We start from the raw sequence: 55,580 nt of genomic DNA on the forward strand, positions 1-55,580 counted from the left end.
TCCGGGCGTCGGCAAGACCACAGCCGCGACGCTCATCGCCTTCCTGCCTGAATTGGGCTCCCTCAACAACCGACAGATCGCCTCGCTCGTCGGCCTCGCCCCATTCAACTCCGACAGTGGCACACACCGCGGCGAACGCCATACCAAAGGCGGGCGTCACTTCGTGCGCCGCGCCCTTTACATGGCCTGCGTCGCCGCGCAACGAGCCAATCCCTATCTCAAGGCGTTCTGCGACCAGCTACGCGCCAGAGGCAAAAAAACCAAGGTCGCCTTCGTCGCAGGCATGCGAAAACTCCTCACGCAGCTCAACGCCATGATGCGCGATGGCACAGCCTGGAATCCCCCAAAACCTTGATTCTTTACTCCCCACCGCTTGACTCTCAATACAGTTGCTTTCTTTGCAGCAGCAAAGAAAGTGACTGCCGCCCCGCACAGGGGCAGAGCTAATAGACCAAAAAGAAACCGGGATCCGGCGAAAGCCCAAAGTCCCTCACGCGTGGTAACCCAAATCCCCCCGCACTTTCCCGCGAAACACCCAATACGACCAGATCACATAGATCATGAGCACAGGCAGCAAAAACATCGTGCCGATCAGCAGAAACTGATGCGATAACGGCGCGGCGGACGCATCCCAGAGCGTGACGGAAGGCGGCGCGATGAACGGCCACAAGCTGATCACAAGCCCCGTGAAAGCGAGAAAGAAGAGCCCGATCGAGCACAGGAACGGCATCACTTCGCGGCCCTTCGCAAGACTCGACCACAGCGTCCACGCGAGCAGCACGGTGAGCACCGGCACGGGCGCAAACACGAAGCTCTGAGGAAAGCCGAACCAGCGCGCCGCGATGCGCGCATCCTTGAGCGGCGTCCAGATGCTGATGAGCAGAATAAACACGATCACGCCGAAGAGCGCATAGCGCGCCATGTTGCGGCTCCAGTGCTGGAGTTCACCTTCGGTCTTGAGGACGAGCCACGTCGTGCCTTGCAGCGCATAACCAAAGATCAGCCCCACACCGACCAGCAGCGGAAACGGCGCGACCCAGTTCCAGCTCGTACCCACATAGACGCGCCCTTCGATCGGAAAGCCCTGAATGAACATGCCGAGCACGATGCCCTGCGAAAACGTCGCGACCAGCGAGCCGCAGCCGAACGCGCCGTCCCACAGCCACTTGCGCGCACCGATCACCTCGCGGAACTCGAACGCGACACCGCGGAAAATCAGCCCGAGCAGCATGAAGAGAATCGGAAAATAGACCGCCGGCACGATGATCGCGAACGCAAGCGGAAACACCGCGAACAATCCGCCACCGCCGAGGACCAGCCAGGTCTCGTTGAAGTCCCAGACGGGCGCGACGGAGTTGATCATGAGGTTGCGCGATTCGGAATCGCGACGCAGCAGAAACATCATGCCGACGCCGAGATCGAAGCCGTCGAGCAGCACATACATGAATACCGCCAGCGCGAGAATGGCGGCCCACAGTGGCACGAGATCGAGCATCGCGTTCTCCGTTATCGACGTTAATTGCGCCCGCGGCCCGGCGGCACGATATCGTCGTCGCTGACGGGCCGCGCCGTGCCGCCCGCACTCGCCGATACCGCGGAAAGCGGACGCGCCGCGCGTGTTTTCGCATCCAGTTCGTCCTTCTCGTGCGCATGCGCGACTTCCGCCGGCCCGACGCGCACGAGCCGCCGCAGCAGGAAGAATCCCGCGCCGAAGATCACGACGTAAGCGACCACGTAGAGCAGCCACGAGATGCCGACATCGGTGGCGGTGAGCGATGGCGTCACCGAATCCTTCGTGCGCAAAATGCCGTACACGGTCCACGGCTGGCGGCCCGCCTCGGTCGTCGTCCAGCCGGCAATCACCGCGATGAAGCCGAGCGGCATCGCCCAGGTGGCCGCGCGCAACCAGCGCGAGCTCGTCTCGATCCGGCCGCGCGCGAACTGCACGATGCCCCACAGCACGAGCGCGAACATCAGCAGCGCGACGCCCACCATGATGTGAAAGGCGAAGAACACGACGGCCACGGGCGGCCGGTCCTCACGCGGAAAGTCCTTCAGCCCGCGCACGAAGCCGTTCGGATCGTGTGTCAGATAAAGGCTGCCGAGCACCGGAATCGAGATCTCGAAGCGATTGCGTTCTTCTTCCTGATCCGGGATCGAAAAGAGATTGGCCGGGATGCGCGTGCCCGATTCCCACAGGCCTTCCATCGCCGCGAGCTTGGCGGGCTGATGTTGCAACGTGTTGAGGCCGTGTGCGTCGCCGATCACCATCTGGATCGGCACCATGATGATGAGAAAGATCAGCGACATCTTCACCATCACGCGGCTTTCCTCGAGCGCGCGTCCCTGACGCAGATACATTGCGCCGATGCCGAGAATGACGAAGCCCGCCGTCACGAGAAACGCGCTCACCGTATGTCCGAGCCGGTACGGAAACGACGGCGTGAAGATCACATCGAAGAAACTCACCACTTCGAAGCGGCCGTCGGGCAGCATGCGATGGCCCTGCGGCGTCTGCATCCAGCTATTGACCGCGAGTATCCAGAACGACGAGATCACCGTGCCGGCGGCGACGAAAATCGCGGACATTACGTGCGCCCATTGCGGCACGAGCTTGCGCCCGAACAGCAGCACGCCGAGAAACGCCGATTCGAGGAAGAACGCCGTCAGCACTTCGTAGCCCATCAGCGGGCCGACGACGTTGGCGGTCGCGTCCGAAAAGCGGCTCCAGTTGGTGCCGAACTGAAACGGCATCACGATGCCCGACACCACACCCATGCCGAACGACACCGCGAAGATCTTCAGCCAGAACGCCGAGAGCCGCCGGTAGACGTCGCGTTTCGTGATCCACCAGTTGAATTCGAGCGTCGCGATGTAGCACGACAGGCCGACCGTGAACGCCGGCAGCAGAATATGAAACGCGACGACCCACGCGAACTGGAAGCGGGAGAGCAGGACGGAATCGACATCCATGAACGCTCCTTTGTTCAGGCTTTTGCAGCGGCTATGTCGAGGACGCGCGCAGCGCGCACGCGTTTTACTTAATACACGGTTTTCATGAACGCGGCCACGCACCGCGCGACGAGACACCGCATGCGCAGGGCCGCGAATGCACCAATTTGATACAATCTGGCTTTGGTCTTAGGCCATGTGGACGACCGCATGCGCCTCGTTTCATCGGGGACGGCCCCATTTTTCAAGGGAGTCGCCCGATGTCCTGGATTCTTCTCTTCATCGCCGGTCTGCTCGAAGTCGCGTGGGCCGCGGGTCTCAAATCGTCCGAAGGCTTCACCCGGCTCGGACCGTCAATCTTCACGCTCGTCACCGCAATCGGCAGTTTCGTGCTGCTCGCCATGGCCATGCGCCAGTTGCCCCTCGGCACGGCCTACGCCGTCTGGACGGGCATCGGCGCGGTCGGCGCGTTCGTGTTCGGCATCGTGTACATGGGCGAGGCTTTGTCGGCGGCGCGTATCGTGAGCGCGATGCTCATCGTCGCGGGGCTGGTCGGGCTCAAGCTCTCGTCGGGGCACTGAAGGCACATCCGTTGCGCCCGCGCCACCCCGCAGTGCGCTGGCGCACCTGGAACGCCATTCGCTCGAACCGTTGCTGCACCGCGCTTATCGGCGTGGATATAATGGTCTGAGTCATCCGGTTTTCGTCTGATTCCTATGTCCTGCTTTTTCGTTGTATCTTCGTGGATGTAGGCGGCTTCTTTCGATATTTACCGGGCAGACCGCATTTTTCAGCCGGCTGATCGTCCCTTGGCGACGCCGGCAGCAGGCAGCACTAGGGAGGCGGCAATGCTTGAGTCACTTTCGCTCGCAGCGGGTCTGTCATGGGCGAGCGGGTTGCGCCTGTACCTCACCGTTTTCATCGCCGGCATGTTCCAGCGCATGGGGCTCGTTCATCTGCCGGATACGCTCGCGGTCCTCGGCTCGCCGTGGGTGATCGGCGTCGCGGCGGTGCTCGCGCTCGTCGAATTTCTCGCCGACAAGATTCCCGCCGTCGATTCCCTGTGGGACGCCGTCCACACGTTCATCCGCATTCCGGCAGGCGCCGTGCTCGCGGCCGGTTCGCTCGGCCACGCCGATCCCGCCATGCTCACGATCGCGGCGCTCGCGGGCGGCACGCTCGCCGGGGCATCGCATTTCGCGAAGGCGGGCACGCGCGCGCTCATCAATCTTTCGCCGGAGCCCGTGTCGAACTGGGCGGCATCGACGACCGAGGATGTCGGCGCGCTCGCGGGCATCACGCTCGCGCTCTTCGTGCCGTTCCTGTTTCTCGTGCTCCTGATCGCGTTTCTGGTGCTCGCAGGCTGGGCGCTGCCGCGGCTCGCGCGAGGCGTACACGGCGGCGTGTCACGCATGGCCAAGCACATGTTGCCGAGCTCGGATCGCATGAACCGGCTGCGGAGCAAGCACGATTGAGCACCGCAATCCCGAACGATCAGGCTGCACGCAAGGCAGGGCATTCGCATCCGGCCATCAAACTCGGCTTCACGCAGACGGTGCGCCAGGCATGGCGCATGACCGGGCGCGACTGGCGCGCGGGCGAACTCACGATGCTCCTGCTCGCGCTGGTGCTCGCGGTGGCGGCGCTGTCGAGCGTCGGGTTTCTCGCGGATCGCATGCGTCAGGGGCTCGCTCGCGACGGGCGTCAGATGATCGCCGCCGATTTCGTCGTGCGCGCGGATCATCCCGTCGATCCGATGTTTGCGGCAGAAGCGAAGTCGCTCGGACTTGAGAGCGCGGGCACGACGATCTTCCCGAGCATGATCAGTTCGACGGCCGCGGAGCCGCTTTCCAGGCTCGCGGCGATCAAGGGCGTGACGCAAGGCTACCCGTTGCGCGGAGCGCTGCGCATCGCGCCCGGCACCGATGCCGCCGATGCGCCCGCGCACGGCATTCCCGCGCCCGGCACCGTCTGGGTCGATCCCGCCTTGCTCGATGCGCTCAAGACCCGGGTTGGCGGAACAGTGAAGGTCGGCACGCGCACGTTCACGGTCGCGGGCGTCATCACCCGCGAGCTGGATCGCGGCTTCTCGTTCGTCAACTTCTCGCCGCGCCTCATGATGCGCGCCGACGAGATCGCCGGAACGGGGCTCGTCGGCTATGGCAGCCGCGTGACGTATCGATTGCTCGTCGCCGGTTCAGACCCGCAAGTCGAGCGCTTCGCGAAGTTCGCGCGCGAGCAGGTCGATGGCGGCAAGCTGCGCGGCGTCGGCCTGGAATCGTTGTCCGACGGCCAGCCGCAGGTGCGCCAGACGATCGATCGCGCGAGCCACTTTCTCACGCTCGTCTCGCTTCTGACGGCGCTGCTCGCGGCGGTCGCGATCGCGATGGCCGCGCATCGTTTCGCGCGGCGGCATCTCGACGGTTGCGCCGCGATGCGCTGTCTCGGCGTCAGCCAGCGCACGCTGCGCGCGCTCTTTCTGAACGAGTTCCTCGCGATCGGCCTGATCGGCAGCGTGCTCGGCGTCATGCTGGGTTTCGGCGGCCATCTCGTGCTGCTGAACTGGCTCGGTTCGCTCGTCGATGTCGAGTTGCCGCAGCCCAGCGTGTGGCCGGCGCTGCAAGGCATCGCGATGGGCCTCGTGCTTCTGCTCGGCTTCGCGCTGCCGCCGCTCCTGCCGATCACGCGGGTGCCGCCGGTGCATGTGATCCGCCGCGAGCTCGGCGATGCGCAACGCGTCGCCCATGCCGCGTATGGCGTCGGCGTACTGCTGTTCGCGGCGCTCCTGATCGTCGCGGCGGGCGAGCTGAAGCTGGGCGGCATCGTCGCGGGCGGTTTCGCGGCCGGTCTGCTCGTGTTCGGCGCGATCGCGCGTGCGGCGCTCTGGGCGGCGGCGCGCTTCGTGCGCCGCGAGAAGAGCAGCGCGGGCGTCGGCTGGCGTTATGCGCTCGCGTCGCTGGAGCGGCGCAGCGGATCGAGCGCGCTGCAGATCACCGCGCTCGGCATCGGCTTGATGTGTCTGCTGCTCATCGGCATGACGCGCAACGATCTTATCAAGGGCTGGCGCGATGCGACGCCGCCCGACGCGCCGAACCAGTTTCTCATCGACATTCAGCCTGACCAACGCCCTGGCGTGCTCGACTACCTGCACACGCACGGCCAGCCCGACGCCACGCTCTCGCCGATGGTCCGCGCGCGCCTCGTCGCGATCAACGGCAAGCCGGTGAATCCGGACAACTACGACAAGGCCGATGCGAAGCGCCTCGTCGATCGCGAATTCAACCTCTCGTATACGACCGAGCTGCCCGGCGACAACCGCGTGACGCAAGGCGCGTGGTTCGGCAGGGACGGCAAGCCGCAGGTGTCGATCGAAGAGGGCATCGCGAAGACGATCCGCGTGAAGATGGGCGACACGCTGCGTTTCGACGTCGCCGGCCTGCCGGTCGAAGCGCCCGTGACGAGCGTGCGCAAGGTCGACTGGAACTCGTTCAAGGTCAATTTCTTCGTGCTGATGCCGCCCGATGCGCTCGCCGACCTTCCGGCAACCTTCATCACGAGCTTCCATCTGCCGGCGGAGGAACAGCGCGTGATCGACGGCCTCGTCGCGCGCTATCCGAACGTGACGGCCATCGACATCGCGCCGATTCTCGCGCAGATCCATCGCACGCTCGCGCAGGTGATCGGCGCGGTGCAGTTCCTGTTCATCTTCACGCTCGCCGCGGGCGTGCTCGTGCTGTACGCGGCGCTTGCCGGCACGCGCGACGAACGCGTGCGCGAGTCGGCGCTCCTGCGCGCGCTCGGCGCATCGCACAAGCAGGTGCGCTCGGTGCAGGTGGCCGAGTTCGTGGCCGTCGGCGCGCTCTCGGGGCTGATGGCCGCGATCGGCGCGCAGGTGATCGGCTATGTGCTCGCGGCGCGCGTGTTCGAGTTTCATATCGATTTCAATCCGTGGCTCGTGCCGACGGGCATCGTCGCGGGCGTCGCGTGCGCGGGGCTCGGCGGCTGGCTCAGCCTGCGTCGCGTGCTGTCGCGCCCGGCGCTGCAATCCCTGCGCGATGCCTAGTTTTCCGAATCAAAGCAATGACCGACGTAAATCCTCAAGACGAAGTACAAAAGCCGACCGCTTTCGAGCTGATCGGCGGCGAGGAGCGCGTGCGCGCGCTCGTCGATCGTTTCTATGACCTGATGGATCTGGAGCCCGAATTCGCGGGCATCCGCGCGCTGCATCCGCCGACGCTCGACAATTCGCGCAACAAGACCTTCTGGTTCCTGTGCGGCTGGATGGGCGGGCCGGATCACTACATAGACCGCTTCGGGCATCCGCGTCTGCGGGCTCGGCATCTGCCGTTCGCGATTGCATCGGACGAGCGCGATCAGTGGCTGCGCTGCATGGCGTGGGCGATGGAGGACATCGGCGTCGACGAAACCTTGCGCGAGCGCCTGCTCACGTCCTTTTTCGACACCGCCGACTGGATGCGCAACCGTCCCGGTTGATTCGCGCCGTTTTGTATCGGTTCAGGCGTGGCGCGCGTGGTGCATCATCGTCTGCGAATGGTTTCAACTCCCCCGCAAGACAAGGAATCGAAGACATGAGCACACGCGCACTCTTTCGCGAGGACGCCTATCTGACGCGTTGCGACGCGACCGTCACCGCCATCGACGAGCAGGGCATCCACCTCGATCAGACCGTGTTCTATCCGCTCGGCGGCGGTCAGGCCGGCGATGCGGGCACGCTGACGCTCGCGGACGGCACGGTCATCGCGATCGCCGAGACACGCAAGGCGAAGTTCGAAGGCGCGACGCCCGATGACGCCGTGCATGTGCCCGCGCCGGGTCAGGACGACGCGCTGGCAAAAATCGCGGTCGGCGGCAAGGTGAGCGCGGAGATTGACTGGGAGCAGCGTTATCGGCGGATGCGGCTGCATACGGCGAGCCATCTGATCTGCGCGGTGCTGCCGTTTCCGGTCGATGGCTGCAGCATCACGACCGATTACGCGCGCCTCGATCTGGCGACGGTCGAGCCGATCGAGCGCGAGGCCGTCGAAGCGAAGCTGAACGCGCTGATCGGCGGGGCGCACGGCGTGCATACCGAATGGATCACCGACGACGAGATGGCCGCGCGTCCCGAACTCGTGCGCACGATGAGCGTGAAGCCGCCGATGGGCCTCGGCCGCGTGCGTCTGCTGCGCATCGAGAACGTGGATCTGCAGCCGTGCGGCGGGACACATGTGCGCAATACCGGGGAAATCGGCGCGCTGCGCATCGCGAAGCTGGAGAAGAAGAGCGCACGCACGCGGCGGCTCGTGCTGGAACTCGTGTGAGCATGGACCCGCGTGCGCAGGCTGTGCTCGATCTCTGGTTCGGTGAGCCCGGCTCGCCGGATTTCGGCCAGGATCGCAAGCTCTGGTGGAAAAAGAAACGCGCTTTCGATTCGATGCTCACCGAGCGTTTCGGCGCGCTCGTCGAAGAGGCCCACGCGGGTGGTTTGCAGGACTGGGAGCGCACACCGGACGGCATGCTCGCGTTGATCGTTCTGCTCGATCAACTGTCGCGCAATTGCTATCGGAACACGCCGCGCGCGTTCGCGGGCGATCGCCGCGCGCTTGCGCTGGCGAGGACGCTGGTCGCGCGTGGCGACGATCTGCTTCTGCCGAGCGCGTATCACCGCGCGTTCGCCTACATGCCGTTCGAACACGACGAAACGCTGGAGAGCCAGCGCGAGTCGCTGCGTCTCTTCGGAAAACTAAAAGACGAGACGGGCGTTTCGAGCTTCTACGAATCGGCGATCGAGCATGCGGAGGTGATCGGACGCTTCGGACGCTTTCCGCATCGCAACCGGATTCTCGGGCGTGAGATGTCGGCCGATGAAGAAGCGTGGCTCGCGAGGCACGGCGGGTTTTGACCGTAACTGACTGATGCGGTGCTCTAAAATTGTACTTTATGGAAATCCTGAGTCGTCAACGTCAGGAAACCGAAACATTGTGCAACAATCGCCGCCGCCATGCCTGACTTTAGCAACATTACATTGGTCTCTGTGACCGGCTTGAACAATGCCCAGGGTGCGGCCTACTCGCTTGCGCTATGCAGTCGGCAAATGCCTCAAGCGAGCGCCTTGCTCTTCAGCCCTGAGCGCCCCGCCGATCTTCCGCCTCACATTCGCCACCGCGTCATCGCGCCGCTCAGCTATCACGAATACAGCTGGTTCATGATGTTCGCGCTTTGGAAATTCATCGACACCGAGTTTGCCCTCGTCGTACAGGAAGACGGCTGGATTCTCGACATCCGCAACTGGAGCGACGATTTCCTGAATTACGATTATCTCGGCGCGCCGATCGCGCTCGCGCGAGTCGATATGCCGGAAGGCATCATGTGGATGCGGAAGTTCAGCTGGTGCGAGCACTTGAGCAAGCCCGACCGGATTGTCCGGCCTGTGCTCAACGGAGGGTTCAGCCTGCGCAGCCGCCGTATGCTACGCGCATTGATCGATCATCCGCAGATTCGGGTGGAAATTCCGCCGCCCGATGTGATGGAGGTCGAGCCCATACACATGAGCTGGTTTCACGGTGTTTTGAACGAAGACGTTCAGCTTTCCGCTGTTCTGCGCCCACAACTCGAGGCGGCGGGACTGAAGTTCGCGCCGCTCGACCTGTGCCTCCAGTTCGCCGTGGAGGATATCGGGCCGCTTCATAACGGTCTGAATGCCAAGCATTTATTTGGGATGCATGGCTGGTGGCGTCGCCTTGCCGGCATCGACCCGCTCACCGTCCGATACGGCATCGCCCGGCAACTCGTGGACCAGAGCGACGGCGAGCGGACGATCATCGCCATGCTGCAAGCGCGCGGCTACCGCATCGAGTTTGACCCGAAGCCTCGATAGCGCCGCGTTCGCCTCACCGTCCGCCCGTCACATCCAGAATCGCCCCCGTCACATACGACGACGCATCCGAAAGCAGCCACACGATCGATTCGCCGACTTCATCGGCCGAGCCGGCGCGCCCGATCGGCGTCTGCACGCCGAGCACATGCGCGCGGTCCGGCTTGCCGCCGCTCGCGTGAATGTCGGTATCGATGAGGCCGGGGCGGATCGCGTTCACGCGCACGCCCTCGCGCCCGAGTTCCTTCGACAATCCGATGGTCAGCGTGTCGATCGCGCCCTTGGACCCCGCGTAGTCGACGTACTCGCCGGGACCGCCCAGCCGCGCCGCCGCCGACGACACGTTCACGAGCGATCCGCCCTTGCCGCCGCGCGAGCTCGACATGCGGCGCGCCGCCTCGCGCGCGACGAGATAGGCGCCGAGCACGTTGATGTCGAAGATGCGCTTCATGCGCGCGATATCCATGTCCGCGAGCGCCGATCCGGGCGCGACGATGCCCGCGTTGTTCACGACGCCATCGATCTTGCCGAAGGCTTTCTCGGTCGCATCGAACATCGCGATGATCGCGGCTTCGTCGCTCACGTCGCCGTGGATGGCGATCGCCTTGCCGCCCGCCGCCTGCACCGCCGCGACGGTTTCATCGGCGGCGGCTGCGTTCGACGCATAGTTCACGCCGACAGACCAGCCGCGCGCGCCCGCGAGCACCGCAGCCGAACGGCCGATGCCGCGACTCCCGCCCGTGATCAGAATGACTTTGGACATGCGCTGTTCCTCAGACGGCGTTACGTTTTTCGGACCACTTGTCGTTCGCGGGCGGAATGTAGCGCGCGAGCTTGTCGATCATTTCGGCGGGCTCGGCGGCGACCTGGATGATGTCCAGATACGGCGCGCGCATGAAACCTTCCTCGACGGTATGCCGCAGCATCGCGAGGAGCGGATCGAAGTAGCCGTTCACGTCGAAGAGGCCGACCGGCTTCTGGTGATAGCCGAGCTGCGCCCACGTGTAGACCTCGAAAAACTCCTCGAACGTGCCGACGCCGCCGGGCATCGCGACGAATGCATCGGAGAGATCGGCCATTTTCTTCTTGCGCTCGTGCATGTCGGGCACGACGTGCAGTTCGGTGAGATCGGTATGGCCGACTTCCTTCGCGAGCAGCAATTCGGGAATCACGCCGACCGCGCGCCCGCCCGCGGCGAGCACTTCATCGGCGATGAGGCCCATCAGGCCGACGCGGCCACCGCCGTACACGAGCGAAAGATTGTTCTGAACCAGCGCGCGGCCGAACGCCTTGGCCGCTTCCGCATAGACGGGGCGGGCTCCGTTCGAGGAGCCACAATAAACACACACTGCCTTCATTTATCTGGAATCCTTTGTTTCGGTCTTTGCATCGTCGCGCGGCGGCAGGAAGTCCGCGTACTCGCGCTTCGGCAGCTTACCGGATACGAGGTCGTCGAATAACTGGCGCGAGCGTCCGCGCAGATACGGCGCCATGATCGAGATGATATGCAGGCTCGCCTGATGCAGCTCGGCGCGGATCGCTTCCTGATCGTTGTACTTGCGCGGATTCATCACGTACTGATACGAGAGCCAGTACGTGGCGATCACGCCGATGTTGGTTGCGATCACCTTGATTTCTTCGGGCGTCGCGACCATTTCCTGATCGGCGACGAGCGCCTCGCACAACTGGCTCGCGAAATGCACCTTGTGCGTGATGATCTGCTTGAAGTGCGTCTCGAGCGTGCGGTTGCGCGCGAGCAGGTCGTTCAGGTCGCGATACAGGAAGCGGTAGGCCCAGAGGAAATCCGCCATGTATTGCAGATACGACCACATCTCGTCGATCGTCGGGCGATGATCGTCAGGAAAGCGCAGACGCTTCTGAATCTGCTGCTCGAACTGCGCGAAGATACTGTTGATGATGTCGTCTTTGTTGCGGAAATGGTAGTACAGGTTGCCTGGACTGATTTCCATCTCTTCGGCGATCGTCGTCGTGGTGACGTTCGGCTCGCCGATATCGTTGAACAACTTCAGCGACAGCTCGAGTATCCGTTCGCGGGTGCGGCGGGGTGGTTTGGCTTCCATGTCGTCCGACCTTGGGATCGGGCCGCGTCGGCTCGGGATGAGCGTTCGCGCGGCCGCTTCCGTTGCTATTTTTGAGAATATCGGACGATTATAAACCGGTCGTTCGGCCGCACGGATGCTGGCTTCGCGCGCGGGTGTTCTCTTTTATAAGATACGCCCGAGCCACGCGGATGCAAACGGCCACAGAATCAGGCCCCACGTGATGACGCAGACGCCGAGCGCCACCATCACCGCCGCACTGCCGAAATCCTTCGCCCGCTTCGACAGTTCGTGACGTTCGAGCGAAATGCGGTCGATCGCCGCCTCGACGCTCGAATTGAGCAATTCGACGATGAGCACGAGCAGCACCGACACGATCAGCGCTGCGCGCTCGACGGGCGAGACCGGCACGAAGAGGCTGCACGGCAACAGGATCGCGGCGAGCGTCAGTTCCTGGCGGAACGCGCTTTCCTCGCGGATCGCGACGCGAAAGCCATATAGCGAATTCTTCATCGCGTGCCACGCGCGCGTGAAGCCGCGATTGCCCTTGTACGGATTGAAGGGCAGATCGTCGGGGCCGAGCGGCTCGGCCGGTGGAGCAGGCTTACCGTCGATGTCTTCGATGTCGTCGTCGAACGGATCGCGCGCGCGGGGCGACGCGTACGTCCCGGCCCGCGCATTCGCTTCGGCCTTCTCCTGCGCCACGGCGCGTCGCGTCATGCGGCCGCCCGGTCCGAGCTGGCGTTGCGCGGCCCAAATTTCCGCAAATGCGATGCGAACTGCTCCGACGCCGCGCGCCACGAGAAGCGCTCGGCCCACGCACGCGCATCGGCGCGCTCGATCTTCAGTGCCTGCAGGCAGGCTTCGTGCAGATCGTCGTGGAGCGCGCCGGGGCCGTGTTCGCCGAGCACGTCGATCGGGCCCGTCACCGGATACGCCGCGACCGGCGTGCCGCAGGCCATCGCTTCGAGCAGCACCAGGCCGAAGGTATCGGTGCGGCTCGGAAACACGAATACGTCCGCCGCCGCGTAGACCTTCGCCAGTTCCGGCTGCGACAGCACGCCGAGATAGTTGACGTTCGTGTAGCGCGACTTCAGCTCCGCGAGCGCCGGGCCTTCGCCCGCGACCCACTTCGAACCGGGCAGATCGAGCTTCAGAAATGCCTCGACGTTCTTCTCGACCGCGACGCGCCCGACATACAGAAAGATCGGCCGCGCGGTGTTGAGCACCTTCGACTCCATCGGACGGAAGATATCGAGATCGACGCCGCGCGTCCACAGCACGACATTGGTGAAGCCGAAGCGCTCCAGATCGGCCTTGACGACGGGCGTCGGCGCCATCACCGCCTGCGAGTTCTTGTGGAACCAGTGCAGGAAGCGATATGTCAGCGCGACCGGAATGCCGAAGCGCGCGTTCACGTACTCAGGGAAGCGCGTGTGATAGGCGGTCGTGAACGGCAGTTTGTGTCGCAGCGCATACGAGCGCGCGGCGAGCCCGAGCGGGCCTTCGGTGGCGATATGCAGCGCGTCCGGCGCGAATGCGTCGATGCGCCGGGCGACGCGTTGTCCCGGCAGGAGCGACAGGCGAATCTCGGGATAGGTCGGGCAGGGGATCGTTCTGAATTCGAGCGGCGTGAGCAACTCGACGCGATGACCGAGCGCGGTGAGTTCCTTCGTCGTTTGCGTGAGTGTGCGCACGACGCCGTTGACCTGCGGCTCCCATGCATCGGTAACGATCATGATTTTCATCGATTCGGCCCAGAGTTGGTGTTGCTTGTTATGGCTTGGTGCGATGGCTAGACGGTCGCGCGTGCGCGCGTCGTGCGCGCTTCCGGCGAGCGCATCACGGTCCAGTAAACGATCTTCAGTTCACCTTCGTAGGTCTCGACGAGCGCCGAGAGACTTTCGACCCAGTCGCCGTCGTTGCAGTACAGAACGCCGTCGATGTCGCGGATCTCCGCCTTGTGGATGTGCCCGCACACCACGCCGTCGCAGCCGCGGCGGCGCGCTTCGTCGGTCATCACGCGCTCGAACTGCGAGATGAAGTTCACCGCGTTTTTCACCTGATGCTTCAGGTACTGCGAGAGCGACCAGTAATTGAAGCCCAGCTTCGTGCGCACGCGATTGAACCAGCGGTTGAGCAGCAGGATCATCGTGTAGGCGGTGTCGCCGAGATAGGCGAGCCACTTCGCGTGCTGGATCACGCCGTCGAAGAGATCGCCGTGCACGATCCACAGGCGCTTGCCCGCGAGCGTCGTGTGGAACGCTTCGCCGCGCACGTGGATATCGCCGAACGCGAGATCGCAGAACTGCCGCGCGGCTTCGTCGTGATTGCCGGGGATGAAGACGACCTGCGTGCCCTTGCGCGCCTTGCGCAGGATTTTCTGCACGACGTCGTTGTGCGCCTGCGGCCAGAACCAGCCCTTGCGCAACTGCCATCCGTCGATGATGTCGCCGACGAGATACAGATATTCCGACTCGTGATGCCGCAGGAAATCGAGGAGATATTGCGCCTGGCAGCCGCCTGAACCGAGATGGATGTCCGAGAGCCAGATCGTGCGATACCGATGCGGCTCGTCGGCCGGATCGGGGAGTTCGTCGTGATGGACGGGCGCGGCGGCGCGCGGGTCGGACAAGCCCGGCGCACCCGCCGAAGCGGACTCGGATGATTCGGTGGACTCCGATCGCAGTGCGAAGGGACCGGTACGCAGCTCGCTATTGTTGAAGCTGAACGGAGAGGGCGGGTCGATCGCCGGGTGAACTGACGAGTTGAAGGCCATTGGCTCGCGCATCGGGTTTCGGTATGCGCATTGCGCCATGCGGCTGTGACCGAGCCGTGACAGTCACGAGAAGTTCTTATTACTTGGCAGCGCGCTGAGCGGTGACGATGCGCGTGCCCGCGAGGCGATCGTGGAGAAATTGGCGCGCCGGATCGAGCCATACGGCGGCGGCCCACAATGCGACCCACGCCGCGAAGACGGCGAGCGTCTGCGGCACGGCGAGGGAGAAGAGGGGATGAAGCGCGAGCGGCGGAAGAAACCACAGCCACGCGAGCACATAGCGCGCAAACGCGCGCGCGGGTTTGACGGGCTGGCCCTGCGCATCGACGACCTTGAGGCGCCAGGTTTTCATCGGCAGGGTCTGGCCGCCGTGTGTCCAGAAATACACGAAGTACGCTGCGAGCACGATGCCGATCCACGACATCAGCCAGTTGTGATGCGTGAGGCCGTTGCGTTGCTGCGTGAGCGTGCTGAAGAGATAGCCCGCGAGGAACACGACGCCGAAGAGGATCACGCTTTCGTAGAGCATCGTCGCGAGGCGGCGGCGCAGCGTGGGCGCGCGCATCGGATCGATGGCGAGTGCTGCGGGCTGAGCGCTCACGAGCCGTTGTACATCGAAGGCGCCTGCTGCGGCGAGACCGGAATCGGCGTGGCCGGGACGATGCTCGCGGCGTTCGGAATGGCCGGTTGCATCGGCGTGCCGGAGATGGGCGCAGCCGGTGCGGCCGCAGCGCCCGATCCGCCTTCCGCGTGGCCGGGAACGTGCCCTTGTTCGCGTGCGGTGACGAGGCGGTTGATGTCCTTCACTTCGGTCTTGCCCGTGGGCGGCGCGGAGACGATCGTCGGACGACGCACGTGCTCGCTCGCGGCGAGCTTCTTCTTCTGCTCCTCGGAAAGCTTCTGATAGGCGTCCCACGCCTTTTCGCGCTTGTCGAGCGGCACCGATTTGGAAACCTGATAGTTCTCGCGCGCGACCTTGCGCTGGTCGGGCGTGAGACGCACCCATTCCTCCATGCGCTGATGCAGATGCTTCTGCGCCTCAGGCGACATCCGATGAAACCGGGACGCGATCTTGAGCCACTTTTGCTTTCGCTCGTCGGAAAATGTATCCCATTGCGTGGCGAAGGGCGCGAGCGCGGCATGCTGCGCTTCGGTGAGACGGCTCCAGGAGAGCGGTCCTTCGGCACCCAGCGCGGAGAGCGTCGAGGCGTTCGAATCCGCGCTCGTGCCCGAGCCGCCGCCCGGATTCGCGAGCGGTGAAGACGGAGCGCCAGCGGTGGAATAAAAGCGCGGATAAGTCGCGGCGAACGCAACCAGACCCGCAATCGCGCAACCAAAGACAATCGCGAGACCGCGCTTGTAACTCACCCGAAAATTCCCCCGCTGTATTCAGTGTTTAATGATTGCGCGTCAGGTACGCGTTGAAACCGTGATCCAGATAAGCGTCGATCGGCAGGCTGTCGCTCATCATGGCTGCGTCGATGTCGGCGAGTTCCGCCTTGCGCTGCTGATCTTCCCAGTACGCGATGCCCGCCAGCCCGATGATGAGCGCGGCGAGCGGCCACGCGAGGCCGAGCCCGCCGAGGCGCGCGAGCAGCCCCTTCGGACGATGATCGTCGCCGGCATCGCCGGTCGTGAGCGTGGCGCCCGCGCCGGCCAGGGCCGGCGTGAACGCGGGCGCTGTCATCGTGACGGCGACTTTCTCCGACTTCTTGCGCGCGATCGCCGCTCGGCGCGCCTCGCGCAGCCGGTCGACGGCGGCAGCCGGAATATTCGACGTGCTTTCGTCCAGTGCGCGCACGACCTTCAGCGCGAACTCGTTTTCCTTCGTTTCAAGAGCGGAACTCATAGCGTGATCCCTTTGGCTTTCAGGGCTTGTGCGAGAGTGTGCGTGGCGCGTGAGCAATGCGTCTTCACGCTGCCCTCGGAGCACCCCATCGCGGCGGCCGTCTCAGCGACATCCATGTCTTCCCAGTAACGCATGAGAAACGCTTCCCGTTGACGTGCCGGCAGTTTCTGGATTTCGGCGTCGATCAGATTCAATACCTGTTCGCGCTCCAGACGGTTCTCGCTGCTCTCGCTGCCGACCGCGCTGTCCTCGGATTCGAAGGTTTCGAGCGGGTCGAATTCGTCGTCGTCGGCGTTGCCGAAGGACGAGAAGAGGCTGACCCAGGTGTTACGCACCTTCTGGCGACGGAAATAATCGTGCGTCGCGTTCTGAAGGATACGCTGGAATAAAAGCGGAAGCTCGGATGATGGACGGTCGCCGTATTTCTCCGCCAGCTTGATCATCGCGTCCTGCACGATGTCGAGCGCCGCGTCGTCGTCGCGAACGGTATACACGGTCTGCTTGAACGCGCGTCTTTCGACGCCCGCCAGGAAGTCGGCGAGTTCCTTGTCTGATGCCATCCGTTGGGGACCCGGCGCAAGAGCTTGCGTCGAAAGGATCGTGGAGTTCTAGGAAAACCTGCGAATCCTAGCAAAGTTTCGCCGCATCCGGAGAAATTGAGAGGTTTTGTTGCCACTTGCGACATGCATCAGACGATTGGCCATGAATTCGACAAGCTGCGCTCGCACGCCGCTTTGCCCCGGAAACCGTACGCAAACGCCGCCATCGGCGCATTCGGAAACTTTTTTCTTGACCCGCCTCGCGCGGCGCTGTTACATTTTCTGACTCGCATCATCAGTGAAATGTCTGCTTTGAGGCGAGCCCAAGAAGTTCGCCTGTCAAACCTAGACGCGCCGCTTGAACCCGAGCCACAAGCCCGGCAGAGAGCACCCGATCAATTTTTTGCCGAAAATTCGAAAGGTGATGAATGAACATGCCTAGCGCGGAATTCTCCACGTCGGATACCACACCCCCTCACGAAGCTGACTCCATCGGCGGCACCGTGCTCATGCGCGCGCTCGCTGACGAGAACGTCGAATTCATCTGGGGCTATCCCGGCGGCTCGGTACTCTACATCTACGACGAGCTGTACAAGCAGGACCAGATCCAGCACATCCTCGTGCGCCACGAACAGGCCGCCGTGCATGCCGCCGACGCCTACGCGCGCTCGACGGGCAACGTGGGCGTGTGCCTCGTGACCTCGGGACCGGGCGTCACCAATGCCGTCACCGGCATCGCCACGGCCTACATGGATTCGATTCCGCTCGTCGTCATCAGCGGCCAGGTGCCCACCGCGGCCATCGGCCTCGACGCATTCCAGGAATGCGACACCGTCGGCATCACGCGGCCGTGCGTGAAGCACAACTTCCTCGTGAAGGACGTGCGCGACCTCGCCGCGACCGTCAAGAAGGCGTTCTACATCGCGCGTACCGGCCGTCCCGGCCCGGTGCTGATCGACATTCCGAAGGACGTGTCGAAGGCGCCGTGCAAGTACGAGCCGATCAAGAGCGTGTCGCTGCGTTCGTACAACCCCGTCACGAAAGGCCATTCGGGCCAGATCCGCAAGGCGGTGCAACTGCTCCTGTCGGCGAAGCGTCCGTATATCTACACGGGCGGCGGCATCATCCTCGCGGATGCGTCGCGCGAGCTGAACCAGTTCGCCGATCTGCTCGGCTATCCCGTCACGAACACGCTGATGGGCCTCGGCGGCTATCGCGCGTCCGACAAGAAGTTCCTCGGCATGCTCGGCATGCACGGCACGTACGAAGCCAACATGGCGATGCAGAACTGCGACGTGCTGATCGCAATCGGCGCGCGTTTCGACGACCGCGTGATCGGCGATCCGAAGCACTTCGCGTCGTCGCCTCGCAAGATCATCCATATCGACGTCGATCCGTCGTCCATTTCCAAGCGCGTGAAGGTGGATATCCCCATCGTCGGCGACGTGAAGGAAGTGCTGAAGGAACTCATCGAGCAGCTTCAGCACGCCGAGCACGGCCCGGACACGCAGGCGCTCAAGACGTGGTGGGACGAGATCGAAGGCTGGCGCTCGAAGGACTGCCTCGCTTACGACCGCAAGAGCGAGATCATCAAGCCGCAGTACGTCGTCGAAAAGCTCTGGGAACTGACGGACGGCAACGCGTTCGTGTGCTCGGACGTCGGCCAGCACCAGATGTGGGCGGCGCAGTTCTATCCGTTCAACAAGCCGCGCCGCTGGATCAATTCGGGCGGCCTCGGCACGATGGGCTTCGGCCTGCCGGCGGCGATGGGCGTGAAGATGGCCTTTCCGGACGACGAAGTGGTCTGCATCACGGGCGAAGGCTCCATCCAGATGTGCATTCAGGAGCTCTCGACGTGCAAGCAGTACAACACGCCCGTCAAGATCATTTCGCTGAACAATCGCTATCTGGGCATGGTGCGCCAGTGGCAGCAGATCGAGTACAAGAAGCGCTACTCCAGTTCGTACATGGACGCGCTGCCGGACTTCGTGAAGCTGGCCGAGGCGTATGGCCATGTCGGCATTCGTGTCGAAAAGACCGCGGACGTCGAACCGGCGCTGAAGGAAGCGCTGCGTTTGAAGGATCGCACCGTATTTCTCGACTTCCAGACCGATCCGACCGAAAACGTATTCCCGATGGTGCAGGCAGGCAAAGGCATCACGGAAATGCTGCTCGGCTCTGAGGATCTATAACGCGGCTTTGTCTCGCGAGGCTCGCGCGCGCCTGTCTTCACAAAGGACATGCGCTGCGCGCGGGTTTTTCGAACGAACGCCACTTCTGGACATATTCGGGAATCACGCACATGAAACACATCATCTCCGTTTTGCTGGAAAACGAACCGGGCGCGTTATCGCGCGTCGTCGGGCTCTTTTCGGCACGCGGCTATAACATCGAAACGCTGACGGTGGCGCCGACCGAAGACAGTTCGCTGTCGCGGCTGACCATCGTCTCGATTGGCTCGGACGACGTGATCGAACAGATCACGAAGCACCTGAACCGCCTGATCGAGGTGGTGAAAGTGGTCGACCTGACAGAGGGCGCCCACATCGAGCGCGAGCTGATGCTCATCAAGGTACGGGCGGTCGGCAAGGAACGCGAAGAGATGAAGCGCATGGCGGACATTTTCCGCGGCCGCATCATCGACGTGACCGAGAAAACCTACACGATGGAACTGACCGGCGCGTCCGACAAGCTCGACGCGTTCATTCAGGCGCTCGACGCCACCGCGATCCTCGAAACGGTTCGCACGGGCAGCTCCGGCATCGGCCGGGGCGAGCGGATACTCAAGGTGTAACGGCGTCTCACCCATTCATTTGCAGCAAAGTAGCGCAACCATTCAACGCATCAGGACTCAAGGAACCACCATGAAAGTTTTCTACGACAAGGACGCCGACCTCTCCCTCATCAAGGGCAAGCAAGTCACCATCATCGGTTATGGCTCGCAAGGCCATGCGCACGCGCTCAACCTGAAGGACAGCGGCGTGAACGTGACGGTGGGTCTGCGCCGTGGCGGCGCATCGTGGAGCAAGGCCGAGAACGCGGGCCTCAAGGTGAAGGAAGTGGCCGAAGCCGTGAAGGGCGCCGACGTCGTCATGATGCTCCTGCCCGACGAGCAGATCGCCGAAGTCTACAAGAACGAAGTGCACGACAACGCCAAGCAGGGCGCGGCGCTCGCGTTCGCGCATGGCTTCAACATCCATTACGGCCAGGTGATCCCGCGTGCGGATCTGGACGTCATCATGATCGCGCCGAAAGCGCCGGGCCACACCGTGCGCAACACGTACAGCCAGGGCGGCGGCGTGCCGCATCTGGTCGCCGTTGCACAAGACAAGTCGGGTTCGGCACGCGATGTCGCGTTGTCGTACGCCGTGGCAAACGGCGGCGGCCGTGCCGGCATCATCGAGACGAACTTCCGTGAAGAAACCGAAACCGACCTGTTCGGCGAGCAGGCCGTTCTGTGCGGCGGCACCGTCGACCTGATCAAGGCCGGCTTCGAAACGCTGGTGGAAGCGGGCTACGCGCCGGAAATGGCGTACTTCGAGTGCCTGCACGAGCTGAAGCTGATCGTCGACCTGATCTATGAAGGCGGCATCGCCAACATGAACTACTCGATCTCGAACAACGCCGAATACGGCGAGTACGTGACGGGTCCGCGCATCGTCACGGAAGAGACGAAGAAGGCGATGAAGGCCGTGCTGAAGGACATCCAGACCGGCGAATACGCGAAGAGCTTCATCATCGAGAACCGCGCCGGCGCGCCGACGCTGCAATCGCGCCGCCGTCTGACCTCCGAGCATCAGATCGAGCAAGTCGGCGAAAAGCTGCGCGCGATGATGCCGTGGATCGCGAAGAACAAGCTCGTCGACCAGTCGAAGAACTAAGCGTCACGTTTTTTGCTCTATCGAAAGCCGTCCGGCAGCCCAGTGCGCCGGGCGGCTTTTGCTATCCTACGGTTTTTATAAAACACAGAACCCGTTCATGAACTATCCTCATCCGATCATTGCCCGCGAAGGCTGGCCGTTCATCGCCATCGCGGCTGTCGTTGCCATCCTCGTGCAAGCGATGGGCGGCTTCGGCTTCGCCTGGATCTTCTGGCTGATCGTGATTTTCGTCGTCCAGTTCTTCCGCGATCCGGCCCGCCCGATTCCGACCCAGCCTAACGCGGTGCTGTGTCCGGCCGACGGGCGCATCGTCGCGGTCGAAACCGCGCACGATCCGTACGTGGGCCGCGAGGCGCTCAAGATCAGCGTGTTCATGAACGTGTTCAACGTGCACTCGCAGCGCTCGCCGGTGGACGGCGCGATCACGAAGGTTCAGTACTTTCCGGGCGCGTATCTGAATGCGGCCGTCGATAAAGCCTCGACCGAGAACGAGCGCAACGCGGTCGTGCTGCAGACGGCGAGCGGGCATACCGTCACGTCGGTGCAGATCGCGGGACTGATCGCGCGACGCATTCTGTGCTACGTGCACGTCGGCGAGCCGCTCACGCGCGGACAGCGCTACGGCTTCATCCGCTTCGGCTCGCGCGTCGACGTGTATCTGCCGGTGGGCAGCCGCCCGCGCGTGTCGATCGGCGAGAAAGTTTCGGCTTCGTCGACGATCCTCGCCGAGTTCGCGGAATAACGCGGGGGATTCGATGGCGGCATTCAAACCGCGCCGTAACCGCGCGAACGCGACGACTCCGCGCGCGTTCCGCCGCAACAAGGCCGCTCAGGACGTGGGCGCCGTGGAGACGCGTCGCGCGAAGCGGCAGCAGTTTCTGAGGAAGCGCGGCATTTATCTGCTGCCTAATGCGTTCACCACGGCGGCTTTGTTCTGCGGCTTCTTCGCTGTCGTTCAGGCGATGAACGTCCGTTTCGAGATCGCGGCCATCGCCATTTTCGTCGCGATGGTGCTCGACGGCATGGACGGGCGCGTCGCGCGCATGACGCACACGCAGAGTGCGTTCGGCGAGCAGTTCGACAGCCTGTCGGACATGGTGTCGTTCGGCGTCGCGCCCGCGCTCGTGATGTACGAGTGGGTCTTGAAAGACCTTGGGCGCTGGGGCTGGCTCGCGGCGTTCGTGTATTGCTCGGGCGCGGCGCTCCGGCTCGCGCGCTTCAATTCGAACATCGGCGTGGTCGACAAGCGGTACTTCCAGGGTTTGCCTTCGCCGGCCGCGGCGGCGCTCATCGCCGGCTTCGTCTGGCTCGCGACGGATAATCGCGTGCCGCTCAAGCTCGTGTGGTTGCCGTGGGTCGCGTTCGCGCTGACCGTGTACGCGGGCGTGACGATGGTGTCGAACGCGCCGTTCTACAGCGGCAAGGCGCTCGACGTGCGTTATCGCGTTCCGTTCGCGGGCGTGCTGCTGATCGTGGTGGCGTTCGTGCTGGTGTCGTCCGATCCGCCGGTCATGTTGTTTTGCCTGTTCGTGCTGTACGGCTTTTCCGGCTACATCTGGTGGGGATATCTCGCGATACGCGGCAGGCAGAATCCGGCGCGCAGTTCGCAGCGGGAGCATTAGGGCGGAATCAGTCGAGACGACGGAAAAAAGGCGGCAACCGAGAGGTGTGCCGCCTTTTTGCTTTTCAACGCGCGTCGTCGATCAACCCGCAACCAGCGTCCCGTTCTGAATATGCACGCGCTCGCCTTGCTGGAACGGCGGCGGGTTCTTGTACGTGAAAGTGCGCGTATGGCCGTTTTCCATCCGCACGCGCACCGAATAGTCGGTTTCGCTGCGCAGATGCTTTTCGACGGAGTTGCCCGCCAGACCGCCGCCGAGCGCGCCGAGGAGCGTCATCGCGGTACGGCCGCCACCGCCGCCGAACTGGTTGCCGACGACACCGCCCGCAACCGCGCCGCCGACCGCGCCGATCCCCGTTCCGTGGCCTTCCTGTTTGACGGCGGAGATTGCCTCGACGGTGCCGCACGTCGAGCAATAAGCGTGGTGCTGGGGCGGTTGCTGCGCATACGAAGGCTGTGCGGGTTGCGGCTGTGCCGGCGCTTGTTGTGCCTGCTGCTGGGCCGCTTGTTGCGCGGCTGCCTGCTGTGCAGCCTGTTGCTGAGCCGCTTGCTGCTGCGCTGCCTGTTGTTGCGCTGCCTGTTGCTGTGCCGCCTGTTGTTGCGCGGCCGTGGCCTGCTGCGCCGGACTCGGCGCGGCGGAATCGACCACTGGCTGTTGCGCGACCGGTGCCGTCTGCGTCTGCGGATTCTGCGCCGAATTGCTCGATGCCTTCGGGAACAATCCCGTCATCGCGGCAGTCGCCACGAGGCTCGCGACGATGACCGCGCCCGCTGCCGTCGCGACGAGCGGATGCAGGCGCCGCTGCTGCGGCTGAGCGCCGCCGGAAGAGGGCGACGTGCTGAGTTTGTTGGTTCCGTTATCCATTGTCGAACCTCCGATTCGAGGCAAGTTGCGGCTTCCGATGCCGGCCGTTACAGCCAATTCTGAGGGAAACGCGAATTTTTCGCTTTTTCGGCTTGTAACAATTTCGCGGACGCGACCCGCATCGAAAAAAGCACGTCCGATGCCAGCCCCGGCAGCACATGCCGACTCGCCACCCGCTCCCGCGTCGGCCTTGAAATATTTACCATCGGTTACATCAGAATCTGCCAGGCGAAAAAAAAACGCGCCTCGGTGGGCGCGCTTTTCTCGCATCGAGCCAGAAACTCAATCTTCGCGACGCAGATGCGGGAACAGAATCACATCGCGAATGCTCGGGCTGTCGGTCAGCAGCATCACCAGACGATCGACGCCGATGCCGCAGCCGCCCGTCGGCGGCATGCCGTATTCGAGCGCGCGAATGTAGTCAGCGTCGAAGTACATCGCTTCTTCGTCGCCCGCGTCTTTCTGATCGACCTGCTTCTGGAAGCGCGCAGCCTGATCTTCCGGATCGTTCAGCTCCGAGAAGCCGTTGGCGATCTCGCGCCCCGTGATGAACAGCTCGAAGCGCTCGGTGATGCCCGGCACCGAATCCGATGCGCGCGCGAGCGGCGACACCTCGATCGGGTAATCGACGATATACGTCGGTTCCCACAATTGAGATTCCGCCGTCTCTTCGAACAGCGCGAGTTGCAGCGAACCGACGCCGGCGTTGAGGAAAGCGGGCTGGTTCGTATCGACGCCGAACTTCTTCAGTTCCGTGCGGAGGAACGCGGCGTCGGTCAACTGCGCGTCGGTGTACTGGGGCGCGTACTTCTGGATCGCCTGATTGATCGTCAGGCGATGGAACGGCTTGCTCAGATCGAGCTCGCGGCCCTGATACGTGATGGTCGCGGTGCCGAGCGCATCGACGGCGGCCTGGCGGATCAGCTGCTCGGTGAAGTCCATCAGCCAGCGGTAGTCGGTGTACGCGGCGTAGAACTCCATCATCGTGAATTCCGGATTGTGACGCGGCGATACGCCTTCGTTCCGGAAGTTGCGGTTGATCTCGAACACGCGCTCGAAGCCGCCGACGATCAGCCGCTTCAGATACAGCTCGGGCGCGATGCGCAGGAACATCTGCATGTCGAGCGCGTTGTGATGCGTCGTGAAAGGCTTGGCCGCCGCGCCGCCCGGAATCGGGTGCAGCATCGGCGTTTCGACTTCCATGAAGTTCGCCTGCGACATGAAATTGCGGATCGACGTGACGGCCTTCGTGCGCGCCATGAACGTCTTGCGCGACTCCGGCGTGACGATCAGATCGACATAACGCTGGCGATAGCGCATTTCCTGATCGGCGAGACCGTGGAACTTGTCCGGCAGCGGGCGCAGCGCCTTCGAGAGCAGTCGCAATTCCGTGCAGCGCACCGACAGCTCGCCTTTATTCGTGCGGAACAGCACGCCTTGCGCGGCGACGATGTCGCCCAGATCCCACTTCTTGAAGGCGTCGTAGGTTTCGGCGCCGACATCGGCGGGCGTCACGAAGAACTGGATCTGGCCGCTGCCGTCCTGAACCGTCGCGAAGCTGGCCTTGCCCATCACGCGCTTGAGCATCATGCGCCCGGCGATCGCGACGGGCAGGGGGTTCGCTTCGAGCGCGTCTTTATCCGATTCGGCGTACTCGCTCTGGAGCGCCGCGGCCTGATGCGTCGGGCGGAAATCGTTCGGATAGGCGACGCCTTGCTCGCGCAGCGAGCGCAGCTTGTCGCGTCGCTCGGCGATGATCTGGTTCTCTTCCAGTTCGGGAGCGGCGCCCGGTTGAGTCGGTTCGGTCATGATGATTCTTGGCTTTTAATGCGGCGAATGCGCGACGGGATGAAACGAAAGCGGCGCGACCGGAAGGCCACGCCGCTGCAAGGCATCAAACGCCCTGTTTCAGGCTCGCGCCGATGAAGTCGTCGAGGTCGCCGTCGAGCACGGCGCGCGTGTTGCTCATTTCGACGTTGGTGCGCAGATCCTTCACGCGGCTCTGGTCGAGCACGTAGGAACGGATCTGATGGCCCCAGCCCACATCGGTCTTGCTCGATTCGAGCTTGTCCTGTTCGGCCTGGCGCTTGCGCATCTCGAATTCGTAGAGACGCGCCTTGAGCATCTGCATGGCTTCCGCGCGATTGCGGTGCTGCGAGCGGTCGTTCTGGCACTGCACGACGATGCCGGTTGGCGCGTGCGTGAGACGCACCGCCGAATCGGTCTTGTTGATGTGCTGGCCGCCCGCGCCCGATGCGCGATACGTGTCCGTGCGGATATCGGCGGGATTGATTTCGATCTCGATAGAATCGTCGATTTCCGGATACACGAACACCGACGAGAACGACGTATGCCGGCCGCCCGACGAATCGAACGGCGACTTGCGCACGAGGCGGTGAATGCCTGTTTCGGTGCGCAGATAGCCGTACGCGTATTCGCCTTCGACCTTGATCGTCGCGCTCTTGATGCCGGCGACGTCGCCTTCGGACTCTTCGAGGACTTCGGTCTTGAAGCCCTTGCGCTCGCAGTAGCGCAGATACTGGCGCAGCAGCATGGACGCCCAGTCGCACGCTTCGGTGCCGCCCGCGCCCGCCTGAATGTCGATGAAGCAGTTGTTCGGATCGGCCGGGTTCGAGAACATCCGGCGGAATTCCATGTCTTCGACGCGAACGCGCAGCGCATCGGCGTCGGATTCGCACGCGACGAGCGTGTCCTCGTCGTTTTCCTCGTGCGCCATTTCGAAGAGATCGCTGGCGTCGCGCAGGTCGTTGTCGAGCGCGCTGATTGTCGAGACCACGCCGTCGAGCAGCTTCTTTTCACGACCGAGCGCCTGGGCGTTCTTCGAGTCGTTCCAGACGTTCGGGTCTTCGAGTTCCTTGTTGACTTCGACTAGACGCGCGGACTTGGCGTCGTAGTCAAAGATACCCCCGTAGCTCGCCCGCGCGGCGGCGCAGGTCGGCCAGAAGGCTTTCGATCGCGTTGAGACGTTCCGCTTCCATTGTCGATCTTCGGCTTCGTAAAAAGATGAAATTATAGCCGATTGACAGGGTTTCCCCGGCTCGGCCGGCACCTCGCCCGCCTTCTCAGCCCGCGTGCTCGACGATCAGTTGCACCCGCGCGACGCCGTTCCACGAATCGCTGACGAGCCGGTACGCGACGGTCGCGCGCGGCGGCAGCGGATCGACGTGATTGAACCAGATCGCGTTGAAACGCTGCCGCCCGCGCAACAGCGACAGCTTCAGATGCTTCTCCTTCACGAGCGCCTGCGACGCGACTTCGAATTCGCCGGAAAAAGTGGGCGCGGGAAAGCCTTGTCCCCAGACCGCGGCATCGAGCATGTCGACGAATTGCGGCGTGAAGTACGCGTCCTCCAGTTCGCCATCGGTTTCGACGGTGCGCGACAGCGCTTCGGCCGTCAGCCATTCGCGCCCGATCGCTTCGAATGCTTCGGTGAAGCGCGGAATGTCGGCGGTGGACATCGTCAGGCCCGCGGCCATCGCGTGGCCGCCGAACTTGTGGATAAGGCCGGGCTCGCGCTTGCTGATCAGATCGACGGCGTCGCGCAGATGAAAACCCGGAATCGAGCGGCCGGAGCCCTTGCAGAGCGTGCCGCTGTCGTCGGCGTGGGCGAAGGTGAACGAAGGCCGGTGGAAGCGCTCCTTCAGCCGCCCCGCGACGATGCCGATCACGCCCTGATGCCAGCTCGCATCGTAGAGCGTGAGCGTCGCGCGCTCGCCGGGATCGATCGTCTGGAGTTCGGCGAGCGCCTGCTGCTGCATGCCCGCCTCGATTTCGCGACGCTCGCGGTTCATCGAATCGAGTTGCTGCGCGAGTTCCCACGCGCGGCCGATATCGTCGGTCGTCAGACATTCGATGCCGAGCGACATGTCCGACAGCCGTCCCGCCGCGTTCAGACGCGGACCGAGCGCGAAGCCGAGATCGAAACCCGACGCCGCGCGCGCATCGCGGCCGGCGGCGCGGAACAGAGCCGCGATGCCCGGCTGCATGCGGCCCGAGCGAATCCGCTTCAAACCTTGTGCGACGAGAATCCGGTTGTTGCAATCGAGCTTCACGACATCGGCGACGGTGCCGAGCGCGACGAGATCGAGCAGGCCGTCGAGGCGCGGCTCGGGCGCGCTTTCATATGCGCCGCGACGGCGCAACTCGGCCCGCAACGCAAGCAGCACATAGAACATCACGCCCACGCCCGCGATGCACTTGCTCGGAAACTCGCAGCCCGGCTGGTTCGGATTGACGATCGCGCGCGCCGCGGGCAGTTCGTCACCGGGCAGGTGATGATCGGTGACGAGCACGTCGATGCCGAGCGCGTTCGCGGCGGCGACGCCGTCCACGCTCGCGATACCGTTATCGACCGTGATCAGCAGATCGGGCAGGCCGTTCTTCGAACGCGAGGCCAGCTCGACGATTTCCGGCGTGAGCCCGTAGCCGTACTCGAAGCGGTTGGGCACCAGATAGTCGATGGTCGCGCCGAACATGCGCAGGCCGCGCACGGCGACCGCGCAGGCGGTGGCGCCGTCGCAGTCGTAATCCGCGACGACGAGCATGCGTTTGCCTTGCGCGAGCGCATCGGCGAGCACGACGGCGGCATCGTCGCAGCCTTTCAGGCCGGCGGGCGCGTGCAGGCGCTTGAACTCGGTTTCGACTTCATCGGGCGAACTCACGCCGCGCGATGCGTACAGACGCGCGATGACGGGATGCAGGCCGTGGCGCATCAGCGCTTCGGCATCGGCGGGAGAGGAGGCGCGCGTAACGATTCGCGTCATTGCAGGGTGTGCCTTATTCGATGAAGAGCGCCGCGACCGGACGGCGCCGCCAGAACTTGCGCAGATCGGAGCGCGTGACGGAGAGCGTGACCGAGCCGGTGTCGCCGCACAGCGTGAGGCTCAGGCGGCCGAGCGAGCCATCGGTGAGCGCTTGCAGCGCGGGGGCGAACCACGCGGCTTCGAGTTCCTTGAGCGACGCGTTCCAGCGCGCCCAGTCCTGCTCGATGAACGGCGCGGAGAACGGATTGAGCTCGACGAGCGTCGTGCCTTGCGAGCCGTCTTTCGACAGCGATGCAAACGACTCCGGCGGCATCGACGGCTTCACGCCCGACGCGAGCGCGAGACCGCACGTCGCCGCGGCATCGGACATCACGCGGGCGAAAGGCGTCGCCACGGGCCGCATCGCGCCTTGTCCGTGAAGCCAGATCGAATTGATCGCGGGCAGGCCGCGCGCTTCGCGCTCCACGTTCAGCGGATGCTCGAACCACGCCATCTGCACTTCGTTCTGCAGCTTCATCCACGCGCGCGAGCGCTCGCCGGTGCGCGCTTCGTGCGGCAGCCAGATTTCGATGTTGCGGCCCGTCGCGCGCAGCGGCGATGCGCCCGCGAGCGAGCCGAGCGCTTCGCCCGACACGTACCAGCGCAAAGGCGTGGGCGCTTGCAGCGTGACGCCCAGGTCTTCGATCACCGGCCGCGCGGTCTGAAAGAGCGCGCGCGCTTCTTCCGTATGCACGCCGAGCGTGTCGGGATCGATCAGCACGAGATGATCGTGCGCGATGCGTACGTGAACCGGCTCGATGCAGGCCCAGGAAGCATCGCCGGGCGTGCCGCCGTCGGCGAGCAGCATGAAGGGCGCGAGCGGGGCGTCGTCGGCATAGCGTTGATCGGCGGGCGTGACGGCGTTGAAGCGCCGCGCGATCCAGCGTTCGTGCGGCAGCGTTCGCTGGAAGTCTTCGCCGATGACGCGTTCTTCGAGCGTCGCGCGGGCGAGCAGCTTGTCGAGCGCCGCGCTCTCCAGTCCGTGCAGGGCGATGGCGGCATCCGCGGCCGACGGCAGCGCGAACGGCAGCAGGAGATGAAGGTCGTGAACGGGCATGATGCTCGGCATTGTAGGGCAAAGCGGGCAGGGCGACGGACCGCTTCGAAGTGTGCGAAGACGCCTGGCGGTGCATGCGTCGGGCCGCGTCGCAAAATGTGGCGCGGTGCGCCGGGCGCATGGGGATAGGTAAAATCACATGTTTGCGCAGTCCCCTTTTATATTTCGAACACCCGATATGGAGCAGACGTTGGCCGATCCTTCGCACCGACACGCCACGGCGCCGCGCGCCGCACGTTTCGGTCACGTGCGCATTGCCGTACTGGTGCCTTGCTATAACGAAGCCGTCACGGTCGGGTCGGTGGTGCAGGGTTTTCTCGCGGCGCTGCCCGACGCGAAGGTGTACGTCTTCGACAATTGCTCCTCGGATGACACCGCCGGTGCCGCGCGACGCGCGGGCGCCGTGGTGCGGCAAGTCGCCGATCAGGGCAAGGGCAATGTGATCCGCCGCATGTTCGCCGACGTGGAAGCGGACGTCTACGTGCTCGTCGATGGCGACGACACCTACGATGCGAGCGCCGCGCCGGCGCTCGTCGAGAAATTGCTGGCGAATGGACTGGATATGATCGTCGGGGCGCGCCGTTCGGAGGAGCGCGAGGCGTACCGGCTTGGCCATCGCTTCGGCAATCAACTGCTGACGCGCTTCGTGGCGACGCTTTTCGGGCGGACCTTCACCGACATGCTCTCGGGATATCGCGTGTTCTCGCGCAGATATGTGAAATCGTTTCCGGCACATGCGGCCGGATTCGAAACGGAAACCGAGTTGACGGTCCACGCGCTCGAATTGCGCATGCCCGTTGCGGAGATGGATACGCGCTACCGCTCGCGGCCAGCCGGTTCGGAAAGCAAGCTCAACACCTATCGCGACGGCTGGCGGATCCTGCTCACGATCTTCAAGCTCTTCAAGACCGAGCGTCCGCTGATGTTTTTCTCGATCGGTTTCGCCGCATGCGCGTTGACCTCGCTGCTGCTCGCGTTGCCCGTCATCGAAGACTTTTTCAAGACCGGCATGGTGCCGAGGCTGCCCACCGCGGTGTTGTGCGCGGCGCTCATGTTGCTCGGCGCCTTGCTGCTCACGTGCGGAATCGTCCTCGATACCGTGACGCACGGGCGCCGCGAGACGAAACGCTTCGCCTATCTCAATCAGCCCGGCCCCGCCGACTATCCCGATGCCTCCTGACGTGGGCGGTCAATTCATTCGCTTCGCAATCGCGGGCGCGGTAGGTTTCATCGTCGATGCAGGCGTGCTGATGCTCGGGCTCACGCTCGGCCTCGGTTATTTCGCGGGCCGCGCCGTGTCGTTTCTGTGCGCCGTGTTCGCCACCTGGCGGATCAATCGGCGCTTCAGCTTCCCTGGCGTTGTGAAGCGCTCGACCTGGGCGGAATGGTGGCGCTATCTCGCCGCGGCTTCGGTCGGCGGGAGCGTCAACTATCTCGCCTACACGGCGGTCGTGATCAACTGCCGCCCGGCCGCGTGGCTGCCGACCGTCGCGGTCGGGGTGGGCTCGCTGGCCGGCATGGTCGTCAATTTCGCCACCGTCAAATGGTGGGTCTTCAAACATCGAAACAAGCAGTCCAATGCAGCCAACCAATAGTCCCGCTTCGACCTCGCGTTGGGCGCAACTGAAGGCGCTCGATCTGAATTCATCGCGCGTGCGGGCCCGCGCGCTGGTTCTCGTGCCCGTGCTCTTCGGCCTGTATTCGCTTTTGCTCGGCGCGGACGCCAACTGGGACCTTTTCAACTATCACCTCTACAACCCGTTCGCGTGGATCAACGGCAAGCTGTCGATCGATTTCGCGCCCGCGGGCATGCAATCGTTCTTCAACCCGATGCTCGACACCGGCGTGTACTGGCTGAATACGCATCTGCCGTCGCGCGTCGTGGGCTTCGCGATGGGCGCGCTGCACGGCCTCGTGTTCGTGCTCCTGTTCCATATCGCGCGCTTCGCGGTGCCGCACAGAGCGCCGGAAGACGCGAATCGCGTGCCGCTGCTGCTCGCGCTCGCGGGCGCGCTGAGTCCGAGTTTCCTGACGGGAATCGGCAATTCGATGGGCGACGATACGACCGCGCTCCTCATCCTCGCGAGCCTGCTCCTCTTGCTCGCTAACTGGGAATCGCTGTCGTCGGTGCGGCTGCGCGGCTGGCTCGTCGTCGCGGCTTGCGGCTTCGTGTGCGGACTCGGCGTCGGGTTCAAGCTCACCAACGCGATCTTCGCCGTGGCGCTGTGCGTGGCGCTGCTCGCTTATCCCGCGTCGGCTGCGACGCGCGTGCGGCTCGCGTTCGTTTTCGGCGTCGGCTCGCTGGCCGGATTCGCGGTGACGGGCGGTTACTGGCTCTTCTACATGTGGCGCTTGTTCGGCAACCCGTTTTTTCCGCTCTTCGCGAAGTGGTTTCCGAATTCGCTGACGGTGCCGCTCAACGGCGACCTGCGCTGGCTGCCGCGCAATCTGCTCGAAACCGTGCTGTGGCCGTTCGTGATCGCCGCCGATCCGAGGCGTGTCGGCGAATCGCCGGTCCGTCAGATCGTCTGGCCGCTTGTCTATGCCCTGTTCTGGATCTGGGTCGCGGCGTGCGCCATCGCGCGGTTTCGCGGACGCGGCATGGCGCGGCTGGATGCGCGCTCGCGCTTCGTCATCGTGTTCGTCGCGCTCGGGTATGTGCTGTGGATGAAGGGCTTCAGCATCTACCGATACGTCGTCGCCATCGAAGTGCTGACGCCCATCGTCACCTTCGTGTTGCTGCAACGGCTGCTCGACGATCGGCTGGCGCGGCGCGTGGCGGCATGGATCATCGGCGGGGCGGTGGCGGTGACCGTTCTGGGCGGCGTGCGGACCTGGGGGCATGAAGGCTGGGCGGACCCGCTTTATCACGCCGAACTGCCGGCGCTTGCCGAACCCGCGCGCACGACCGCGATCATCTACAGCGAGACCACCGCGTGGGCGTGGCTCGCGACCCGCTTTCCGGTCGACGTCGCGTTCACGCAGATCGACAGCAGTTTCCCGCGCGGTCCGGCCTTCGACGAACGCGTGCGCGAGATGGTCCGCTCGCGCGGCGGCCCTGCATTCGCCCTGATCGATGGAAGCTACAACTGGCGAGCCGACAGCATGGTGCGCACGAATGCCATTCTCGACAGCGTCGGCCTGACGTCGGGCGCGGGCGGTTGCGGCGCACTGCGCTGGACGGTGGATCGTCTGCGCCTGCGCGCGAGCTACCGCGACGATCCGGCCGGCCCGAAGCGCTGTCACCTCGGCCTGCGCGCCGACGATGTCCGCGACAGCGACGCCGAGAACCGCTCGCTCGCCGATCGCGCGGCGTCGGCGTTCGGGCGCTACGGCTTCGTGCTCGACACGGCGTCGTGCGCGCGCTACCGCGCCGGAATCGGGAAGGGCGTCACCGTCTATCAGTGGTGCCGCGTGAGCCTGCACTGACATGACCACGGCCGTGCACGCCACGCGGCGTTCGGCGTTCGCTGCCGTCCCGTTCGCGTCATGTATGGCAAACTTTCGCAAATTCGCGCCATCGGGGCATGACAACGCTGGACAGCAGCAGAAAGGAATCGCTTGAAACTTCCGTACGAATGGCAGATCGGCTGGCGTTACACACGCGCCAGCAAACGCACCACAGGCAACGGCTTCATCTCCTTCATCGCGCTCGTGTCGATGGCGGGCATCGCGCTCGGCGTTGCCGCGCTGATCGTCGTGCTGTCGGTCATGAACGGCTTCCAGAAGGAAGTGCGCGACCGGATGCTCTCGGTGCTCGCGCACGTCGAAATCTTCTCTCCGACCGGCTCCATGCCGAACTGGCAACTGACCGCGCAGGAAGCGCGCCGCAATCCGGAAGTGGTCGGCGCGGCGCCCTATGTCGAAGCGCAGGCATTGCTCACGCGCCAGGGCGCGGTGAGTGGCGTCGCGCTGCGCGGCGTGGAGCCGTCGCTTGAGCCGGAAGTGTCGGACATCGGCAAGGAGATGCGCGCGGGCAAGCTCACGGACCTCAAGCCGGGCGAATTCGGCATCGTGCTCGGCAAGGATCTCGCAGCGAATCTCGGCGTGACGGACGGCGACAAGATCACGCTCGTCGCGCCCGAAGGCACCATCACCCCGGCGGGGATGATGCCGCGGCTCAAGCAGTTCACCGTGGTCGGCGTCTTCGAGTCCGGTCACTATGAATACGACTCGACGCTCGCGCTCATCGAAATCCACGACGCCCAGGCGCTCTTTCGCCTGCCCGCGCCGACCGGCGTGCGCCTGCGTCTGAAGGACATGCAGCGCGCGCCCGAAGTCGCGCGTCAGCTCGCGCGCACGCTGTCGGGCGATCTCTACATCCGCGACTGGACGCAGCAGAACAAGACGTGGTTCTCCGCCGTGCAGATCGAAAAACGCATGATGTTCATCATTCTCACGCTGATCATCGCGGTGGCGGCGTTCAATCTGGTGTCCTCGCTCGTGATGACCGTCACCGACAAGCAGGCCGATATCGCGATCCTGCGCACGCTCGGCGCGCAGCCGGGCTCGATCATGAAGATCTTCGTCGTGCAGGGCGTGACGATCGGCTTCATCGGCACGGCGCTCGGCGTGACTTTCGGCTGTCTCGTCGCGTGGAGCATTCCGTGGCTCGTGCCGATGATCGAGCATCTCTTCAACGTCCAGTTCCTGCCGTCTTCGGTGTACTTCATCAGCGAACTGCCGTCGGAGCTCGTGCCGGGGGATGTCGCCAAGATCGGCGTCATCGCTTTCGTGTTGTCGTCGCTCGCGACGCTCTATCCGAGCTGGCGCGGCGCGAAGGTTCGTCCGGCGGAGGCGCTGCGCTATGAGTGACCTGATTCCGGCCAACAATCTCGTTTTACAGGCATCGGCCATTTCGAAGACGTTCGTGCAGGGCGGCTTCAACGTGCCCGTGCTCAACAACGCGCAACTCGACGTGATGAAGGGCGAGAAGCTCGCGATCGTCGGCGCGTCGGGCTCGGGCAAGAGCACGCTGCTGCACGTCCTTGGCGGGCTCGACGAGCCGAGCGCGGGCAAGGTTTCGCTGCTCGGCAAGCCGTTCACCGAGCTGAAGGAGAAGGAACGCAACGAGCTGCGTAACCGTGCGCTCGGCTTCGTGTATCAGTTCCATCATCTGCTGCCGGAATTCACGGCGCTCGATAACGTCGCGATGCCGTTGCGCATCCGCCGCATGGCCGAAGACGACGCGCGCCGGCAGGCGCAGGAGATGCTGGAACGCGTGGGCATCGGGCACCGCGCGAAGCATCGGCCGGGCGAATTGTCGGGCGGCGAGCGGCAGCGTGTGGCGATCGCGCGCGCGCTCGTCACGCGTCCGGCCTGTGTGCTCGCCGATGAACCCACCGGCAATCTCGACGGCGGCACGGCGGACACCGTCTTCAACCTGATGCTGGAGCTGTCGCAGACGCTCGAAACGAGCTTCGTGATCGTCACGCACGATCCTGATCTCGCCGCGCGCTGCGACCGCATCATGCGCCTGCGCGACGGCGTGCTGCACGAAGAGCCGCCCGTGCCGGTTTAACGCGTTCCTGTGCGGGAGGCGTCATGTGGATCGATACGCACTGTCATCTCGATGCCGGAGAGTTCGATGCCGACCGCGATGCCGTCGCCGGCGCGGCGCTCGATGCGGGCGTGAAGCGCATCGTGATTCCGGGCGTCGAGCGCGGCAACATCGCGACGGTGCGCGCGCTCGCGCATCGCATCGCGGGCGGCGCGTATGCGCTCGGCATACACCCGCTTTTCACGCCGGGCGCGCAGGAAGACGATCTGCGCGTGCTGCGCGACGAGATCGCAGCGAGCCTCGACGATCCGCTGTTCGTGGGCATCGGCGAGATCGGGCTGGATTATTTCGTGCCGACGCTCGACGACGCGCGCCAGCAATTCTTCTACAACGAACAATTGAAGCTCGCGCGCGAGTTCGATCTGCCCGTGATTTGCCACGTGCGCAAGTCGCAGGACAAGGTGCTGAAAGGCTTGCGCGTGCACGACATTCATCGCGGCATCGCGCACGCATTCAACGGCAGTTTCCAGCAGGCCGAGGCGTTCATCGCGCAGGGCATGCGTCTCGGCTTCGGCGGCAATCTCACGTTCGAACGCGCGCGGCAGATTCGCCGTCTCGCGACGGAGCTTCCGCTCGACGCGATCGTGCTCGAAACCGATGCGCCCGACATCGCGCCTTCGTGGCGCTACAAGCAGCGCAATACGCCGGATCAGGTCGCGCAAATCGCGAAGGTGCTCGCGCAGTTGCGCGGCATCGACGAAAACACGCTCGCCCTAGGCACAACGGCTAACGCGCACGCCGCGCTCCCACGGCTCGCGCCCGCCTCTTCATAATCGTTCCGATCGACGTTCGTCTCTAAGCGCGTGCGTCTGCGGCAACGAAAACGAAGAGGAAGAAGTGCGGGCGATTCTGCTGGGATTTGCATTGGGCGTCTGGGGCTTGCAGCAGCAGGCTCGCTTGCCGGATGGCATCGCGTGGTTCGCAGTCTGCGCAACGTTCGTCGTCGCGATGACGCTCGGCGCGATGAAGCCGCGTCTGCGCATCGCGAGCTTCGTCATCGGCGCTTGTGCGCTCGGCTTCGCATACGCCGCGATGCGCGCCGAAGTCCGGCTGCGCGAGCAATTGCCCATCGCGTACGAGCAGCGCGATATCGAGTTGACGGGTTTCGTGCGCGGGCTTTCCGAGCAACAGGCGGACGGCACGCGCTTTCTTTTCGAAGTCGAAACGAACGGCGCGGGTCTGCGCCACTTTCCGAGCATCGTGCGATTGCTCTGGCCGTCGCCGGATCGCGCAACGCTCCGCGCCGGCGAGCGATGGACGCTGACCGCGCGTCTGAAACGCGCCCACGCCAACGCGAACTTCGGCCTGCGCGATGCCGAAGCGAGCCTGCTCGAACGCGGCATTCGCGCGACGGGAAATGTATCGGCTGCGCACGCGCCGCGCCGCCTGAGTCCCGATGCGACCGGTCCGCGTCTGATGATCGACCGTCTGCGTGCGCGCATGCGCGATCGCATCGAAAACGTGCTCGGGGGTGCGCCGCATCGCGGGATCATCGTCGCGCTCGCGGTGGGCGCGCAGGACGCGGTCAGCGATGCCGACTGGGCCATCATGCGCGCGACCGGCACGAGTCATCTCGTCGCGATATCGGGGCTGCACATCGGTTTCGTCGCGGGAATGGCGGCGTTGATCGTCGGCTTCGTGTGGAAGCGCCTGAGGCTGCGGGGCGTGCCGGCGCCATTGATCGCGGCCGCGCCCAAGGTGGCCGTGGCCGGTGCGGCCGTCTTCGCCGCCTGCTATGCCGCGCTCGCAGGATTCAACGTGCCGGCGCAACGCACGCTATGCATGCTGCTGATTTTTGCCGTCGCGTTTCTCTGCGGGCGGCGGCCCGCGTCGTCGCTCGTGCTTTTGTGGGCGCTCGTGATCGTGATCGTCGCCGATCCGTGGGCGGTGACATCGCCGGGATTCTGGCTGTCGTTCTGTGCCGTGGCGGCGATTCTGCACGCGATCGCGTCGGCGGGGCGATTCGAGTCGCGCGCGCAGCCGGAAGATCGCGATGACATCGATCAGTGGGATCGCGTCGATCCGAGCGAAGTCGGGCAGCGCCCGGCGCACTCGACGAGGCGCACATTGCTCCCGGCCTTCGCGCGGTTTTGCCGCCGCGTCCGGCGTCACGTGACGTCGAGCGTGCGCGTGCAATACGCGGTGACGATCGCGCTCGCGCCGCTCACGGTCTACTGGTTCTCGCAGATTCCGTTGCTCGGCCCGCTCGCGAATGCGTTCGCGATACCGTGGATCAGCGTGCTCGTGACACCCGCGACGCTCGCGGGACTCATGCTTCCTGCGCCGCTCGATGCGCCGATGCTCCACGCCGCGCATGCCGCGCTCTCGCTGCTCTGCGACGGACTCTCGCACCTCGCCGATGCCGTGCCGTCGCCGCTCTGGGTTCTGCCGCGGCCGGATGCGTTCGCGCTCGCGGCGGCGTGCATCGGCGTCGCATGGGCGCTCGCGCCGCGCGGCTGGCCGCTGCGCTTCGCTGCGCCGCTGACCTGGCTGCCGCTCCTCGCGCCCGCCGCGCATCCCACGCCCGCAGGCGCATTTCGGGTCACCGCGCTCGATATCGGGCAGGGCTCGGCGCTCGTCGTCGAAACGGCGCGGCACACCTTGCTCTTCGATGCCGGTCCCGGCCCCGAATCGACGCACGCGGGCGAGCGCATCGTCGTGCCTTATCTGCAGGCCGCGGGCATTCGCGCGCTCGATGCGCTCGTCATCAGCCATTCGGATTCGGATCACGCAGGCGGCGCGCCCGCCGTATTGCAGTCGATCGCCGTGCGCCAGTTTCTGGCGTCGTTGCCCGCGAAGGATGCGTTGTGGCCGAACGCGCGCGCACGCGGCGCGCAAACGCTGCGCTGTGCGGCGGGGCAGCGCTGGACCTGGGACGGCGTCGAATTCCGCGTGCTGTGGCCCGCGCCGGGGCCGCTTTCAGGCAAGCCGAACTATCAGTCGTGCGTGCTTCGCGTGACGAACGCGGCGGGGCGCGCGGCGCTGTTCGCGGCCGATATCGAAGCGGATGTCGAGCGCGCGCTGATCGCTCGCGAGCGCGACGCCTTGCGCGCCGACGTGCTGATCGTGCCGCATCACGGCAGCCGCACTTCATCGACCGAGCCTTTCCTCGATTCTGTCGGGCCGTTCGTGGCGATATTTCAGGTAGGCTATCGCAACCGCTTTCACCATCCGCACCCGACCGTGTTCGCGCGCTACCAGATGCGCGATATCGTGCTTTCGCGCAGTGATGAAGACGGCGCGGCACGCAGCGAAATCGGTTCGCAGATCACGTTCGAGCGCTACCGGCAAAGCCACGCGCGCTACTGGATGGCGCGCTGAAAAAACAGAGACACGCTTGAAAGACATCATCCATTTCTCGCACGCGAACGGTTTTCCGGCATCGGTCTATCGCACGATTTTCGCGGAGCTTTCCGACGATTACGAAGTTCGCAGCATCGAGCGCATCGGGCACGACGCGCGCTTTCCGGTGACGCGCGACTGGCCGTATCTCGTCGATCAACTCATCGATGACATGAGCCGCTATCGACGCGAAGCCGATGACGCGCATCCGAAGGTATGGCTCGTCGGGCATTCGCTCGGCGGCTATGTGTCGCTGATGGCCGCGCTGAAACGTCCGCAATGGGTGAAGGGCGTCGTGATGCTCGATTCGCCCGTGATCGCGGGCTGGCGGAGCAGTCTCCTGCGCGTCACGCAATGGACGGGACTCGACGAGCGCCTGTCGCCCGCCGCCGCGACCAGGAAGCGCCGCACGCAGTGGGCGAGCCGCGACGAGGCGTGGCGGCATTTTCTGTCGAAGCCCGCGTTCGCGCGCTGGGACGAGCGCATGTTGTCCGACTACATCGATTTCGGCATTCCGCAGACGCATGCGAACGGCGCGCGCTCGCTCGCATTCGATCGTCACATCGAATATCTGATCTATCGCACGCTGCCGCACACGCTCGGCGCGCGCGTCGCGCACGGCGTGCCGGTGCCGGTGCGCTTCATCGCGGGGACGCGTTCGCGCGAAGTGCGGCAGGTGGGACTCGGCATGACGCGGCGCATCGCGGGGGCGCGCATCGAATGGATGGAAGGCAGCCATCTCTTTCCGATGGAGCGCCCGATCGACACCGCGCGCGCTGTGCAGCGCCTGCTTAAAGCGATGCAGCCATCGCCATGACGAAGCGCTCAAAAGGGCACGAGCACGCACGCGGGCCTTGACGAACGGCCGGCGCGACGTTCCACAAAAATGACGTGGAAAAGCGCGGTTTTGTAGTCAATCTCCGCGTCTGGTGCGCTTCGTGGGAACCTGCCTTTACGGTATAATCCGTTTTTCCCGCGAGCATCTAGCGATGACCAAATATGTATTCGTCACCGGCGGCGTAGTTTCGTCCCTTGGCAAGGGTATTGCCGCCGCCTCCCTCGCCGCGATCCTCGAATCGCGCGGTCTGAAAGTCACTCTCCTCAAGCTCGATCCCTACATCAACGTCGACCCCGGCACGATGAGCCCGTTTCAGCACGGCGAAGTGTTCGTGACGGAAGACGGAGCGGAGACCGACCTCGACCTCGGCCACTACGAGCGCTTCATCAGCACGAAGATGCGCAAGGCCAATAACTTCACCACGGGCCAGATTTACGAATCGGTGATCCGCAAGGAACGCCGCGGCGAATATCTGGGCAAGACGGTGCAGGTCATTCCGCACATCACCAACGAAATCCAGGCTTTCGTCGAGCGTGGCGCCGCAGCGGCGACATGCGGTCAGCCGGATGTCGCGATCGTGGAAGTCGGCGGCACGGTGGGTGACATCGAGTCGCTGCCGTTCCTCGAAGCCGCGCGTCAGATGAGCCTGCGCATGGGTCGCAACAGCGCGTGCTTCGTGCATCTCACGCTCGTGCCGTTCATCGCGACCGCGGGCGAGCTGAAGACCAAGCCCACGCAGCACAGCGTGCAGAAGCTGCGCGAAATCGGTATCTATCCGAACGTGCTGCTGTGCCGCGCGGACCGCCCGATTCCGGACGACGAGCGCGCCAAGATCTCGATGTTCTCGAACGTGCCCGAAGACGCGGTCATTTCCGTGTGGGACGCGGACAGCATCTACAAGATTCCGCAGATGCTGAACGACCAGCACCTCGACGACATCATCTGCGAAGCGCTCAAGCTCTCGCCGCCGCCCGCCGATCTGTCGATGTGGTCGAACCTCGTCGAGAAGCTCGAGAACCCGAAGAGCGAAGTGACCATCGGCATGGTCGGCAAGTATGTCGAGCTGACCGAGTCGTACAAGTCGCTGATCGAAGCGCTGCGTCACGCGGCGATTCACACGTCGACGAAGGTCAATATCGAGTACATCGATTCCGAGCAGATCGACGCCGAAGGCACCGATGCGCTCAAGCATCTCGACGCCGTGCTCGTTCCGGGCGGCTTTGGCCGGCGCGGCACGGAAGGCAAGATCAAGGCGATCAAATACGCGCGCGAATCGAAGACGCCGTATCTCGGCATCTGTCTCGGCATGCAGCTCGCGGTGATCGAATTCGCTCGCGATGTCGCCGGTCTCGCGGATGCGAACAGCACCGAGTTCGATCAGGACACGAAGAATCCGGTCGTCGCGCTCATCACCGAGTGGTACGACCGCGCGGGCCGCATCGAGAAGCGTAACGAAGAGTCGGATCTCGGCGGGACCATGCGCCTTGGCTCGCAGAAGTGCCCGATCAAGCCTGGCACGATGGCCGGACGCATCTATGGCACCGATGTGAACGAGCGTCATCGTCACCGTTATGAAGTCAATAACCGTTTCGTGCCCCAGCTCGAGGCCGGCGGGCTTATCATCAGCGCCCGTACCCCGAGCGAGGATCTGCCCGAAATGATGGAGTTGCCGCAGTCGCTGCACCCGTGGTTCGTCGGCGTGCAGTTCCACCCTGAATTCACGTCGACGCCGCGCGACGGGCATCCGCTCTTCAAGGCGTTCGTCGAAGCGGCGCGCGCGCACGCCGAATCCGGCGATGCGAAGGCGCCGGCCAGGGCTGCGGCGACCGCGGGAGCGCAAGCATGAAGCTGTGTCACTTCGAAGCCGGTCTCGACAAGCCGTTCTTTCTGATCGCGGGCACGTGTGTCGTCGAATCGGAGCAAATGACGATCGACGTCGCCGGGCGCCTCAAGGAAATGACCGAGAAGCTCGGCGTGCCGTTCATCTACAAGTCGTCCTACGACAAGGCGAACCGCAGCTCTGGCAAGTCGTTTCGCGGCCTCGGCATGGACGAAGGGCTGCGCATTCTCGGCGAAGTGAAAAAGCAACTCGGCGTGCCGGTTCTCACGGACGTGCACGCGGAGCACGAGATCGAAGCGGTCGCATCGGTGGTGGACGTGCTGCAGACGCCCGCGTTCCTGTGCCGTCAGACCGATTTCATCCACGCGTGCGCGCGCTCGGGCAAGCCCGTGAACATCAAGAAGGGCCAGTTCCTCGCGCCGCACGACATGAAGAACGTGATCGACAAGGCGCGCGACGCCGCACGTGAAGCGGGTCTGTCGGAAGACCGCTTCATGGCGTGCGAGCGCGGTGTGTCGTTCGGCTATAACAACCTCGTGTCCGACATGCGCTCGCTCGCGATCATGCGCGAAACCAACGCGCCGGTCGTGTTCGACGCAACGCATTCGGTACAGTTGCCGGGCGGGCAGGGCACGAGTTCGGGCGGTCAGCGCGAGTTCGTTCCGGTGCTCGCGCGCGCAGCAGTCGCGACGGGCATCGCGGGTCTCTTCATGGAGACGCATCCGGACCCGGCATGCGCGAAGTCGGACGGCCCGAATGCGGTGCCGCTGCATCACATGGAAGCGCTGCTCAAGACGCTGATCACCATCGATCGCGCGGTGAAGAGCGGCTCGTTCCTCGAGAACGATTTCAACTGAGCATCTGCGGCAAAAAAGAAGTGCGGCGCGGGCGTCTTCATCGGCGCCCGTGTCACGATAAGAGGTCACCTGGAGTGACCGGAGCAACGGAGGAGCGTGCGGCACGCATCAGGGCGCGCATCAGGGCGATACGCGCGTACCCGCACCGATCAGCGGGACTCACGCCCGCTCCCCACGAAAGCGATGCGGATCGAATCGCTATCCCGAAACGACCGCTCTTTGCGCCGGCGCTGAACCGGCGATCATCGAAAGGGTCTGAGCGAAGCAGTGAAGCGCGTGCCGCCGCGTGTATCGAAGTGTAAAAACAGGCGGCGCGCTTCGTTGTGACTGACAGAATTCATCGTCATTTCTTGAGGAAACCATGAGTGCTATCGTAGATATCATCGGCCGCGAGATTCTCGATTCGCGAGGCAATCCGACCGTCGAATGCGACGTGTTGCTCGAATCGGGCACGATGGGCCGCGCGGCGGTTCCGTCGGGCGCGTCCACCGGTTCGCGCGAAGCCATCGAACTGCGTGACGACGAAGCCGGCCGCTACAACGGCAAGGGCGTGCTGAAGGCCGTCGAACACATCAACACCGAGATTTCCGAAGCCATCATGGGCCTCGACGCCTCGGAACAGGCTTTCCTCGACAAGACCCTGCTCGAGCTCGACGGTACGGAGAATAAATCGCGCCTCGGCGCGAACGCGATGCTCGCCGTGTCGATGGCCGTCGCCAAGGCCGCCGCTGAAGAAGCCGGCCTGCCGCTGTACCGGTACTTCGGCGGTTCGGGCGCGATGCAACTGCCGGTGCCGATGATGAACATCGTCAACGGCGGCGCGCACGCGAACAACAGCCTGGACATCCAGGAATTCATGATCGTCCCGGTCAGCCAGCCGACTTTCCGCGAAGCGCTTCGCTGCGGCGCGGAAGTGTTCCACGCGCTCAAGAAGATTCTCGCCGATCGCGGCATGAGCACCGCCGTGGGCGACGAAGGCGGCTTCGCGCCGAACTTCGGCAGCAACGACGAATGCCTGTCGACGATTCTGCAGGCGATCGAGAAGGCCGGTTACCGCGCCGGTGAAGACGTGCTGCTCGCGCTCGACTGCGCGGCGAGCGAGTTCTACCACGACGGCAAGTACCAGCTCGCGGGCGAAGGCCTGCAACTGTCGTCGAGCGAATTCGCGGACTATCTGGCGACGCTCGCGGATAAATTCCCGATCGTGTCGATCGAAGACGGCATGCACGAAAGCGACTGGGAAGGCTGGAAGATCCTCACCGACAAGCTCGGCAAGAAGATCCAGCTCGTCGGCGACGATCTCTTCGTCACCAACACGCGCATCCTGAAGGAAGGCATCGAGAAGGGCATCGCGAACTCGATCCTCATCAAGATCAACCAGATCGGCACGCTGACGGAAACCTTCGCGGCAATCGAAATGGCCAAGCGCGCGGGCTATACGGCCGTGATCTCGCACCGCTCGGGCGAAACGGAAGATTCGACCATCGCCGATATCGCCGTCGGCCTGAATGCCGGGCAGATCAAGACCGGCTCGCTGTCGCGCAGCGATCGCATCTCGAAGTACAACCAGCTGCTGCGCATCGAGGAAGACCTCGGCGATATCGCGAGCTACCCGGGCAAGTCGGCGTTCTACAACTTGCGCTAAAGCTTTTGCCGCTTTAGTCGATAAGACGTTTGATCGTCTTTGAAGCGTCATCTTTTGAAGCCCGCCGCCCACGGCATTTCGCCGCAGGGCGGCGCTTATTTCGGCTACGTGAATGCGGCTCGTAACTGTCGTTCTGGTTCTGTTGCTGGTGCTGATCCAATACCCGCTCTGGTGGGGCCACGGCGGCTGGCTGCGCGTGCATGAATTGCAGCAGCAGCTCGCGCAGCAGACGGAGAAGAACACGAACCTGAGATTGCGCAACGAGCGCGTGCAGGGCGAAGTGCAGGATCTGCAAAGCGGCACTGCCGCCGTGGAAGAGCGCGCGCGCTACGAGATGGGCATGGTGAAGGACAGCGAGGTGTTCGTGCAGTTCGTCGCGCCGAATTCGAATGCGCCCGTCAATTCCGCGAACGTGCCGGGCATGAATGGCTCGACACGCGGTCAGGTCTCGGCGGCGCCGCTGCGCGTGGTGCCGAATCCCGTCTCGCGTTCGAAGCAGGAATTGCGCGATCTCGACAAGAAGGCGCAGAAGGAAAAGGCAGCCGAAGCGAAGAAGAAACAGCCGCAGGGCGCGGTGCAGTAGCGCGGCGGCTTGCCGATCTGCCGATCGGAACAAAAAAATAGCGCGGTCATCGACCGCGCTATTTTTGTTTGTGCTGACCGTCTCGCTGCTTCGATCACCACCAGGTGCCCACTCCGACGCCGGTGCCCCAGTACGGGCCGCCCCAGCCGCCACTCGAATAGCCCCCGTAGACCGAGACCGGCGCGGGCGAATAGAACTGCGACATCGTCTTCGCCGCATTGCCCGCGGCAGCCGCCTGCTGCGATTCGTTCAGCGCCTGCTTGTCGATGGCGTTGTAGCGTTCCATCTGCTGCTGCGACGTCAGCGTCTGCTGGGGCGCGGGCGGCGTATCGGGCAGACGGCTATAGATCGGTGAAGGGCCGGGCGGATCCATCATGCAGCCGGCGAACAGTACGACGCCGGCAAGGCACGGCAGCAATTTCCAGTTGAGCGTTGCGGTTTTCATTTACGACCTCCAGCGGGCCGACATCTTTACAGGAGCCCCAATCATAGCTTGCGGAGTCTGTCGTGAGTCTTGGCTCGCAAGCGGCGCGCCGGACGGTCGCCGGGCTTGAGAAACCCCGGACGCGTGCGGCGCAGGCTCCGCTGGACAAGGCTTTCGCGGCGTTTCAGTGCCGCCGGTCCGACGCCGGACTCACGCCTTGTGAGAGTTCTTTTGCGACAAAAAGTTGCGCCACGTCGACGGCGTCGAAGTCGTAACGCTGATTGCAGAACTCGCAATGCACTTCGACATTGCCGCGCTCCTCGATGACGCCATCGACTTCCTCGCGGCCGAGCATCTTGAGCATGCCGCCGACTTTTTCGCGCGAGCAGGTGCACTGGAAGCGCGCGGGCGCGGGATCGAAATGCTGCACGTTTTCCTGCCAGAACAGGCGCTTGAAGACCGTGTCCGGTTCTTCCTTCAGCAATTCTTCGTTCGAAAGCGTGCTGCCGAGATGGCAGACGCGCTGCCAGGTGTCCGCGTCGTGCTCGCCCGGATGCGGAACGATGCCACCATCGCCCGGCAGCTTTTGCAGGAGCATGCCGACGGCGCGATCCGTATCGGCGGCGAGCCACAGGCGCGTGTCGAGCTGCTCGGAGTGATGCATGTAGTGCTCGAGCACCTCGGCCATCGACGCGAGCGGGCCGTGCTCGCCCGACAGCGGCACGATGCCCTGATACGGCTGCTGTCCTGGCTTCTTGTCGGCCGGATCGAGCGTGATGACGCAGCGCCCGCGCCCGTGACGGTTCAGCAGCTCGGCGAGCGACATCTCGTTTTCCAGCTCGCGCTCCGCGCCTTCGGCGAGCTTCGCGGTGGCGCGCAGAGAGAGGTGGGAATCGCACTGCACGACCAGCATCTTCACGGGGCCGTCGCCGTAGATCTGCATGACGAGCGTGCCGTCGAACTTGAGGTTCGCGGACAAGAGCGCGCATGCGGCCATCATCTCGCCGAGCACGTTGCGCACGGCCGCGGGATACGAGCGGCGCGCGAGCACTTCCTGCCATGTGTGGCGCAATGAGACGATCTCGCCGCGCACGGGCGCCGCGTTGAACATGAATTTCTGCAACTGGTCGTTCACAACTCTTCCTTGGGTGTTGAGGCTCGCCCGCTCTGCCGGGTCTCAGCCGATGCGCACGAGCTGCGCCTTGTAGTATTCGCGCCGGTCGGCGTAGCTTGCCGTGGCGGCGCGCATGCGGGCGATGTCCGCCTCGCCGATTTCCCGGACCGCTTTCGCGGGCGCGCCGAGAATCAGCGTGTTGTCCGGAAACACCTTGCCTTCGGTGACGACGGCGCCCGCGCCAACCAGACAATTGCGGCCGATCACCGCACCATTCAAGACCACGGCCTGAATCCCGATCAGCGAGCCTTCCTTGACCGTGCAGCCGTGCAGCATCGCCTGATGGCCAACGGTGACATCGTTTTCGATCGTCAGAGGAAAGCCGGGGTCCGCATGCAGCACCGCGCCTTCCTGCACGTTGCTGCCGCGCCCGACGACGATCGGCTCGTTGTCGCCGCGCAGCGATGCGCCGGGCCAGACGCTCGTGTTTTCCTCCAGCGTCACGCGGCCGATGATGGTCGCGGTGTCTGCCAGGAACACGCTTTCGTGGATGGTCGGGGCGTCGTCGCCGAGTTTGTAGATGGCCACATTGTCTCCTGGGGCGTGGTGTCGTAAGAGTGGGGCGGGGGGGCGCTAAAATGCGCGCCTGCCGATGCGGCTTGACGGTCGATGCCGTCGTTGCGCCGATTGTTACGCGATGTGCGGCGTCCGCCGGGATTACCATTTTAGCTGTTTGCCGTAAGCGTCCGCTGGACTGCTCCGTTGCGCGCCTGTTTTCGAGATAGTTCGATGCACGACTCTGCCATTCCCACCACCGAAGCGAACGCCTGCGCGCGCCGCGCGGCGCTCTCCATCCTGCGCGAGCGCGCGCCCGCGACGAAAGCGGCGCGCGCCCGCCTGCTGTTCGAGTCGGCGCGTGCGGAGCCGTCACGCATCGATCCGAACGTCGCGCTCGATGAACCCGGCGATCTGCCCGGTCGGCCGGAACGCCCGGAACTCGTGGAGCCGTCGTCGCTGAAGCGTCGCGGCATGCAATCGGATGCGGGCCGCGCCGTGCTGCTGCACGCGCTCGCGCACATCGAATTCAACGCGATCAATCTCGCGCTCGACGCCGTCTGGCGATTCCCGTCGATGCCGCATGATTTTTATCTCGACTGGTTGAAAGTGGCGGCGGAGGAAGCGCATCACTTTTCGCTGCTGAGCGCGCGTCTCGCCGAATTCGGCCACGCCTACGGCGATTTCCCGGCGCACGATGGCCTCTGGGAGATGGCGCAGCGCACGCGCGGCGACGTGCTCGCGCGCATGGCGCTCGTGCCGCGCACGCTGGAGGCTCGCGGCCTCGACGCATCGCCGCCCATTCGCAAGCGCCTCGCGCAGGCGGGCGACCACGCGTCCGCGGCGATTCTCGACGTCATCCTGCACGACGAAATCGGCCACGTGCTGATCGGCAATCGCTGGTTCCGTTTTCTGTGCGACGGCCAGCGCCTCGATCCGCATACGACCTACGAACGCCTTGCCGCGCAGTATCACGCGCCGAAGCTGCGCGGCCCGTTCAATTTCGAGGCGCGCCGCGACGCCGGCTTCGACGAAGCCGAACTGCGCGCGCTCGCCGGGCTGGACGACGCGAAGTAGCGCGCGCCCATCGTCGCTATAATCGAACGATCATCCTTTTCATCCGAAACGACATCATGAAAGAATCGCGCTCCGAATTCGTCGATGCGCGCGGCGTGCGTCTGCACGTGCGCCGCTGGGGCTCGCCCGACGCCCCGATGCTCTTCATGCTGCACGGCTGGATGGACATGAGCGCGTCGTTCCAGTTCGTCGTCGATGCCCTCGCCGGGGAATGGCAGGTGCTCGCGCCCGACGCGCGCGGCTTCGGGCTGTCGGACTGGCCAATCGCGGAGAAAGGCGGCGGGCATTACTACTTTCCCGACTATCTCGCCGATCTCGACGTGCTGCTCGATCACTTCTCGCGCGGCACGCAAGTGAATCTCGTCGGCCACAGCATGGGCGCGAACGTCGCGCTGCTTTACGCGGGCGTGCGGCCCGAGCGCGTGCGCCGCGTGGTCGATCTCGAAGGCTTCGGGCTGCCGGCGGCGCGTGCATCGCAATCGCCGGGGCGCATCGCGCAATGGCTCGACGATCTGCGCACGCCGCCCACGCTGCGCAGCTATGCGAGCCTCGATGAAGTCGCCGACCGGCTGATCCGCACGAATCCGCGCCTGCCGCTCGCCCGGGCGCGCTATCTCGCGCAGCACTGGTCGCGCGAGGAAAGCGACGGGCGCTTTCATCTGCTTGCCGATCCGGCGCACAAGTTGCGTGGACCGACGTTGTATCGGCTGGACGAAGTGAGCGCGGCTTGGGCGCGCGTCACGGCGCCGGTGCTGCATGTCGAGGCGAAGGACTCGCCGACGCTTGCCACCTTCGCGGGACAGACGCCCATCGCCGAGTTCAAGACGCGCTTTGCCGCTTTCTCCGACTGGCGCGAGGAAATCGTCGACGGCGCCGGGCACATGATCCATCACGACCAGCCGGAGCGTGTCGCGGCGCTGATCGAATCGTTCTGCGCGTGAGCGCCGCGCCACGGTAAGAAGGAACTACATAATCGGCGTGTCATGCCATTACAGTTAGAATGTAAGTGAAACCTCAGAGCCGAAAATGAACGCCGATCTGCATTGCCATTCCACCGTGTCCGACGGCCAGTTCGCACCCGCCGAAGTCGCGGAGCGCGCGCATGCGAACGGCGTGACGCTGTGGTCGCTCACGGATCACGATCAGCTCGGCGGGCAACACGACGCGCGCAAGGCCGCCGAAGCGCTCGGAATGGACTATCTGCCGGGCGTCGAGATTTCGGTGACGTGGGCATCGCGCACGGTGCATATCGTCGGCATGAACGTCGATCCGGACAACGCGGCGCTGCTCAAGGGCCTCGAATGCACGCGCAATGGACGCGCGGCGCGCGGCGAGGCGATCGGCGAGGCGCTCGCGGCGATCGGCATTCCGGATTGCTACAAGAACGCGCTGCGCTTCACCGACGATCCCGACATGATTTCGCGCACGCACTTCGCGCGGTATCTGGTGGAGGCGGGTTACGCGAAGTCCACCTCGGACGTGTTCGCGCGCTATCTCGGCGACGGCAAGCCGGGTTTCGTCGGGCATTGCTGGGCGAAGCTCGCCGATGCCGTCAAGTGGATCAAGGATGCGGGCGGCGAGCCGATCATTGCGCATCCGGGACGCTACGATTACACGCCGGTCGAATTCGCCGCGCTCTTCGACGAATTCATCCAGCTCGGCGGCCGTGCGATCGAGGTCGTGACCGGCAGTCACACGCCCGATCAATACCGCGAATACGCCGATGTCGCGCGCCGCTACGGCTTCGAGGCGTCGCGCGGCTCGGACTTCCACGGCGCGGGCGAAGGGCGGGTCGATCTCGGCCGGCTTCCGCCGCTTCCCGACGATCTCACGCCCGTCTGGGCGCGCTGGCTTTAGCGTTCTTTTTCGGCGCGCGTCGCCCTTTCGATGCGCGCACGGTCTTTGCATCACCGGGAATTTCCGCACGCACATCGCGTGAGGCGTCTGCGCGCGATTCGCACGCGCCGGGCCTTCGCGATTACGATCGAAACAATAAGGCGTCGCCATGTCTCAATTTTTTCGCATTCATCCGGACAATCCGCAGCCGCGGCTCATCAATCAGGCCGTGCAGATCATCAAGGACGGCGGTGTCGTCGCGTTGCCGACGGATTCGAGCTACGCGCTCGGCTGTCATCTCGACGACAAGGACGCCGTCGAACGATTGCGGCGGATTCGCGGCATCGACGACAAGCAACTGCTGTCTCTGCTCGTGCGCGATCTTTCCGAGCTTTCCAACTTCGCGATGGTCGACAACCAGCAGTACCGGCTGATCAAGTCGGTGACGCCGGGGCCTTACGTGTTCGTGCTGCAGGCGACCAAGGAAGTGCCGCGCCGGCTCTCGCATCCGTCGCGCAAGACGATCGGGCTGCGCGTGCCGGATCATGCGATCACGCTCGCGCTGCTGGAGGCGCTCGGCGAGCCGCTGCTCGCGTCGACGCTGATCCTGCCGCCCGACACCGAGCCGCTCAACGATCCCGAAGAGATTCGCGAGCGGCTGGAGAAGCAGGTCGAGCTCGTGATCGATTCGGGCGCGTGCCCGGCGGAGCCGTCGACGGTAATCGACCTTTCATCGGGGGAGCCAGTGCTCGTGCGCGCGGGGAGAGGCAGTCTCGAACCGTTCGGGCTCACGGCGTAAGCGCCGCGCAGTAGCGTACACGGGCACACGACCCGATCGAGCGTTATCGCACATCATGGGCGAAATAGTGCGCGCCCGGCGCCGTCGTGCGCGTCTGATCCGACCTGCCTGCTTGCTACAATACCGCCCCATGGACTCTTCCCTGATACAAACCATCGCGGTCTACGCGCTCCCCGTGATCTTCGCGATCACGCTGCACGAGGCCGCGCATGGTTATGCCGCGCGATTGCTCGGCGACAACACGGCCTACGTTCTGGGCCGCGTTTCCATGAACCCCATGCGCCATATCGATCCTATCGGCACGATCGTGATTCCGATCGTCCTGTACTTCGTGACGAGCGGCGCGTTCATGTTCGGCTACGCGAAGCCCGTGCCGGTGGCGTTCGGCAATCTGCGCAATCCGCGCTGGGGCAGCCTGTGGGTCGCCGCGGCGGGCCCCGGCAGCAACTTCGTGCAGGCGATCGTCTGGGGCGTGATCGCGGTGCTGCTCGCGGCCTTTCACGTCGACGAAGTGTTCTTCACGCGCATGGCGGCCGCGGGCGTCGGCGTGAATCTCGTGCTCGGCGTGCTGAATCTCTTCCCGCTGCCGCCGCTCGACGGCGGCCGCGTCGTCATGGCGCTCCTGCCGGTGCGCGCGTCGATCGCGTTTTCGAAGCTCGAGCCGTACGGCTTCTTCATCGTGATGGCGCTCGTCGTGACCGGCGTGCTGACGCGCTACTGGCTCGGGCCGCTCGTGAACGTCGGCTATACGGCGGTGTCGGCTATCCTGAATCCCCTCGCTTCACTATTCCCATAACATCATGTTCCCTGACCGTATCTTCTCCGGCATGCGGCCCACCGGGTCGCTGCACCTCGGCCACTATCACGGCGTGCTGAAAAACTGGGTGCGGCTGCAGTCCGAGTACCCGTGCTTCTTCGCGGTGGTCGACTGGCACGCGCTCACGACGCACTACGAGACGCCCGAGGTCATCGAGAAAAACGTGTGGGAGGTGCTCATCGACTGGCTGGCGTCGGGCATCGATCCGGCGCAGGCGACGCTCTTCATCCAGAGCCGTGTGCCCGAGCACGCGGAGCTGTCGCTGCTGCTCGGCATGGGCACGCCGCTCGGCTGGCTCGAACGCGTGCCGACCTACAAGGAGCAGATCGAGAAGCTGCGCGAGAAGGATCTGTCCACTTACGGCTTCCTCGGCTATCCGGTGCTGATGGCGGCGGACATTCTGCTGTATCGCGCGTCGCTCGTGCCGGTCGGCGAGGATCAGGTGCCGCACGTCGAGATGACCCGCGAGATCGCGCGCCGCTTCAACTACCTGTACGGCCGCGAGCCGGGCTTCGAGGAAAAGGCGATGGAAGCCGCGAAGAAGCTCGGCGGCAAGCGCGCGAAGCTCTATCACGAGTTGCGCGTCGCGTATCAGCAGGAAGGCGACGACGAAGCGCTCGAACAAGCGCGCGCGATGCTGCAGGAGTCGCAGAGCCTGTCGATGAGCGACCGCGAGCGGCTGTTCGGCTATCTGGAAGGTTCGCGCAAGATCATCCTCGTCGAGCCGCAGGTGCTCTTGACCGAAGCGTCGCGCATGCCGGGGCTGGACGGGCAGAAGATGTCGAAGTCCTACGGCAATACGATCGGCTTGCGCGAGGACGCGGCGACCATCGAACAGAAGGTCCGCAGGATGCCGACCGACCCGGCGCGCGTGCGGCGCAACGATCCGGGCGATCCCGACAAATGCCCGGTCTGGCAACTGCATCAGGTCTATACGGACGAAAAGACGCATGAGTGGGTGCAGAAGGGTTGCCGCAGCGCGGGCATCGGTTGCCTGGAATGCAAGCAGCCGGTGATCGAAGGCATCCTGCGCGAGCAGCAGCCGATGCTCGAGCGCGCCCAGAAGTACATGGACGACCCGTCGTTGTTGCGCGCGATCGTCGCGGATGGCTGCGACAAGGCGCGCAAGTTCGCCACGGAAACGATGCGCGACGTGCGCGAGGCCATGGGCCTGTCCTACAACTGATGGAAGGGGTGCCGAGTCCGTGGGTCGCGCGCTGGGCGCATCTCGTCGCGCCCGGCGGCGCGGTGCTCGACGTCGCCGCGGGTAGCGGGCGCCACGCGCGCTGGTTCGCGGCGCGCGGTTTTCCGGTTCTGGCCATCGACCGCGACGCAGACGCGCTGGCATCGATGTCCGCGATAACCGGCATCGACACGCTGAGCGCCGATATCGAAAACGCGCCCTGGCCGCTGCCGGACGACCGAACGTTCGATGCAATCGTGGTCACGAACTATCTGCATCGACCGCTGTTCGGGCACTTGATCGATGCGCTCGCGCCCGGCGGCGTGCTGGTCTACGAGACGTTCGCCGCGGGCAACGGCAGCATCGGCAAGCCGTCGAATCCTGCGTTTCTGCTCGATCCCGGCGAACTGCTCGAAGCGGTACGAGGGCGGCTGCGCGTGATCGCTTACGAGGACGGATTCGTCGACGATCCGCGTCCTGCCTATGTGCAGCGGATTTGCGCCGTTCGCGAACCGCAGTCAGCGGAAAACGCGCTCACCATTGGTAACATACCCCCGGGTCCGCCGCGTTACGCGCTGACCGGCTAATCCGCTACAATCGCGTAATATCGCTTTTCGCGATTAAATTCACGATTAAATTCATAGAGTTTCATGACAAACGGAACACACGGCGGCATCCAGATCCGCGGCAGCATCCCTGCCATCGTCACACCGATGCACGAGGACGGTAGTCTTGATCTGCCGGCGTTTCGAAAACTGATCGACTGGCATGTCGAGCAAGGCTCGAACGGTCTCGTGGTGGTCGGCACCAGCGGCGAATCGGCCACGTTGTCGGTCGAAGAGCACATCCTGATGATCCAGACGGCCGTCGAACACACGGCCAAGCGCTTCCCGATCATCGCGGGCGCGGGCGGCAATTCGACCGCCGAGGCCATCGAGCTCTCGAAGCAGGCGAAGAAAGTCGGCGCCGACGCTACGCTGCAAGTCGTCCCGTATTACAACAAGCCGACGCAGGAAGGCATGTACCGCCATTTCCGCACCATCGCGGAAGCGGTCGATCTGCCGGTGCTCCTTTACAACGTGCCGGGCCGCACCGTTGCCGACATGAGCAACGAGACGATCCTGCGTCTCGCGGACGTGCCGGGCATCATCGGCGTGAAGGAAGCAACGGGCAATATCGATCGCGCGGCGCATCTGATCAAGCACGCGCCGGCGGACTTCGCAATCTTCAGCGGCGACGATCCCACGGCCATCGCGCTGATGCTTCTGGGCGGTCACGGCAATATCTCGGTGACGGCCAACGTCGCGCCGAAGGAAATGAGCCAGCTCTGCCGCGCCGCGATCGAAGGCGATGCGATCACCGCGCGCCGCATTCATCTGAAGCTGCTGTCGCTGCACAAGCAACTCTTCTGCGAATCGAATCCGATTCCGGCCAAGTGGGCGCTGCAGGCGCTCGGCCGCATGGAAGGCGGCATCCGTCTGCCGCTCACGCCGCTCGACGCGCGTTATCACGACGTGGTGCGTGACGCGTTGCGCGACTCCGGGCTTCTCGCCTGATCACACGTGGCGGCGCGCCAAGTCACAAAGAATCGAAAGGCCGCGCCGCCGCACGTGATCGAAATGAACCACACCTTCAGCCATCAACCGCCGCTCACTGGCTTCGACATTGGCCTCGCTGAACCGCTCGGCTAGAGCGGATTCGGCGCGAGGCAATGCGTCATCAGCAGCAAAGAAGGACCTCATGAAACTTTCCGCTCTTCTTACTCATGCCAAACGCGTGAGCGTGGTGTCGCTCGGCGCCGGCGCGCTCATCTCGCTTGCGGGTTGCGATACGCTCAACGACTGGCTCGCGCCGGATCGCGTCAACTACAAGGCTGCCGAAACCGCGCCGTCGCTCGCGGTTCCGTCCGATCTGACCACGGCCGACATCAGCCAGCGCTATGCCGCGCCGCCGAAGATCAACGCGCTCGGCGGCGCCGCGGAGCGCTCGGTCACGCCGGCCGGCAACGCGACGCTCGGCGTGCCGAACGCGCAGGATCCGTTCGGCATGCACATCGAAAGCGACGGCGATCGCCGCTGGCTCGTCGTCGATGGCCGCTCGCCCGATCAGATCTGGGGGCCGCTCAAGGAGTTCTGGGAAGAGAACGGCTTCACGCTCAAGACCGATGCGCCGCAGACCGGCATCATGGCGACCGACTGGGCCGAGAACCGCGCGAACATTCCGAACGACTGGTTCAGAAACAGCGTGGGCAAGCTGCTCGACTTCGCGTACTCGTCGGGGACGCGCGACATGTTCCGCACGCAGGTGGACCGCGCATCGGACGGCTCGACCGACATCTCCGTCACGCACAGCGCGATGGAAGAAGTGCTGACGGGGCAGGACAAGACCTCGTCGCGCTGGGAAGCGCGTCCGCGCAATCCGCAGCTCGAAGCCGCGGTGCTCACGAAGCTGATGCAGAAATTCGGTCTGACCGAAGCGCAATCGCAAAAGCTGATGGCCGAGGCGCGTCCGTCGGGCGCGAAGGTGGCGGTGGATCAGGCCGCGGGCGGTTCCACGCTCGATCTCGCCGAGCCGTTCGATCGTGCATGGCTGCGCGTGGGCCTCGCGCTCGATCGCACCAACTTCACGGTCGACAATCGCGATCGCGACAAGGGCATCTACTACGTCCATTTTTCGGACTCCATGGCGGAGCTGAAGAAGGAAGGTCTCTTCGGCAAGCTCTTCTCGAGCAACACGCCGAAGCCCACGCGCCAGTTCCTCGTGAACGTCCGGCCGAAGGCAGACTCGGTGACGCAGGTCGGCGTCGTCGATGCGAATGGCCAGCCGGATAATTCGTCCGATGCGCAACGTATCGTGTCGTTGCTGCATGCTCAGTTGAACTAGACGAACACGTTAGTCAGCCGATGATGAGTTCATTGTGAGATTCGCCAGTCTCGGCAGCGGCAGCGAGGGCAATGCGTTGCTCGTCGAGGCATCGAGCGGCACGACCACGACGCGCGTGCTGCTCGATTGCGGATTCTCCGGGAAGGAAGTCGAGCGCCGTCTCGCGCGACTGAACTGCCGCGCCGAAGATCTGGACGCCATCGTCATCACGCACGAGCATACGGACCATATCGGCAGCGCATTGACGCTCGCGCGCCGATGGTCCATTCCGCTGCACATGAGTTGGGGCACGGCGCGCGCGATCGGCGCCGATGAAGCCAACGTCGAATTGAACGTGCTGTGGGGCGATGAGAGCGTCGCCATCGGCGATCTGCACGTGATGCCGTACACCGTGCCTCACGACGCCCGCGAGCCGCTGCAATACGTCTTCTCGGACGGCGCCTGCCGTCTCGGCGTGCTGACGGATGTCGGCGTGTCTACGCCTCATATCACGAGCGTGCTGAGCGGCTGTGATGCGCTCGTGCTCGAATCCAATCACGATGTCGAAATGCTCGCCGCGAGCCGTTATCCGCCATCGCTCAAGGCGCGCATCGGCGGGACGCACGGGCATCTGAACAACGAAGCGGCGGCGGCCATTCTCGCGTCGCTCGACCGGTCCAGGCTGCGTCACCTCGTGGCCGCTCATCTCAGCCAGCAAAACAATCTGCCGCATCTCGCGCAGGCTGCGCTTGCGGCGGTGCTGGGGGCGTCGGCGGTTGATGTCGTCGTGGCGACTCAGGCCGAAGGTTTTGACTGGCTCACGCTCTAGAACGAGCACAGAATGCAGATACAAAAAAACCGGCTCAAGAGCCGGTTTTTTCGTTTGCAGGACCGCATCGAGCGGCCTGCAACGCAGCGCCGATAGGCTAAAAGCCTTACTGGCTTGCG

At 64.3% G+C, this 55,580-nt stretch carries 58 protein-coding genes (1 of these 58 running past the window's edge); 36 read left to right on the forward strand and 22 right to left on the reverse strand.

The window, feature by feature from the left end; translation table 11 throughout:
* Window positions 1-355: transposase (locus tag IAG25_RS33940; protein WP_187608785.1), on the forward strand; the 355-nt coding region annotated here is incomplete at its 5' end.
* A gap of 135 nt (window positions 356-490) precedes the next feature.
* On the opposite strand, the gene cydB is transcribed toward IAG25_RS33940, so the two are convergent.
* Together cydB and IAG25_RS33950 are read right to left on the reverse strand one after the other, a co-directional pair.
* Window positions 491-1,495: a cytochrome d ubiquinol oxidase subunit II gene (gene cydB / locus IAG25_RS33945; RefSeq protein WP_187608786.1), complete on the reverse strand. Its 1,005-nt coding sequence runs from the start codon at window positions 1,493-1,495 to the stop codon at window positions 491-493.
* Between the two features lie 20 nt (window positions 1,496-1,515).
* Window positions 1,516-2,973, reverse strand: a complete 1,458-nt coding sequence (locus tag IAG25_RS33950; RefSeq protein ID WP_187608787.1) for a cytochrome ubiquinol oxidase subunit I — start codon at window positions 2,971-2,973, stop codon at window positions 1,516-1,518.
* A 239-nt stretch (window positions 2,974-3,212) separates the two neighbouring features.
* Between IAG25_RS33950 and sugE the strand changes: the two genes are divergently transcribed.
* The 7 genes from sugE (at window position 3,213) to IAG25_RS33985 (ending at window position 9,829) form a co-directional block, all read left to right on the forward strand.
* Window positions 3,213-3,533: a quaternary ammonium compound efflux SMR transporter SugE gene (sugE, locus tag IAG25_RS33955; protein WP_035509964.1), complete on the forward strand. Its 321-nt coding sequence runs from the start codon at window positions 3,213-3,215 to the stop codon at window positions 3,531-3,533.
* Between the two features lie 267 nt (window positions 3,534-3,800).
* The gene (locus tag IAG25_RS33960) at window positions 3,801-4,427 is read left to right on the forward strand and encodes a DUF4126 domain-containing protein (protein WP_187608788.1); all 627 of its coding nucleotides are present in this window, start codon (window positions 3,801-3,803) and stop codon (window positions 4,425-4,427) included.
* A 98-nt stretch (window positions 4,428-4,525) separates the two neighbouring features.
* Window positions 4,526-7,015, forward strand: a complete 2,490-nt coding sequence (locus IAG25_RS33965; RefSeq protein WP_255504153.1) for an ABC transporter permease — start codon at window positions 4,526-4,528, stop codon at window positions 7,013-7,015.
* A 17-nt stretch (window positions 7,016-7,032) separates the two neighbouring features.
* Window positions 7,033-7,446: a group II truncated hemoglobin gene (locus IAG25_RS33970; protein WP_035509974.1), complete on the forward strand. Its 414-nt coding sequence runs from the start codon at window positions 7,033-7,035 to the stop codon at window positions 7,444-7,446.
* A gap of 95 nt (window positions 7,447-7,541) precedes the next feature.
* Window positions 7,542-8,273, forward strand: coding sequence for an alanyl-tRNA editing protein (locus IAG25_RS33975; RefSeq protein ID WP_187608790.1), 732 nt, complete (start codon window positions 7,542-7,544; stop codon window positions 8,271-8,273).
* 2 nt (window positions 8,274-8,275) lie between these two features.
* Window positions 8,276-8,854: a DUF924 family protein gene (locus IAG25_RS33980; RefSeq protein WP_187608873.1), complete on the forward strand. Its 579-nt coding sequence runs from the start codon at window positions 8,276-8,278 to the stop codon at window positions 8,852-8,854.
* 192 nt (window positions 8,855-9,046) lie between these two features.
* Entirely contained in the window at window positions 9,047-9,829 is a 783-nt protein-coding gene (locus IAG25_RS33985) for a DUF5672 family protein (RefSeq protein ID WP_255504147.1), read from the forward strand.
* Window positions 9,830-9,842: 13 nt separating this feature from the next.
* Here the strand turns inward: IAG25_RS33985 and IAG25_RS33990 are convergent, their stop codons facing one another.
* From IAG25_RS33990 to IAG25_RS34035, 10 genes are all read right to left on the reverse strand, one after another.
* Complete coding sequence (locus IAG25_RS33990; protein WP_187608792.1) at window positions 9,843-10,589, reverse strand: SDR family oxidoreductase; 747 nt, start codon at window positions 10,587-10,589, stop codon at window positions 9,843-9,845.
* A 10-nt stretch (window positions 10,590-10,599) separates the two neighbouring features.
* Entirely contained in the window at window positions 10,600-11,184 is a 585-nt protein-coding gene (locus IAG25_RS33995) for an LOG family protein (RefSeq protein WP_187608793.1), read from the reverse strand.
* Window positions 11,185-11,907 carry a TetR/AcrR family transcriptional regulator gene (locus IAG25_RS34000; RefSeq protein WP_035509992.1) on the reverse strand — a complete coding sequence of 241 codons (723 nt, stop codon included), beginning with the start codon at window positions 11,905-11,907 and terminating at the stop codon, window positions 11,185-11,187.
* Window positions 11,908-12,051: 144 nt separating this feature from the next.
* Complete coding sequence (locus IAG25_RS34005) at window positions 12,052-12,606, reverse strand: diacylglycerol kinase (protein WP_187608794.1); 555 nt, start codon at window positions 12,604-12,606, stop codon at window positions 12,052-12,054.
* Window positions 12,603-13,634: a glycosyltransferase family 4 protein gene (locus IAG25_RS34010; RefSeq protein ID WP_187608795.1), complete on the reverse strand. Its 1,032-nt coding sequence runs from the start codon at window positions 13,632-13,634 to the stop codon at window positions 12,603-12,605. The genes IAG25_RS34005 and IAG25_RS34010 overlap by 4 nt, the downstream gene beginning before the upstream one ends.
* A 47-nt stretch (window positions 13,635-13,681) precedes the next feature.
* A complete protein-coding gene (locus IAG25_RS34015; protein WP_255504148.1) occupies window positions 13,682-14,677 on the reverse strand; it encodes a UDP-2,3-diacylglucosamine diphosphatase in 996 nt (331 codons plus the stop codon).
* 67 nt (window positions 14,678-14,744) lie between these two features.
* Window positions 14,745-15,230 carry an RDD family protein gene (locus tag IAG25_RS34020; RefSeq protein ID WP_187608875.1) on the reverse strand — a complete coding sequence of 162 codons (486 nt, stop codon included), beginning with the start codon at window positions 15,228-15,230 and terminating at the stop codon, window positions 14,745-14,747.
* A 32-nt stretch (window positions 15,231-15,262) separates the two neighbouring features.
* Window positions 15,263-16,033 (reverse strand): DUF3106 domain-containing protein, encoded by a 771-nt coding sequence (locus IAG25_RS34025; RefSeq protein WP_187608796.1) that lies wholly within the window; start codon window positions 16,031-16,033, stop codon window positions 15,263-15,265.
* Window positions 16,034-16,061: 28 nt separating this feature from the next.
* The gene (locus IAG25_RS34030; protein ID WP_187608797.1) at window positions 16,062-16,514 is read right to left on the reverse strand and encodes a DUF3619 family protein; all 453 of its coding nucleotides are present in this window, start codon (window positions 16,512-16,514) and stop codon (window positions 16,062-16,064) included.
* Complete coding sequence (locus IAG25_RS34035) at window positions 16,511-17,074, reverse strand: RNA polymerase sigma factor (RefSeq protein WP_035510010.1); 564 nt, start codon at window positions 17,072-17,074, stop codon at window positions 16,511-16,513. The genes IAG25_RS34030 and IAG25_RS34035 overlap by 4 nt, the downstream gene beginning before the upstream one ends.
* 123 nt (window positions 17,075-17,197) lie before the next feature.
* On the opposite strand from IAG25_RS34035, the gene IAG25_RS34040 reads away from it, so the two are divergent.
* The 6 genes from IAG25_RS34040 to pssA all read left to right on the forward strand — a co-directional run bounded on the left by IAG25_RS34040 (window position 17,198) and on the right by pssA (window position 22,556).
* Window positions 17,198-17,485, forward strand: coding sequence for a hypothetical protein (locus IAG25_RS34040; protein WP_187608798.1), 288 nt, complete (start codon window positions 17,198-17,200; stop codon window positions 17,483-17,485).
* A complete protein-coding gene (locus IAG25_RS34045; RefSeq protein WP_035510017.1) occupies window positions 17,482-19,245 on the forward strand; it encodes an acetolactate synthase 3 catalytic subunit in 1,764 nt (587 codons plus the stop codon). Before IAG25_RS34040 ends, IAG25_RS34045 begins: the two co-directional genes overlap by 4 nt.
* Before the next feature lie 110 nt (window positions 19,246-19,355).
* Window positions 19,356-19,847, forward strand: a complete 492-nt coding sequence (gene ilvN, locus IAG25_RS34050) for an acetolactate synthase small subunit (RefSeq protein WP_008341906.1) — start codon at window positions 19,356-19,358, stop codon at window positions 19,845-19,847.
* 70 nt (window positions 19,848-19,917) lie between these two features.
* On the forward strand, window positions 19,918-20,934 hold the full coding sequence (ilvC, locus tag IAG25_RS34055) for a ketol-acid reductoisomerase (protein ID WP_086973543.1): 1,017 nt from the start codon (window positions 19,918-19,920) through the stop codon (window positions 20,932-20,934).
* A 97-nt stretch (window positions 20,935-21,031) separates the two neighbouring features.
* Window positions 21,032-21,676, forward strand: a complete 645-nt coding sequence (locus IAG25_RS34060) for a phosphatidylserine decarboxylase (protein WP_035510022.1) — start codon at window positions 21,032-21,034, stop codon at window positions 21,674-21,676.
* A 13-nt stretch (window positions 21,677-21,689) separates the two neighbouring features.
* Window positions 21,690-22,556, forward strand: a complete 867-nt coding sequence (gene pssA, locus IAG25_RS34065) for a CDP-diacylglycerol--serine O-phosphatidyltransferase (protein ID WP_187608799.1) — start codon at window positions 21,690-21,692, stop codon at window positions 22,554-22,556.
* An 81-nt stretch (window positions 22,557-22,637) separates the two neighbouring features.
* On the opposite strand, the gene IAG25_RS34070 is transcribed toward pssA, so the two are convergent.
* The 5 genes from IAG25_RS34070 to IAG25_RS34090 form a co-directional block, all read right to left on the reverse strand.
* The gene (locus tag IAG25_RS34070; protein ID WP_187608800.1) at window positions 22,638-23,420 is read right to left on the reverse strand and encodes a glycine zipper 2TM domain-containing protein; all 783 of its coding nucleotides are present in this window, start codon (window positions 23,418-23,420) and stop codon (window positions 22,638-22,640) included.
* Window positions 23,421-23,702: 282 nt separating this feature from the next.
* Entirely contained in the window at window positions 23,703-25,229 is a 1,527-nt protein-coding gene (gene lysS, locus IAG25_RS34075) for a lysine--tRNA ligase (RefSeq protein ID WP_187608801.1), read from the reverse strand.
* An 85-nt stretch (window positions 25,230-25,314) separates the two neighbouring features.
* A protein-coding gene (prfB, locus tag IAG25_RS34080; RefSeq protein ID WP_187608802.1) for a peptide chain release factor 2 occupies window positions 25,315-26,419 on the reverse strand; the annotation gives its coding sequence in 2 pieces (ribosomal slippage) (window positions 25,315-26,337 and window positions 26,339-26,419; 1,104 coding nt in all).
* Window positions 26,420-26,503: 84 nt separating this feature from the next.
* Window positions 26,504-28,204 carry a single-stranded-DNA-specific exonuclease RecJ gene (gene recJ, locus IAG25_RS34085; protein ID WP_187608803.1) on the reverse strand — a complete coding sequence of 567 codons (1,701 nt, stop codon included), beginning with the start codon at window positions 28,202-28,204 and terminating at the stop codon, window positions 26,504-26,506.
* A gap of 13 nt (window positions 28,205-28,217) precedes the next feature.
* Window positions 28,218-29,312, reverse strand: coding sequence for a regulator (locus IAG25_RS34090; protein WP_187608804.1), 1,095 nt, complete (start codon window positions 29,310-29,312; stop codon window positions 28,218-28,220).
* A 166-nt stretch (window positions 29,313-29,478) separates the two neighbouring features.
* On the opposite strand from IAG25_RS34090, the gene IAG25_RS34095 reads away from it, so the two are divergent.
* From IAG25_RS34095 to ftsB, 12 genes are all read left to right on the forward strand, one after another.
* Window positions 29,479-30,480, forward strand: a complete 1,002-nt coding sequence (locus IAG25_RS34095) for a glycosyltransferase family 2 protein (RefSeq protein ID WP_187608805.1) — start codon at window positions 29,479-29,481, stop codon at window positions 30,478-30,480.
* On the forward strand, window positions 30,470-30,895 hold the full coding sequence (locus IAG25_RS34100; protein WP_222946771.1) for a GtrA family protein: 426 nt from the start codon (window positions 30,470-30,472) through the stop codon (window positions 30,893-30,895). Before IAG25_RS34095 ends, IAG25_RS34100 begins: the two co-directional genes overlap by 11 nt.
* Window positions 30,879-32,729, forward strand: coding sequence for a hypothetical protein (locus tag IAG25_RS34105; protein WP_187608806.1), 1,851 nt, complete (start codon window positions 30,879-30,881; stop codon window positions 32,727-32,729). The genes IAG25_RS34100 and IAG25_RS34105 overlap by 17 nt, the downstream gene beginning before the upstream one ends.
* A 132-nt stretch (window positions 32,730-32,861) precedes the next feature.
* Window positions 32,862-34,115 carry a lipoprotein-releasing ABC transporter permease subunit gene (locus IAG25_RS34110; protein ID WP_187608807.1) on the forward strand — a complete coding sequence of 418 codons (1,254 nt, stop codon included), beginning with the start codon at window positions 32,862-32,864 and terminating at the stop codon, window positions 34,113-34,115.
* On the forward strand, window positions 34,108-34,821 hold the full coding sequence (gene lolD / locus IAG25_RS34115; RefSeq protein ID WP_035510050.1) for a lipoprotein-releasing ABC transporter ATP-binding protein LolD: 714 nt from the start codon (window positions 34,108-34,110) through the stop codon (window positions 34,819-34,821). The genes IAG25_RS34110 and lolD overlap by 8 nt, the downstream gene beginning before the upstream one ends.
* A gap of 23 nt (window positions 34,822-34,844) precedes the next feature.
* The gene (locus tag IAG25_RS34120) at window positions 34,845-35,633 is read left to right on the forward strand and encodes a TatD family hydrolase (protein WP_187608808.1); all 789 of its coding nucleotides are present in this window, start codon (window positions 34,845-34,847) and stop codon (window positions 35,631-35,633) included.
* A gap of 64 nt (window positions 35,634-35,697) precedes the next feature.
* Entirely contained in the window at window positions 35,698-38,181 is a 2,484-nt protein-coding gene (locus tag IAG25_RS34125; protein WP_187608809.1) for a DNA internalization-related competence protein ComEC/Rec2, read from the forward strand.
* A 16-nt stretch (window positions 38,182-38,197) separates the two neighbouring features.
* Window positions 38,198-39,019, forward strand: coding sequence for an alpha/beta fold hydrolase (locus IAG25_RS34130; RefSeq protein WP_187608810.1), 822 nt, complete (start codon window positions 38,198-38,200; stop codon window positions 39,017-39,019).
* Between the two features lie 172 nt (window positions 39,020-39,191).
* A complete protein-coding gene (locus IAG25_RS34135; RefSeq protein WP_187608811.1) occupies window positions 39,192-40,886 on the forward strand; it encodes a CTP synthase in 1,695 nt (564 codons plus the stop codon).
* Entirely contained in the window at window positions 40,883-41,737 is an 855-nt protein-coding gene (gene kdsA, locus IAG25_RS34140) for a 3-deoxy-8-phosphooctulonate synthase (RefSeq protein WP_187608812.1), read from the forward strand. Before IAG25_RS34135 ends, kdsA begins: the two co-directional genes overlap by 4 nt.
* Window positions 41,738-42,098: 361 nt before the next feature.
* Window positions 42,099-43,382, forward strand: a complete 1,284-nt coding sequence (gene eno / locus IAG25_RS34145) for a phosphopyruvate hydratase (RefSeq protein ID WP_187608813.1) — start codon at window positions 42,099-42,101, stop codon at window positions 43,380-43,382.
* Between the two features lie 112 nt (window positions 43,383-43,494).
* Window positions 43,495-43,965 (forward strand): cell division protein FtsB, encoded by a 471-nt coding sequence (ftsB, locus tag IAG25_RS34150; protein WP_187608814.1) that lies wholly within the window; start codon window positions 43,495-43,497, stop codon window positions 43,963-43,965.
* Between the two features lie 94 nt (window positions 43,966-44,059).
* Here the strand turns inward: ftsB and IAG25_RS34155 are convergent, their stop codons facing one another.
* The 3 genes from IAG25_RS34155 to IAG25_RS34165 all read right to left on the reverse strand — a co-directional run bounded on the left by IAG25_RS34155 (window position 44,060) and on the right by IAG25_RS34165 (window position 46,091).
* A complete protein-coding gene (locus IAG25_RS34155) occupies window positions 44,060-44,410 on the reverse strand; it encodes a hypothetical protein (RefSeq protein WP_187608815.1) in 351 nt (116 codons plus the stop codon).
* A gap of 163 nt (window positions 44,411-44,573) precedes the next feature.
* Window positions 44,574-45,524 carry an Hsp33 family molecular chaperone HslO gene (hslO, locus tag IAG25_RS34160; protein ID WP_187608816.1) on the reverse strand — a complete coding sequence of 317 codons (951 nt, stop codon included), beginning with the start codon at window positions 45,522-45,524 and terminating at the stop codon, window positions 44,574-44,576.
* Between the two features lie 42 nt (window positions 45,525-45,566).
* Entirely contained in the window at window positions 45,567-46,091 is a 525-nt protein-coding gene (locus IAG25_RS34165; protein WP_187608817.1) for a gamma carbonic anhydrase family protein, read from the reverse strand.
* 201 nt (window positions 46,092-46,292) lie between these two features.
* Between IAG25_RS34165 and IAG25_RS34170 the strand changes: the two genes are divergently transcribed.
* The 8 genes from IAG25_RS34170 (at window position 46,293) to dapA (ending at window position 53,326) form a co-directional block, all read left to right on the forward strand.
* Window positions 46,293-47,135: a ferritin-like domain-containing protein gene (locus IAG25_RS34170; protein ID WP_187608818.1), complete on the forward strand. Its 843-nt coding sequence runs from the start codon at window positions 46,293-46,295 to the stop codon at window positions 47,133-47,135.
* Between the two features lie 56 nt (window positions 47,136-47,191).
* Complete coding sequence (locus IAG25_RS34175; RefSeq protein ID WP_187608819.1) at window positions 47,192-48,076, forward strand: alpha/beta fold hydrolase; 885 nt, start codon at window positions 47,192-47,194, stop codon at window positions 48,074-48,076.
* An 85-nt stretch (window positions 48,077-48,161) separates the two neighbouring features.
* A complete protein-coding gene (locus IAG25_RS34180) occupies window positions 48,162-48,992 on the forward strand; it encodes a 3',5'-nucleoside bisphosphate phosphatase (protein ID WP_187608820.1) in 831 nt (276 codons plus the stop codon).
* Window positions 48,993-49,140: 148 nt separating this feature from the next.
* On the forward strand, window positions 49,141-49,770 hold the full coding sequence (locus tag IAG25_RS34185) for an L-threonylcarbamoyladenylate synthase (RefSeq protein ID WP_187608821.1): 630 nt from the start codon (window positions 49,141-49,143) through the stop codon (window positions 49,768-49,770).
* 130 nt (window positions 49,771-49,900) lie between these two features.
* On the forward strand, window positions 49,901-50,566 hold the full coding sequence (locus IAG25_RS34190; RefSeq protein ID WP_035503067.1) for a site-2 protease family protein: 666 nt from the start codon (window positions 49,901-49,903) through the stop codon (window positions 50,564-50,566).
* Between the two features lie 4 nt (window positions 50,567-50,570).
* On the forward strand, window positions 50,571-51,773 hold the full coding sequence (locus IAG25_RS34195; RefSeq protein WP_035503065.1) for a tryptophan--tRNA ligase: 1,203 nt from the start codon (window positions 50,571-50,573) through the stop codon (window positions 51,771-51,773).
* Complete coding sequence (locus IAG25_RS34200) at window positions 51,773-52,357, forward strand: class I SAM-dependent methyltransferase (RefSeq protein WP_187608822.1); 585 nt, start codon at window positions 51,773-51,775, stop codon at window positions 52,355-52,357. The genes IAG25_RS34195 and IAG25_RS34200 overlap by 1 nt, the downstream gene beginning before the upstream one ends.
* Window positions 52,358-52,420: 63 nt before the next feature.
* Window positions 52,421-53,326 (forward strand): 4-hydroxy-tetrahydrodipicolinate synthase, encoded by a 906-nt coding sequence (dapA, locus tag IAG25_RS34205; protein ID WP_187608823.1) that lies wholly within the window; start codon window positions 52,421-52,423, stop codon window positions 53,324-53,326.
* On the opposite strand, the gene IAG25_RS34210 is transcribed toward dapA, so the two are convergent.
* Window positions 53,327-53,512 carry a hypothetical protein gene (locus IAG25_RS34210; protein ID WP_187608824.1) on the reverse strand — a complete coding sequence of 62 codons (186 nt, stop codon included), beginning with the start codon at window positions 53,510-53,512 and terminating at the stop codon, window positions 53,327-53,329.
* Here IAG25_RS34210 and bamC point away from each other — a divergent pair.
* Both bamC and IAG25_RS34220 read left to right on the forward strand, forming a co-directional pair.
* Complete coding sequence (gene bamC, locus IAG25_RS34215) at window positions 53,511-54,653, forward strand: outer membrane protein assembly factor BamC (protein ID WP_187608825.1); 1,143 nt, start codon at window positions 53,511-53,513, stop codon at window positions 54,651-54,653. The two genes, IAG25_RS34210 and bamC, sit on opposite strands and share 2 nt — an antisense overlap.
* 34 nt (window positions 54,654-54,687) lie before the next feature.
* Window positions 54,688-55,461: an MBL fold metallo-hydrolase gene (locus IAG25_RS34220; RefSeq protein WP_187608826.1), complete on the forward strand. Its 774-nt coding sequence runs from the start codon at window positions 54,688-54,690 to the stop codon at window positions 55,459-55,461.
* Window positions 55,462-55,567: 106 nt separating this feature from the next.
* Here the strand turns inward: IAG25_RS34220 and IAG25_RS41695 are convergent, their stop codons facing one another.
* Window positions 55,568-55,580: the 3' end of a hypothetical protein gene (locus IAG25_RS41695; RefSeq protein ID WP_074168913.1), read on the reverse strand. The gene runs 242 nt beyond the window's last position; 13 of the gene's 255 nt are visible here — the last part of the coding sequence; its start codon lies off the right edge, out of view; the stop codon is at window positions 55,568-55,570.

Source organism: Caballeronia sp. EK, assembly GCF_014384845.1.
In the GTDB taxonomy this organism is placed as follows: Bacteria; Pseudomonadota; Gammaproteobacteria; order Burkholderiales; family Burkholderiaceae; genus Caballeronia; species Caballeronia jiangsuensis.

What these genes read in the sequence shown, in the direction of transcription:
- bamC (WP_187608825.1), top strand. Translation starts at nt 53,511, where the DNA reads ATGAAACTTTCCGCTCTTCTTACTCATGCCAAACGCGTGAGCGTGGTG.
- IAG25_RS34020 (WP_187608875.1), bottom strand. Translation starts at nt 15,230, where the DNA reads ATGCGCGCGCCCACGCTGCGCCGCCGCCTCGCGACGATGCTCTACGAA.
- IAG25_RS34175 (WP_187608819.1), top strand. Translation starts at nt 47,192, where the DNA reads ATGAAAGAATCGCGCTCCGAATTCGTCGATGCGCGCGGCGTGCGTCTG.
- IAG25_RS34185 (WP_187608821.1), top strand. Translation starts at nt 49,141, where the DNA reads ATGTCTCAATTTTTTCGCATTCATCCGGACAATCCGCAGCCGCGGCTC.
- IAG25_RS33965 (WP_255504153.1), top strand. Translation starts at nt 4,526, where the DNA reads ATGACCGGGCGCGACTGGCGCGCGGGCGAACTCACGATGCTCCTGCTC.
- recJ (WP_187608803.1), bottom strand. Translation starts at nt 28,204, where the DNA reads ATGACGCGAATCGTTACGCGCGCCTCCTCTCCCGCCGATGCCGAAGCG.
- pssA (WP_187608799.1), top strand. Translation starts at nt 21,690, where the DNA reads ATGGCGGCATTCAAACCGCGCCGTAACCGCGCGAACGCGACGACTCCG.
- IAG25_RS34090 (WP_187608804.1), bottom strand. Translation starts at nt 29,312, where the DNA reads ATGCCGAGCATCATGCCCGTTCACGACCTTCATCTCCTGCTGCCGTTC.
- IAG25_RS33995 (WP_187608793.1), bottom strand. Translation starts at nt 11,184, where the DNA reads ATGAAGGCAGTGTGTGTTTATTGTGGCTCCTCGAACGGAGCCCGCCCC.
- IAG25_RS33970 (WP_035509974.1), top strand. Translation starts at nt 7,033, where the DNA reads ATGACCGACGTAAATCCTCAAGACGAAGTACAAAAGCCGACCGCTTTC.
- IAG25_RS33950 (WP_187608787.1), bottom strand. Translation starts at nt 2,973, where the DNA reads ATGGATGTCGATTCCGTCCTGCTCTCCCGCTTCCAGTTCGCGTGGGTC.
- IAG25_RS34105 (WP_187608806.1), top strand. Translation starts at nt 30,879, where the DNA reads ATGCAGCCAACCAATAGTCCCGCTTCGACCTCGCGTTGGGCGCAACTG.
- IAG25_RS34095 (WP_187608805.1), top strand. Translation starts at nt 29,479, where the DNA reads ATGGAGCAGACGTTGGCCGATCCTTCGCACCGACACGCCACGGCGCCG.
- IAG25_RS34195 (WP_035503065.1), top strand. Translation starts at nt 50,571, where the DNA reads ATGTTCCCTGACCGTATCTTCTCCGGCATGCGGCCCACCGGGTCGCTG.
- IAG25_RS34120 (WP_187608808.1), top strand. Translation starts at nt 34,845, where the DNA reads ATGTGGATCGATACGCACTGTCATCTCGATGCCGGAGAGTTCGATGCC.
- IAG25_RS34030 (WP_187608797.1), bottom strand. Translation starts at nt 16,514, where the DNA reads ATGAGTTCCGCTCTTGAAACGAAGGAAAACGAGTTCGCGCTGAAGGTC.
- lysS (WP_187608801.1), bottom strand. Translation starts at nt 25,229, where the DNA reads ATGACCGAACCGACTCAACCGGGCGCCGCTCCCGAACTGGAAGAGAAC.
- IAG25_RS33960 (WP_187608788.1), top strand. Translation starts at nt 3,801, where the DNA reads ATGCTTGAGTCACTTTCGCTCGCAGCGGGTCTGTCATGGGCGAGCGGG.
- IAG25_RS34135 (WP_187608811.1), top strand. Translation starts at nt 39,192, where the DNA reads ATGACCAAATATGTATTCGTCACCGGCGGCGTAGTTTCGTCCCTTGGC.
- IAG25_RS34005 (WP_187608794.1), bottom strand. Translation starts at nt 12,606, where the DNA reads ATGACGCGACGCGCCGTGGCGCAGGAGAAGGCCGAAGCGAATGCGCGG.
- lolD (WP_035510050.1), top strand. Translation starts at nt 34,108, where the DNA reads ATGAGTGACCTGATTCCGGCCAACAATCTCGTTTTACAGGCATCGGCC.
- IAG25_RS33975 (WP_187608790.1), top strand. Translation starts at nt 7,542, where the DNA reads ATGAGCACACGCGCACTCTTTCGCGAGGACGCCTATCTGACGCGTTGC.
- eno (WP_187608813.1), top strand. Translation starts at nt 42,099, where the DNA reads ATGAGTGCTATCGTAGATATCATCGGCCGCGAGATTCTCGATTCGCGA.
- kdsA (WP_187608812.1), top strand. Translation starts at nt 40,883, where the DNA reads ATGAAGCTGTGTCACTTCGAAGCCGGTCTCGACAAGCCGTTCTTTCTG.
- IAG25_RS34100 (WP_222946771.1), top strand. Translation starts at nt 30,470, where the DNA reads ATGCCTCCTGACGTGGGCGGTCAATTCATTCGCTTCGCAATCGCGGGC.
- ftsB (WP_187608814.1), top strand. Translation starts at nt 43,495, where the DNA reads ATGCGGCTCGTAACTGTCGTTCTGGTTCTGTTGCTGGTGCTGATCCAA.
- IAG25_RS33990 (WP_187608792.1), bottom strand. Translation starts at nt 10,589, where the DNA reads ATGTCCAAAGTCATTCTGATCACGGGCGGGAGTCGCGGCATCGGCCGT.
- ilvC (WP_086973543.1), top strand. Translation starts at nt 19,918, where the DNA reads ATGAAAGTTTTCTACGACAAGGACGCCGACCTCTCCCTCATCAAGGGC.
- IAG25_RS34155 (WP_187608815.1), bottom strand. Translation starts at nt 44,410, where the DNA reads ATGAAAACCGCAACGCTCAACTGGAAATTGCTGCCGTGCCTTGCCGGC.
- IAG25_RS34060 (WP_035510022.1), top strand. Translation starts at nt 21,032, where the DNA reads ATGAACTATCCTCATCCGATCATTGCCCGCGAAGGCTGGCCGTTCATC.
- IAG25_RS34015 (WP_255504148.1), bottom strand. Translation starts at nt 14,677, where the DNA reads ATGCGCGAGCCAATGGCCTTCAACTCGTCAGTTCACCCGGCGATCGAC.
- IAG25_RS34040 (WP_187608798.1), top strand. Translation starts at nt 17,198, where the DNA reads ATGCATCAGACGATTGGCCATGAATTCGACAAGCTGCGCTCGCACGCC.
- IAG25_RS33980 (WP_187608873.1), top strand. Translation starts at nt 8,276, where the DNA reads ATGGACCCGCGTGCGCAGGCTGTGCTCGATCTCTGGTTCGGTGAGCCC.
- IAG25_RS34170 (WP_187608818.1), top strand. Translation starts at nt 46,293, where the DNA reads ATGCACGACTCTGCCATTCCCACCACCGAAGCGAACGCCTGCGCGCGC.
- IAG25_RS34190 (WP_035503067.1), top strand. Translation starts at nt 49,901, where the DNA reads ATGGACTCTTCCCTGATACAAACCATCGCGGTCTACGCGCTCCCCGTG.
- IAG25_RS34200 (WP_187608822.1), top strand. Translation starts at nt 51,773, where the DNA reads ATGGAAGGGGTGCCGAGTCCGTGGGTCGCGCGCTGGGCGCATCTCGTC.
- ilvN (WP_008341906.1), top strand. Translation starts at nt 19,356, where the DNA reads ATGAAACACATCATCTCCGTTTTGCTGGAAAACGAACCGGGCGCGTTA.
- IAG25_RS33985 (WP_255504147.1), top strand. Translation starts at nt 9,047, where the DNA reads ATGCCTCAAGCGAGCGCCTTGCTCTTCAGCCCTGAGCGCCCCGCCGAT.
- IAG25_RS34180 (WP_187608820.1), top strand. Translation starts at nt 48,162, where the DNA reads ATGAACGCCGATCTGCATTGCCATTCCACCGTGTCCGACGGCCAGTTC.
- IAG25_RS34045 (WP_035510017.1), top strand. Translation starts at nt 17,482, where the DNA reads ATGAACATGCCTAGCGCGGAATTCTCCACGTCGGATACCACACCCCCT.
- IAG25_RS34000 (WP_035509992.1), bottom strand. Translation starts at nt 11,907, where the DNA reads ATGGAAGCCAAACCACCCCGCCGCACCCGCGAACGGATACTCGAGCTG.
- IAG25_RS34210 (WP_187608824.1), bottom strand. Translation starts at nt 53,512, where the DNA reads ATGAGGTCCTTCTTTGCTGCTGATGACGCATTGCCTCGCGCCGAATCC.
- IAG25_RS34010 (WP_187608795.1), bottom strand. Translation starts at nt 13,634, where the DNA reads ATGAAAATCATGATCGTTACCGATGCATGGGAGCCGCAGGTCAACGGC.
- cydB (WP_187608786.1), bottom strand. Translation starts at nt 1,495, where the DNA reads ATGCTCGATCTCGTGCCACTGTGGGCCGCCATTCTCGCGCTGGCGGTA.
- dapA (WP_187608823.1), top strand. Translation starts at nt 52,421, where the DNA reads ATGACAAACGGAACACACGGCGGCATCCAGATCCGCGGCAGCATCCCT.
- IAG25_RS34035 (WP_035510010.1), bottom strand. Translation starts at nt 17,074, where the DNA reads ATGGCATCAGACAAGGAACTCGCCGACTTCCTGGCGGGCGTCGAAAGA.
- sugE (WP_035509964.1), top strand. Translation starts at nt 3,213, where the DNA reads ATGTCCTGGATTCTTCTCTTCATCGCCGGTCTGCTCGAAGTCGCGTGG.
- IAG25_RS34070 (WP_187608800.1), bottom strand. Translation starts at nt 23,420, where the DNA reads ATGGATAACGGAACCAACAAACTCAGCACGTCGCCCTCTTCCGGCGGC.